Here is a 40,929-nt window from a genome sequence, read left to right on the forward strand (position 1 = left end):
CGTTGATTTAATTACTGAGTGGAATCCGATGGTCTTCTTAGATCTTCACGGCTATGTGAATAGTGACGACGGAAAGCCTGGGTTGATCGAGCCGTGTACACCGCCTCATAATCCAAACTATGAATATGATCTGTTTTCTAAATGGGCTTTAGATCAAGCACAAGCGATGGAAGCAGAGATCGTTGGAAATAAAGCAAACTATGAAACTGATCTCTATAAAAATATGACGGGTACCTATATTCCACAGCGTGATGACAGCGCGGGTTGGGACGATTATCCGCCTATTTTCACACCGATGTATGCGATGTATCACGGGGCATATGGCTATACGTTAGAAGCACCGACAAACAATTGGGATGGTGTGAGATGGGCGAACGATGCTGTGATGGGGGCCTTGAAATTTGCTGTGCAGAACAAACAAGGAATGCTTACAGATCAGATTGAGATCTTTGAACGTGGAATCAATTTTGATCACCCGTATCATGAGGAAGGATTCTTCCCGAATGCGTATGTGCTGCCAGTAGATGAAAAAGATCCAACGGTTACTGAAAAAGCGGTGAACCATCTTATTGAAAACGATATTGCTGTGGAAAAAGCGGTTAAACCTTTTTCAGCTAAAGGACAAACCTACCCAGCTGGCACGTATATCGTTTCTATGAGCCAAGCTAAGGCTGGTCTTGCAAACACGATGTTATGGGACGGCGAGGATATCACGAACGATACACCTGCGATGTATGACATCTCTGCCTGGAGTCTACCAGAATTATGGGGATTTGAAGCGATTGAAGTGGATGAAAAAGTGAATGCAAAAACAAAGCCTGTAAAAGAAGCTGAATATGAAGGCTCTTTACAAGGGAGAGGGCCTTATGTGATTTCCAACAGCTCTGTCCAAGCTGTGAAGTTAGTGAACAATCTTATTAATAAAGGTGAGCGTGTGTATAAAGACGATGCAGGAAATTTCTATATAGAAAACCTCTCATCAAGAAATAAAAAGCTCGTGAAAGAGTCAGGAATTAAGCTGCAATCAGCAAAAGTGCCATATCAAAAAGAAATGCTTTCAACACTTAAAGTAGCTGTATTAAAAGATGGTGGCATGAATAAAGCACAAAGTCATGCGGGTACAAAGCTTGCATTAGAACGACTCGGCTTCTCGGTAAAAGAAGTGACACCAAAAGAAGTTGCAGAGAAGGGTCTATCTCAATACGATGCGTTCCTATATGCAGGAACTGACGCATTACTGCAATACGAGAATGTGAGGGAAGCGAATAAGCCGTTCGTGATCGGCAGCAAGCAGGCGTATGACAGTTTCAAAGCCAACGTACAAACATTTATCGATAATGGCGGGAAATATATCTCCGTTGGCGCTGGTGGCGCTAGAGCTTCAAGTCAGCTGGGGTTAACAACGATAAAAGTAAACACGGGCGGCTCTAACAGCAATGGAATCGTAAAAGTAGACTATGCAAAAGATGAAGTAACAGCTGGTTATAAAAAGGATGATCTCGGGTTTGTTTATCGACCAGTCTGGTTTACGGAGTTAGGGAATTCAAAATCGATCGCAACTTTAGGAGAGGGCGACTTCTTTGTAGCAGGTCACTGGAAGAATAATCAACTAGCAGCTGGTCAATCCGTGATTGTAGAAGAAGCTGAAAAAGATGTTACCCTGATCGGACTCGAAGCAGGATTCCGTGATCATACGGATTATCTGTTCCGCTTATTGTCAAACGCGCTATATCAGTAATAGAGCCTTTGTCGTTGACAACCAGATAAGCACTGCATTACTTTTATAGGGAAAGTTTACCCTGTTTAATAGGACCTGAAGAGCATTGAACTTTTCTTGCTCTTTGGTCTTTCTTTGTATCAGTTAGTAAGTATCTAAAAGATTGTTTTTGGGTTATTTTTATACCTCATTGATAAGTTGATTGGAGTGCAAGGTGCGAGACTCCTGCGGGAAAGGTAGGCAGGTGAGACACTTAAGAGTGAAACGTACAAATGTGGCTCACCGCCTGCCCCGCGGAAAGCGAGCAACCTGGAACGGAAATCAACCACCTTCAAGTACAACACGAAAAATGCCCAAATAAAGCTGAAATGTTTTAAAGCATTCAGACAGGTGTAAATTATAAAAGTAAAGCAAACTGAAAGGTGAGTGGAAAATTATGTTCAATAAACTATTTGGAAAAAAAGAAGTTAAAAAAGAAGAAACAGTTATCGCTCCATTAACAGGGAAAATCGTAAACATTGAAGAGGTGCCAGATCCGACGTTCGCTCAGAAGATGATGGGCGATGGGATTGCGATAGAACCAACAGAAGGTGTTGTTGTCTCTCCAGTTGATGGAGAAATCGTTCAGTTCTTCCACACGAAGCATGCGATCGGCATCCAATCAGAAGCTGGAGCAGAAATCCTTATCCACGTTGGACTTGAGACGGTTAGCATGAACGGTGAAGGGTTTGAGGGACATGTGAACGTAGGAGATAAAGTAAAAGCCGGAGACAAGCTTTTAAGCTTTGACTTGGACTTAATTAAGGAAAAAGCGGCTAGCACGGTAACACCAATCGTAATCACAAACGGTGATGCGGTAGAATCTTTAGACAAGCGTGCAGCATCTGAAGCAACAAAAGGTGAAACTTCATTATTGCAGGTTAAAATGAAATAAATCAGGAAATCAGGCTAACCATGCCTGATTTTTTTCCAATAAAAAGGGGAGGCTATGATGAAAAAAGGCGTAATTTCTTTAGGAGAAGCACTTGTTGATTTTATTCCAACGGATGAAACGAACACCACATATCAAAAAAGTCCCGGTGGAGCACCTGCCAATGTAGCTGTTGGGGTTGCGCGATTAGGCTCAGCATCTACTTTTTTAGGAAAAGTAGGGGACGATGTTCTAGGATCGTTCATGATCGATACATTGAAGAGCTATGGTGTGAATGCGTTTCATGTGTACAAGACAGAAGAAGTGAGAACAGGAGCCGTGTTTGTGACGCTAGATCTAAACGGTGAGAGATCGTTCGACTTTTATATTAATCCGAGCGCAGACCGATTTTTAGAGGAAAAAGATGTACAGCCTAGTCTCTTTAAAGAACATAAAATTCTTCATTTTGGTTCAATCTCGTTGATTGGGGAGCCTTCTAAGAGCGCTACTGAAAAAGCGGTAAGACTCGCAAAAGAGAACGGCATGTGGGTCTCGTACGATCCAAACTTACGATTATCGCTTTGGAAGACACCGGCACAAGCACGTGAGACAATTCTCTCGATGCTGCAGCACGCTGACATCGTTAAGATCTCAGAAGAAGAGCTCGAATTTATAACAGGCTTAAAAAAGGTCGAAGAAGGTATTAAAGTGCTGCAAGAATATGATATTCCCTTACTGTTCATCACACTCGGCGATGATGGAAGCTATGTGGTGACAAAAGAGGGCGGAGAGTACATTCCTGCAAAAAGTGTTTCAGCTATTGATACAACAGGCGCAGGAGATGCTTTTGTTTCCGGTATTCTTCATCGCTTAAATGAATACAGTGGTTCGTTGCAAGACCTTACACTTGATGAGGCTAGTGATATGGCGTTATTCGGAAGTGTGTCAGGTGCACTTGCTGTCTCGGTAAAAGGTGCGATGACGGCATTGCCGACATTGGAACAAGTGGAACAAGAGCTTGCACAAAACAAACAATAACTGCATATAATAGGAAAATATTTTGACTAATGTTTTTGTTTTTTGGTAATATTATTTTATTATAAAAGATGATACGCAGCTGTGAAGGATGAATAGTAGCTAATCTGACACTCTTTAAAGCGAGCCGGGGGCGGTGGGAGCCCGGTATGAGACATTAGTGAAACGGCAATCCGGAGTTGTTTTTCTAAAAGAGGATTCGTTTTTTACATACGGATCAACTAGGGTGGAACCGCGGGAGATACAACTCTCGTCCCTGGGCATAGCGCCTTGGGACGGGAGTTTTTTATTTATTTAAAAACAGCCGACCCATAAGGCAAAACCTAAATGGGAGGAATAAAAATGACAAAAAACATGGAAACCATCACAAATCATGCGAAACACCGCGGTTTTGTATTTCCGGGATCTGAAATTTACGGAGGACTTGCAAACACATGGGATTATGGCCCACTTGGTGTTGAGCTGAAGAACAACGTAAAAAAAGCATGGTGGAAAAAATTCGTTCAAGAATCACCTTACAACGTAGGTCTTGATGCAGCAATCCTAATGAATCCTCGTACGTGGGAAGCATCTGGTCACATCGGCAACTTCAACGACCCAATGATGGACTGTAAGAACTGTAAGGCGCGTCACCGTGCAGATAAATTGATTGAAGACGCTGCTGATCAAGCTGGAAAAGAAATTATCGTAGACGGCCTTCCGTTTGAAAAGATGGAAGAGCTAGTGAAAGAATACAATATTGCTTGTCCAGAGTGCGGAAGTCATGACTTCACAAGCATCCGCCAATTCAACTTAATGTTCAAAACACACCAAGGTGTAACGGAATCAAGTTCTAACGAAATCTACATGCGTCCGGAAACAGCTCAAGGTATTTTCGTAAACTTTAAAAACGTTCAGCGCACGATGCGTAAAAAGCTGCCGTTCGGTATTGCACAGATCGGTAAGAGTTTCCGTAACGAAATCACACCTGGTAACTTCACGTTCCGTACACGTGAGTTCGAACAGATGGAGCTTGAGTTCTTCTGTAAGCCAGGAAGCGAGATCGAATGGTTCAACTATTGGAAAGATACTGCTGAAAAATGGCTGAAGTCACTAGGCATGACTGCTGAAAACCTTCGTCTTCGCGATCATAACGAAGATGAGCTTTCTCATTACTCTAATGCGACAACTGACTTTGAATACAAGTTCCCGTTCGGCTGGGGCGAGCTTTGGGGTGTTGCATCCCGTACAGACTTCGATTTGAAGCGTCACATGGAATTCTCAGGTGAAGACTTCAACTATATCGATCAAGAAACAAACGAGCGTTATGTTCCTTATTGCATCGAGCCTTCTCTAGGTGCTGACCGCGTAACGTTGGCGTTCTTGATTGATGCGTATGAAGATGAGCAGTTGGAAGATGGTACTTCAAGAACAGTCATGCACTTGCACCCTGCACTAGCTCCTTATAAAGCAGCGATCCTGCCATTATCTAAAAAGCTATCTGATGAAGCAACAGAAGTATTCAGCGCACTTGCAAAAGACTTCAATGTAGACTATGACGAAACAGGATCGATCGGTAAACGTTACCGTCGTCAAGATGAAGTAGGTACACCTTTCTGTATCACGTATGACTTTGATTCTAAAGAAGACGGCATGGTAACAGTACGTGACCGTGACACGATGGAACAAACGCGTGTGAAGATTGCAGATCTTAAGAGCTTTATTGAGGAAAAAGTTCAGTTCTAATTATTCAGAGCTGCTTTTGTGAGTAGTTGATTTCCGTTTCAGGTGCTCCCTTTCCGGGGGGCGTGTGGTGAGCCACCTTGGCACCTTGCGCCATTAGGTGTCTCACCTGTCCCGCTGATCCCCCAGGAGTCTCGCACCTTACACTCCAATCAACTTTTCAATGAAGATTCAAGATCAGAAAGCTTAATAAAAAGCACACATTTGCTACTTGCGATGTGTGCTTCTGTTTTTTCACGGGAGTTTATTCTACAATAGAGTATGAGAGATTAATTTATAGCCCTCGGGCTTTTATTGGAGGTATATACATGAACGAAGGACGTATTCAAAAGGTACAAAACTGGTTAAAACAAGAAGGGCATACTTTCGCGTTCATTCACACGACAGCAAACGTGTTCTATCTATCAGGATTGTATTCTGATCCGCATGAACGTGTGTTAGGTGTGGCTGTACTTGCAGAAGGAGAGCCGTTCATGATCTGTCCAGGCATGGAGCGTTCACAAGCAAAAGATGCAGGCTGGACGTATGAGATTGTTGGATACAGCGATTCTGAGGATCCTTGGGCAAAGGTACAGGAAGCGTTGGCTAACCGTGGAGTGACTGCAGCAACATCAATTGCAGTTGAAAAAGAAACACTTCCATACGCGCGTGGCGAAAAGCTACTTGGCATGTTTGATGGTGCGAACTTGGTCGGAGCTGAAGAGTTGATGAACGAGCTTCGTCTGATAAAAGAAGAGAGCGAGTTAAAAACGTTGCGTGAAGCAGCTAGACTTGCAGACTATGGAGTTGAAGTAGGAGTTGCAGCACTTCGTGAGGGTGTAACAGAGATGGAAGTACTCGCGAAGATCGAATACGAATTGAAGCAAAAAGGCATCAGCGCGATGTCGTTTTCTACAATGGTTTTATTCGGTGAAAAAGCGGGACAGCCTCACGGTAAGCCTGGGTTAAGAAAGCTTCAGCACGGCGATTTTGTTTTATTCGATCTAGGTGTAGTTCTAGATGGATATTGTTCTGACATCACGCGTACAGTAGCGTTCGGTGATCTAGATGAAAAGCGCCGCGAGATTTATGATACCGTGTTGCAGGCACAATTAAAGGCGTTAGAAGCTTCTAAGCCAGGAACGCGTATCGGTGACCTTGACGTAATTGCGCGCAACCACATCACGGAAGCGGGATACGGCGACAACTTCCCGCACCGAATCGGACACGGCCTTGGAATCGATGTTCATGAATTCCCGTCCATGAGTGACAACAACGATGGTGTTCTTCGTGAAGGAATGACGTATACGATTGAACCAGGCATCTATATTGATGATGTCGGCGGCGTACGTATTGAGGATGACGTCTACGTAACAGCAGATGGACACGAAACATTGACGAAATATCCAAAAGAACTGCAGATTATTAAGTAAAATACGTAAAGGTGAAGGATGACTCCGTATGTGAGTTATCCTTTTTATATTGAGTAGGAAGTTAAAAAGATTTCAACCGTACTGTTTAATGCATGAGTTCCCGTAACCAATATACTATTGACAATCTAATCGAGAACGATTATCATTATCGATAAGTTCTTCTCACGGCATTTTTTATGTTAGAAAGTGCTTTTTTATTTATCATTTATTGAGAATCACTTTCAATTATAGATAGGAGGGAAAGGATGGCTAAAGTTATTTTATTATTTGCTAGCATGAGTGGAAATACAGAAATGATGGCTGATGCTGTCTCAGAAGGTATACAAGAGGTCGGTGCGACCGTTGATTCAATAGATATTATGTTCGGTTATGAAGCAGAAAAGCTGAAAGAATATGATGGCATTATTTTCGGTGCTTACACATGGGGAGACGGGGAGTTGCCCGATGATTTTCTAGATCTCTATGAAGATCTAGACACAATAGAATTATCAGGAATGAAAGCAGCGGTTTTCGGATCATGTGATTCTTCTTATGAGAAGTACGGGGCAGCTGTGGACATTTTAGTAAAAAAACTGAGTGATAGAGGAGCAGAATTATTTACAGAAGGGTTAAAAATTGAATTAACACCAGATGAGGCTGAGGAAGAAGTTTGCAGAACATTTGGCAGAGATTTCATTGCTTTTTTGTAACTCATAAAAATGATGCTAGAAAGGAAGTTGAGTAATGAATCAGCATTTTCAGATCGCTGTTAAAACCATAACGGATTATCATTTGGAATCATTCTTGAGATGTCCTTATAAGTTCTACTACAGACATATCTTGCCGGCGAAATCTAGTAATGTGTTATGGAGACAAATTGTTCAAGGGACAATTAATAAGATCGTGCAAAGTTATTACCAGCTTCCTGAAAATTTACATACTGAGCTAAGTGTACTTAGATTGATACAACGCTATTGGGATAAACTTAATGTCAAAAACTTTGAATCAAAGTTTCAATATTATCTTGTATTAGCTAAAGTAACAGATCACTTGCTAAAATATTTAACTTCCGAAAAAAGTACTTATCCGCGTGTGTTTTTGTATGAAAAACAAAAGACTTTTATTAAAGAACTAGAGACTGAGCTATCTTTAACAATTGATGTGGCAGGCTGGCATGAAGGTTCATTCACTGTAACAAAATATTTATTAGAAACTGATAGTGAAATGTCTAAGATGTACAATTACTTAATTACTGTATTCGCTGAGAAAGCATTCGGAAAACTTCCGCAAAAGATAGAAATCATTAATCTTATGAATGGAAAGAAATATTCTTACACTCCTTCACAAGAGGATGTAAAAGAAGGGTTAATGTATTTGGATTTCATGATGGACCGATTACAGCAACCGAATAAATATACGAAAACAGAATTTGAAACAGAATGTACGTCATGTGAATTTAACCAAACGTGTCTACACACGACTGACAAAGTAAATGTATCAGTGAATGGAATTTTACACTAAATGTGGAGGAGTAACTGAATGGGCCGGTATTTTATTGTATCAGAAGCGTTTTGCCATGAAACACTCTGTTTCTGTCAAACAGATGAACATAAAAAGGAATTCCATTTCAATCAAGGAGATATTATTGAATTTGTGGGAGATTGCTATGTTTCTGTAAGTCATGGCTTGTTTTATATGGTTGTGATTAATAATGTACACACTTTTTACATGTCTATGGAAGAGATCGATCAATACTTTTTGTCAAAACGATTTGTATCCATCAATGACATTAATTATATGATTGAGCAATTAAGAAACTACGTGGATTATTCTCTAGATATGGGAGATAAGAAGCTGTTCTTACATTACTCAGAGCAGTTGATTGATTCCATTAAGTTAGTCAGGAATTATGAGAACCATTTAACTGCTATTTAAAGAACTCCCTACTAAACCGTTGGGGGTTCTATGTTTTTTTAAGATATAATTCTACTTGTTTATCCTGTTTTGCATCCCACACTCTTTGAATCTCAAAAGTACCTTCCTCAAAGAACAACGGAAACCTTTCTTTAAACCAATCTTGCATAGGAAGGTCCAACGCTTCACTTATAGGCACCCACAAGAGTTCTCCTTCTGGAGGATTCTCTAATAACTCACCTGTAAACGTCTCCGTCCAATAGTTGAACACCATATATCTCACATTTTTTTGTGGATTTACATACTCATCGATTCCTTTGAATGCTAAACTTGAGACACGTAATCCTGTTTCTTCTTCAACTTCCCTACAAGCACCGTCTACTAAGCTTTCAGGAAAATCTATTTTACCACCAGGAGCTAAAAAGCCAGGAAAGCCATGGGTGTCTGGCCGCTTAATTAATAAAACGCTATCTCCGTTTTGAACCATGCACATCGTATAAAGTCGGTGTTCAATATAAGCAGCCACACACATACCTCCAAAAATCATTTTACTTATTTTAACATAAACTATATAATAATGATTGATTAACCAATCATTCGTAAAAGGGAGATTACTCAATTGCCTTTATCACATAAACAAATGAAAGCGATGGAACAAAAGCGTGAAAAGATTCTAGAGCAAGCGATCCTATTGTTTGCAGAGCAAGGGTATGAAAGCACGACCATTGCAAAGGTAGCAAAAGCTGCGGGAGTGAGTTTTGGAAGTGTATTTACGTACTTTGAAAACAAGGACCAGCTTTTTTATCATGCTGTTACAGAGCCTTTAGAAAATCAATACAAAGAAGCGATGTTAGATTTTAACCCGAATGCTGAAGATCTTTTGGCTGAGATTAAGAGCATGATAGACAAACATATTACTATTTTTATCGAGATGCGCACATATCTGCAGCTGGTGGTTCAAGTGATCGGACAGCATACGAAATTTCCTGAACCGTTTAAAGTTCTGGATGAATTTAGTCTCCAGTTTATTTTAAAGCTACAGCAGATTATCCGAAACGGACAAGAAAGTGGAGTCTTAGAGGAAAATGATACTGAGTTAACAGCTAAATCTTATCTTGGATTTCTATTGGGAATCAGACTCACCTTCACCGACTATGCGGTATCATTCATCAGTGAACAACTCAAAATTCCAGCTTTTCAACTGTTATATCCGAAACGCTAAAAAGTGTTTCGGTTGCTTTTTATCTTAATAATGATTGATTAATCAATCGTAAAAGGAGAGAGAAACATGAATTTCTTTTCATTCCATCGAAACATCCAGATAAGGTTAGTGCTCCAATTTATTACGACATTTGCTTCTTCAGCTGTAATTCCGTTTCTAGCTATCTTTTTTTCTAATCAGGTAGGTACTTTTTCAACGGGTTTAATGTATATCGGGGTTATTCTATCCGGCATAACGGGTGCATTGATTGGCGGAAGGCGTTCTGATCAATTTGGAAGAAAAAGAATTATTCTACTCAGTGAGAGCATGATTGGGTTCGGATACTTGATTGCTGGAGCTCTTAATCTGTTATTTCCCCTTTCTCCATATATCAACTTTGTACTGTTCATTGTTATTCTCTTTTTTACAGGAATGGCTGGACCTGCGTATGGCGCAATAATTATTGATTCAAGTACGAAGGAAAACAGAAAAGCTATATATACGATTTCATATTGGCTCGGGAATTTGGCAGTAGCTGCAGGGGGGATAACAGGGGCTATCCTTTTTAAAACCTATCCATATGAATTGTTCTTAGGAATCGCGTTGGTTACTTTTATTACGTTGGTAGTGACTTGGTTATGGCTTGAAGATGTGCGGCTGCCGAGCGCTGTTAATCAGGACGCCAATGAAACGAAAAACGTGCAGGGAAGCTATAAAGAGATCTTTTTGAACCGAAAATTTATCCTCTTTACGGTAGCGGGATTGTTTCTTATCTCGTTGGAAGAGAGCCTGACCACATATATCGGAATCAGACTTGTAAGCGATATAAAGGATCCGGTTGCGTTACTGCCTTTCACATCATTATTTGAAGTAGATGGTTTTCAGTTGATCGGTTTACTAAAAGCAGAGAACACCATCTTAGTTGTCGTATTGAGTCTTGTTATAGCCACTATGTTTAAGCGTTGCAAAGACCCCTCCTTAATGCTCGGAGGCGGGTTCGCCTACGCTTTAGGTTTTGTTGTGATCAGCTATAGCACGATACCTATAGTCTTAATCATTGCGATGTTTATTGCGTCTGTTGGTGAACTGATTCATATTCCAGCTAAACAAGCTTATGTCGCATCGATCATACCGGATGATTCTCGAGGCTCGTACATGGCGATCTACGGCTTATCATTTCATCTGTCTGGAGTGATTGCCGCACTATTCGTCATGATGAGCGGAATCTTTTCAGCCAATATGATCACCTTGCTGTTTAGTTTGATGGGTCTTACAAGTTTATGGATCTATCATGTTTTGTTTCAATCCGAAGCGCAAGAAGAAACGAAGGTTGTTAAAACCACAGCATAAAAAAAGAAGCAGAAAATTTCCTGCTTCTTTCAAAAAGCTTTTTTCTAAAAGATTGTTGCTTCTCACTCTCTGTCACCTTTGACAGTTGATTGGAGTGGAAGGTGCGAGACTCCTACGGGACAGGCGGGCAGGTGAGACACTTAAAAGTGAAACGTACGAATGTGGCTCACCGCCTGCCCCGTGGAAAGCGAGCAGCCTGGAACGGAAATCAACACTTCCAAAAGCAACAAAGTTTACGAAAACAGCAGTTCAAAAAGATTATTTAGTTAGGCAACACATAAAACATCATCAAAAAATGCATCACACTGCCGGCTAGAACAAATAAGTGCCAAACCGCGTGGTGGAATGGAAAGCTGCGCCATACATAAAAGATGCTGCCTAGCGTGTAGATGATTCCGCCTGCGACAAGGAGCTGAATTCCTTCAGGCGGCATATTTGCTGAAATGTCTTGAAAAGCAAATGTGATCAGCCATCCCATCGCTACATAACCTAATGTTGATAACACAACGAACTTTTTTGTAAAGAAGACTTTAAATACAACTCCAAAGATCGCGAGTCCCCAAACGACTCCAAATAAGGTCCAGCCAAGTGCACCTCCTACGACGATCAGCACAATTGGGGTGTATGTTCCTGCAATAAAGAGATAGATGGCCGCGTGGTCCATGATCTCAAATAAATCCTTAACCCGTCCTTTAGGAAAAGCGTGTACGAGGGTTGATGCTGAATAGAGCGTCAGCATCGTTCCTCCGAATACGGCGAAGCTAACAATATGAACCGCTGTTCCTTTCCATACGGCAAACACGAGCAGAATGGAAGTAACCGCTACACTGAGAAGGACACCGAGTCCGTGTGTGATGGCATTTGCTATCTCTTCGCGTTTTGTAAATACATGTGTACTCATTTCGTTCACCTTCCTTTACGTTATGGTCAGTATATCAGAAAGTGGTATCCTTTAACCAATTAAAGAACATAAAACAATTGTTAAAAATTATTCTTAGTATACAAAGTTGGTCTTGAGAGTAGTTGATCTCCGCTCCAGGTTGCACGCTTTCCATGGGGCGAACGGTGAGCCCCTTGCCACTACGCGCCCTTAAGGGTCTCACCTGATCGCTCGTCCCATAGGAGTCGGCAACCTTTCGCTACAATCAACTTGCATTGAAGGGAGGAATTAGAAAAAAATTCTTCAAGCGAAAGTGGACTGTTGTAAAAAGATTGTTGCTTGTCTCCTCTGCCAGTTGATTGGAGTGAAAGATGCGAGACTCCTGCGGGACAGGTAGGCAAGTGAGACACTTATACGGATACGTACGAATGTGGCTCACCGACTGCCCCGCGGAAAGCGAGTATCTGCAACGGAAAGCAACTACTTTCAAAAGCAACAATGAATACACAATGATTACGAAAACTACTCTAAGAATAAATCTCTAAAAAGAAGGAATCTTTCTCAATGGAGAGGAAATAAATAGGATTACAGACTTAATAGATAAAGAGAGGGTCACGATCATGGAGGTAACGCGTTATTCGTCTATACCGGATTTTTATAGGGAAGTAGAAGAATTTCTGTTATGTCAGGAAGATCGGGCAGGAATCATGCTTGGTAACTGCTTGCGTTTTCAAGACAAAGTATGGGAGGGGGAGCAACCTTTCCTAGCTACTGTTAAACAGAATGGAAAGATTATGCTTACAGCCATGCTCATCCCGCCTTACGCCTTATTGCTTCTAGAAAAAGTGGAAACAGATGGTGTTGCGGCAGTACCTTTTTTAGTTCGTTACTTGATCAAAGAAGATTACTTTATCCAAAAAGTGATGTCGCCTAAGGTCGTTGGGAAGGCATTTGCAGAAGAGTGGACGACAGCTCATCATTTAGAAGAAAAATTGCTGATGGATCTGCGTCTTTACACACTTCCTTCTGTTATCCAGCCTGCAGCTCAATCCGGCCATTTAAGGCTGGCAACAAAAGCCGATTTATCCTTTTTACCCCGCTGGATCGTAGAGATGACTGAAGAAACGAAACAGATTATGACGATTGCGGAAGCTGAAGAGTATGCGGAAGTGCGTGTGAAGAGCAAGTTTCTTTTTATATGGGAAGAGGATGGCAAACCGGTATCGATGGCAGCAAAGACGAGGCCGAATATAAAAGGTGTCTCAATCAATTTAGTGTATACACCTAAGTATCTTAGAGGTAAAGGATATGCGAGCGCTTGTGTTGCTGCGCTAAGCGATTACCTGTTGAAAGAAGGATTTACGTTCTGCACCCTTTATACGGATCTCTCAAACCCTACTTCTAATAAAATCTATCAAAATATTGGTTATGAGCCGGTATGTGATTATATTGAACTGAAATTTAACAAAAAAAGAACAGAGCGACCGGCTTGATTACCGGTAAGCTTTGTTCTGATCTTTCATTTCTATATAGTTTGTTATGTATTTTCGTGCACCACCTAATGTGTCTTTCGGGAGCTGATCATGTTTAAAATATTGAAAATCATGTGATTCATCGTGGTCAATTGTTAGTACGCCACTTACAGAATGAGCCGTATACACAGCGGTAACGGCATACAGTTCATCGCCGTTTGCATTTTTTATATAGTGATCTTGACCAGAATAGACATGAAGCTGGGTCAAGCCTTCAACATCAAGTCCTGTTTCTTCTTTCACTTCACGAATCGCCGTTTCTTCAAAACTTTCACCAAGTTCCATCAGACCACCTGGCAGCCCCCAGCCGCCATCGGTACGATGTTGTAATAAAATTTCATCCTTTTCGTTTACAATAATAACAACTGAGCCAGGTAAGATAAGGGGTGCAGTTCCTACGTATTTTCGAAGATCTTCATAGTAAGCCATCAAATCGCTCCTTCCTAACCAACATTTTACAGAAAACATGTTAATAATTCATCTAAAAGTGGAACACTGAATAAAAAGATCGAGGGGAGTTTTATAATGGAAGCCTTCGCTAGACCCCGAGTGGTTGTAAGTAAGTGTCTTGAATTCGATGCATGCCGATACAATGGTGATGTAATATATAACGATGTGATCAAAAAACTGATGGATTATGTAGACTTTGTTCCCGTATGCCCAGAAGTAGAAATCGGACTAGGTACACCACGAGAAACAATTCGTATTGTTAAAAAAGGGGAAGATCATTTTCTTCTTCAACCTTCAACACAGCGTGATGTAACGACGGAGATGCGTACGTTTTCAGATGGTTATCTGGCTGGAATCATTGATACAGACGGGTTTATCCTGAAGACGCGTTCTCCTTCTTGTGGGTTAAAAGAAGTGAAGGTTTATGCCTCGACTGAAAAAGGGCCAGCGATCGGGCATTCAAGCGGGTTGTTTGGGGGAAGGGTCGCAGAGCTTTATTCCCATTTAGCTATTGAAGAAGAAGGACGGTTAAATAATTTTACGATTCGTGATCGTTTTTATACGAAGCTTTTTACGCTCGCTGCCTTTCGAAACATACTGCCTCAAGGGCTCCAAGCGATTAAAAGTTTTCACCAGAAAAATCAATTTTTGTTTATGTCATATAGCAATCCAACGTTAAAAGTGATGAACCGTATCTTGAAAAAAGAGCAGGAAAATGGCGAGGAACGAACGATACAATTGTATGCCAAAGCTATGAACAAGCTGTTTAATCGTACGGCAAGAAGCGATTCTAACAGGAAAGTGGCGTACGAGATCTTTAAACGGTTTCAGCCTCATCTATCTGCAAAAGAAATCGCCTTTTTCGAGGATCTTCTTCAAAAGTACGCAAACAAAAAAGAACCGTTTTCAAGCGTAGCTACGATTTTAAAGTCGCATGCTATACGTTTTGAAGACAGCGAGATTCTTGGTCAGACGTTCTTTGCACCATACCCTGAAATTCTCTTAGAGATCTCAGACTCAGGTAAGGGACGAGATTATTAATACTAGTGCATATAATAATGGAATGGTAAGACAGGAAAGAACCGTACTTAACATAACACCTGCTGCGGCAAAAGATGCATCCTCTCCATAACGCTCTGCATACATGGAGATGGTTGGAGCGGAGGGCATTCCGGCAGTTAGAACGGCAACTGCTATTAATTGAAGTGGCAACGATAAAATAATAAAAGGAAGTAATAGAAACGGAAAAAGCAGCAGCTTGTAAAAGCTCGCTAGCCATAAGTGTGAACTTTTTAAAAAGCTTATTACATGTTGTATTGGTAACGCGCCTAAAAGAACGCCGATCAACAACATCGAAAGTGGAACAGTAGGTTTTCCTAGCATTTCTAAAGTGTTAGATAAAGCACTAGGAAGGGTACCGGGCAGGAGCATGAGAATTAAGCCAACGAGTGTGGAAATAACGCCCGGGTTTAGAAAGACGCTTCGCCATGGCAAAGTCTCGGAATGACGAGCAAATAAGTAGATGCCGTATGTCCAAATCCACAAGAGATAGACAAAGTTAAAGAATGTGGCAAACAGCACTCCTGTTTTTCCGAATAATATAAAACAGACGGCAATGCCTAGAAAACCTTGATTTCCAAAAATCATGATCCCTTCTAAGGCATTTTTCTGTGTGTCTATGATCTTCAATCTCCTAATCGTCCACCAAGAAAAGAGGGAGGAAATAAGTAATACGAATATAGACATTCCGGACAGCCAACCGAACTGTTTAAGGTTTTCAGGTGAAAAGGAAACATCCATTCCGAAGATGATCAATGCAGGTAACGTTACATTTAATAAAAGTGCTGAAATTGTACGTTCACTGCCAGGTTGCAAGATCTCTTTCTTTCGAAGGATATAACCGAGTAGAGCAATGCTGTACAATAGGGTTAATTCTTGCATAAAAGGAGCAAGTTTCATTTCGTTCACCCTCCTTACCTACAAGCATATGGAGGATATGTAGAATAAGTGATACATACGCAGTTAGGAGGATGGTTAATGCTGATGGCAAAAGGCGAGGTTCTTTTCAGGCAAGGAGAAGAAGGGCCATTGTTTCGTTTAGATAACGGTTTATTAAAGGTTGTTCGTGTTCATGAGGATGGAAGCCAAGTCTTACTTAATTTGATTGTTTCTGGCGAAGTGATTCCGCACCATTCATTAACGAGTCCAAATGAGTATAACGGAACAGCGATCGCCCTATTACCTAGTGAGATCACGCGGATCGAACCCCAGCAATGGTATCAATCACTTGAAGAGAATCCTTACAAGTACAAAGAAGTGGCACTAATGCTAGAAACGAAACTAAGGATGATGCAGCAGCGCATCAATCAGATGTCTACTTTGACACCAGAAGGAAAGATTAGAAAGCTTCAAAACTGGTTCGCGAATTATTTTCCTGATATTCAGATTGAAAAAGTACTGACTCAAGAAGAAATCGGGCAGTTTGTTGGCTTAAGACGAGAGACCGTCAACCGGGCACTTAAGAAGATATAATGAAATGTCAAAGATTTTACATACATATGAACGAAAGATTTTCGCTTCTTTAACAAATGATACCTGTATAAAAGTTAAAGGAGTGATGTAGGATGAAAAAGTTTATTCCTCTTGCACTGGCGTTTTCCGTACTAACGAGTGGTGCAGTTACGGTGTCGGCTGCAAATCAAGAAAAGGTTCAAGTGGAGGCTCATAAAAGAGGTCAACACTTTAAGCAGATGAAGAATTTTAAGAAGCAGGTCCATAAGGCGAACGCTCTTAAGATCGAACGATTAGAGATTCAACAAGAGATCGTTAAAAAGAAAGATCAGCTTTTCGATCTCCATGTAAAAGCTGGCGAGCAGAAAGCAAAAGAAAAAAGAAGTGCGAACAAAGCAGGCTGGCAGGATATGAAACAAATTCATCAAGAGCTAAAGACTTTGCATAGTCAAGCACATGAAACGAAAAAAGTGATGCATGAGGCATTACGGGCAAACAACGAGAAGCTCGCGCTTGAGAAGATGAATTAGTGGTTGAGTCTCAATCAAAAAATTAATAACAAGCTTAGCGAAAAGTCAGCAAAGTTGGATGAGGTTTTGGCTAAACATAAGTAAAGTTATAACAAAAAGTGTTGAAGCAACTTGTGCCTCAACACTTTTTTATCATCATTTATTTGGATTTATGCTTAGGTGTATAGTCGGGATAGTCGGTAATGATGCCATCAACACCTGCATCTAATAGTGGTTGTACTTCTTGCTTGTTTCGAACCGTCCAAGCCATGATTCCCATATGTCGCTCATGTACTTCATCTACGATTGAAGAATTAACAAGCGTCCTGCTAGGATTTACGAATTCAGCATATGAAGCTAACTCATCGAGCTTCGCTTCACTTAAGTCAGCTGCATTGGAAGTAAGTACGCCAACAGGCACTCTAGGAAGCAGCTTGTCCATCTGTTGCATAGAGCCAAACTCGAATGATTGAATGATAATCTTATCATGAGCTGGTAGATGCATGTTACGTTCCTTGATAGCTGCAGCTACTTTTTCTTCAATTTCAGGATAGTAATAGGTTGCTTTTAATTCGATCAGGATACCAGTCTTTCCGCGGAACTCATCGAGTACTTCTTCAAAAGTGGGAACTTTCTCACCTATAAATTCTTCCCCAAAATAACTCCCAGCATCAAGTTGACGAATTTCTTCTAGCGTATGATCTTTTACATATCCCGTCCCGTTCGTTGTTCGATCTAACGTTACGTCATGAATAACAACGAGCTCACCGTCTTTTGTTTCTTGTACATCAATTTCAATATAATCGGATTTCATATCTACACCTTTATGGAACGCGGCCATCGTATTCTCTGGGGCATAGCCTGACGCCCCTCGGTGTGCGACGGTTTGAACGCGATCTGACGGGTCGTAAGCGAGTGTGGAAGTGCTGTAGATCGAACCGATAATCCCCATTGAAAGTAGTGATGCAACTGCTGTCTTCTTTATGCTCATGTTATTCATCCCCTTGTCATTGTATGGTCCGTGAACCTGCTTGCCTCATGCAACAAGCAGGATCACATTCATTATGCTAACAAAGGAAAACGGGGAAAGAATGGTCAGAACCTCCCTAGTATTTTAAAGAAAAAAAGGTCTATTTGAGGGGATATCTTAACAAAAGGCTGTTCTGTAAAGGTGGGGTGAAGGAGATGTCGCTACTGTAAAGGAAAAGAAAAAAACCAGGCATTTAAACGCCTGGTTTCTGAAGGTCTTCCGGATGGTTAAAGTTTCTCGCAATATAGATAAACGGTGTGGATGCAGCAGATACCACAAACTTAATCACATAAGTCGTAAAGAAGATCTGAATCCAAACATCCCATGTAAAAACACCAGCAAACGCGATCGTACAAAAGATAAGCGTGTCGATCAGCTGACTTACCATCGTGCTTCCATTATTACGAATCCAAAGCTGGTCAGGGCGTGAAAACTTTTCCTTGAGCTTCGCAAAAAGTTTAACATCTAGGTACTGACTGATTAAGTAAGCAGCCAGACTACCAATCACAAGGCGAGGCATAAATCCAAAGATGGCTTCAAGATGCGGCTGGAAGATGTCGCTTTCGTGAGGCTGGAAAACGAGCACCATCTGCATGATGATCGTCGTCATAATGAGTGTGAAGAAACCGAACCATACCGCTTTCTTTGCTTCTTTTTCTCCGTACTTCTCGTTAATTAAATCTGTTGCTAAATAGATCGTTCCGTAGATCACATTACCGAGAGTCATAACAAGCCCGAACATCTCGATCGTTTTAACAACTTGCAGGTTAGCAAGAATGGTAGCCGCTGCAATCCAAGCAAACAACCCTGTTCGGCCGAACCACTTGTAGCATGTTAAAAACAATATAAAATTAACCAGTGCAAAAGCTACACCAAAATAAAAATTAAACATAAAAATTCCTCCTAGTTTTGATAACGCGGGAGTTTTCGAACCGCGAAACACTTTTAACACAACAGTTCCCCATTATAAGGCAGTTTTTGTAATTAATCAATAAACCATATAAATATGTAGTGAATGAGTAGTTTATAATCTCTTTCTTTGTGCAATACATAGTGTAGATTGATTACAGGAAAAACGGAAATACTGCTTGTAAACGATAAAGCACACTAAGGAGCACGTGTATGATTACTTTTGATAATGTTTCTAAGGAATACCGAGATGGAACTTCTGCAGTTCGTGATTTGAACTTAACGATACATCCAGGAGAATTTTTCGTCGTGATTGGTCCGAGCGGTTGTGGAAAAACGACGATGCTTAAGATGATTAACAGGCTAATCAGTCTTACAAAAGGTACGATTTCTATCGATAACAAGAGAATCAGTGATTACAATATTGATGAATTGCGGTGGAATATCGGGTATGTGCTTCAGCAGATCGCCTTGTTTCCGCATATGACGATTCTAGAGAATATTAGCATTGTTCCCGAATTAAAAGGATGGGACACAGGAAGAATTCGCAAAAGAGTGGACGAGCTTCTTGATATGGTCGGCTTAGACCCTGAAACGTATCGAAATCGGAAGCCTAGTGAACTTTCTGGAGGACAACAACAGCGAGTGGGTGTCGTTCGAGCGTTAGCAGCAGATCCTAACATTATTTTAATGGATGAGCCTTTTAGTGCACTTGACCCGATCAGCAGGGAAAAGTTACAGGAAGATCTTTTTAATCTGCAAAGAAACATAAAGAAAACAATTGTTTTTGTGACGCATGACATGAAGGAAGCTTTGAAACTGGGAGACCGGATTTGTGTAATGAATGAAGGATCTATCGTACAAGTTGGAACGCCTGAAGAGCTGCTTGAAAATCCCGCAGATGATTTTGTAAGAAATTTTGTAGGAACAGAGAGTGTAAGTTCTGTAGAAAATATGGATTTACGAAAACTAGTCATTCCATTGAAAGCTGATGAAATTGGGTTAGATTATCAATTACCTTCTATTTCTGTAAAAACGAGTATTAAAGAGGCACTTGATATCTTAACCCGTGAAAATGAAGTTACGGTTGTTGAGCATGATGCAATTATAGGCACATTGAACAGACAAGCTGTTATTCAACATCTTGCAGATCACTTGCAGGAAAGAGGTAGCAGAGATGAATAGTTCTTTGCAAGTATTTCAAGATCGAAAAGGTGAACTACTAAGTGCGCTGATCGAGCATATTCAAATTTCGTTTATCGCTCTTCTCTTTGCTGTGGTGATTACAATCCCTCTAGGCATCTATTTAACGAAAAAACAAAGAGTGGCTGAACCGATTATCGGAGTGACTGCTGTGCTGCAGACGATCCCTTCACTTGCTCTTCTAGGTCTATTAATCCCGTTGTTTGGGATTGGTAAGGTGCCGGCGATTATTGCTCTAGTCGTATATGCACTGCTCCCGATTTTAAGAAACACGTATACAGGAATTAAAGAAGTCGATTCCTCATTAATTGAAGCGGCGCGAGCGATGGGAATGAACACGAGGAAAAGATTGATGAAAGTAGAACTTCCTTTAGCGATGCCTGTTATTATGGCAGGAATTCGAACTTCTATGGTCTTAATCATTGGAACAGCAACGCTTGCAGCTTTGATAGGAGCGGGCGGACTCGGTGATATTATCTTGCTCGGAATCGATCGTAATAACACGATGTTGATCGTACTTGGAGCAGTCCCAGCTGCGTTGCTCGCGATCTTGTTTGATTTTCTCCTCAGAAGGTTCGAGCTTCTGTCGTTTAAACGGGCGCTAACAACCGTCAGCGCATTTTTGATAGCTGCTCTTTTAGTCATAATTGTTCCTTTTGCGATGAAAGGTGGACAAGAAGATATCGTTATCGGTGGTAAGCTTGGATCTGAGCCTGAGATCTTAATCAACATGTACAAACTTTTAATCGAAGAAGAAACGGATCTAAATGTTGAGCTAAAGCCAGGGCTTGGTAAAACTTCCTTTGTATTTAATGCGCTAAAATCAGGAAGTGTTGATATCTATCCTGAGTTTACAGGCACGGCAATCGCTGAGTTTTTAAAAGAAAACGCAACAAGTACAGATAGCGATAAAGTATATGAACAAGCAAGGCGTGGGATGGAAAGTGAGTTTGACATGGAGCTATTAAGCCCGATGGCATATAACAATACGTACGCCCTTGCTGTTCCTGAACAGTTGGCGAAAGAGTACAACTTAAAGACGATTTCTGATTTGAAGAGTGTAAGCCAAAGTCTGAACGCAGGATTTACGTTAGAATTTTCGGATCGTGAAGATGGTTACAAAGGAATCCAGAAGCTCTATGATATTCAGTTTGCGAATGTAAGAACGATGGAGCCGAAGCTAAGATATAACGCAGTGAAAAAAGGAGAGATCGATGTCGTGGATGCCTATTCTACAGACAGCGAACTGCGTCAATTTAAGCTTACTGTTTTAGAAGACGATAAAAAGCTGTTTCCTCCTTATCAAGGTGCACCGATGCTTCGTAAAGAAACGCTTAAAAAGTACCCAGAATTAAAGGAAGCTTTAGAAAAGCTTGCAGGCAAAATTACAGATGATGAAATGCGTGAAATGAACTATAAAGTGAATGTTGGGGGAGAATCACCTAAGAAAGTGGCGGAGGATTTCTTGAAGGAGGAAGGGCTTCTTTAAGCTTCTACCATCATTCATTAAGATTCGACAAAAATTTCCCGGGAAAATAAAACATCCATGCAGATCTTTGCCTGCATGGATGTTTTTCGTAGTCTAAAAATCAACTTTAACTGTTAGAGGATCTGAAATAGATTTTTTCTGATCATCAACCACTTCACTAGAAGTAATGGTTATTGTTTTTAGATTTTCTACATTGGTTTTGTTTAAAATAAATCCTAAACTACCCATTTTCTCTTCTCCAGGTTTGATCTTTCCGTTTAATTCTTCAAGGTAAAAGTCTTCTTTCCACGTTACAGTTTCTCCTTGATCGGTTTTAATTTTAGCAGTTGGATTGAAATGAACACTTTCCTTGCCTTTATTAGTGATTTTTAGGTTAACACGTACATAAGGAAATTCATCTTGTTTTGTATAGCCATGAAAAAAATCAATTAGGTCTACAGACGGTGCATAGTGTAAAACTTTCACTTCATCAATCGTAAGCTCAATTGGTTCAGACTTTAGTTGTTTATTAACTTTAGCATATTTCTTTAACGTGATCGCCCCATCTTGGTCTTCCACTTTTTTGTTAATTTCCGTTAGGCTTGTATCATCTGAAGCTTGAGAGCTATCGGTATAGGTTTGTTTTTCTGACTGATTTTCAGTTTCGGCTTTATTTGACTCATGCTGCTGATGGTTTTCGTGGGTATCTTTTTTCTTATCCGATTCTGACGCGCAGCCCGTTACTAGCGAAGCTGATAGAATCAGCATGATCCAACCTTTGAAAGACATGGATGCACCTCCTAAAAGATAAGCATCCCGTAAAAAAAACGGGATGCTTTTGGGTTAGATTGACCAAATTGGACAAAAATTATTTTCCAAATGAAGATTTAGTTTTTTCTAAGATAGAAAAAATCTCTTTAGCTGTGTCAGTATTGTCAATCTTTCCAGAGAATTTCTCCATTCCTGGTCCGTATGCATAGACGTTTACATCTTCACCGGTATGTCCGTCTGTTGTCCAACCAGTACCTGTGCGTATATCAAAGATTTTTTCGATGGCGTTATCGATTTCTAATACATTACCGCTTTTTTGTTGAGCAGCTTTAACTGACTCAATTTCTTCTGAAGTCAATTCGAGGTCGATGTATTTCTTTAATGTTTCTTCTACAGGTGCTCCATTTGCGATTTGTTTTGCGATGAAGTCAGGCGTTTTCTTCGCCGCTTTAATAGCAGATGGATCCCATTTGTAATCTCCATCACGGCCCATTGTCATTCCACCTGTTGAGTGGTCAGCTGTTGTGATGACAAGAGTGTGCTTGTCCTTTTTAGCAAATTCAATGGCCGATTGGAAAGCTTGTTCAAAGTCTTCCATTTCGCTCATTCCTGCAACAACATCATTGTCGTGACCAGCCCAGTCAATCTGGCTTCCTTCAACCATTAAGAAGAAGCCTTTGTCATTCTTATTCAATCGGTCTAATGCTGAGTTTGTCATCTCTTTTAACGAAGGCTGTTCTTGTGGACGATCAATTTTTTTATCAAGCTCTTTTGGAGCAAACAATCCAAGAACCTGTTCATTGTCATCTTTCAGCATCTGATCCTTGCTCGTTACGTAAGAGTAGCCGTCTTTTTTAAATTCATCGGAAATGTTGCGGTCTTTACGCTCAAAATAGCTAGTACCACCGCCAAGTATTACATCTACTTTATGCTTCCCGTTCACCATATCATCGTAATAATCATCAGCAATTTGGTTGTAATTTTCACGTGATTCATCATGTGCACCAAAAGCTGCCGGTGTTGCATGATTAATTTGAGAAGTTGCGACTAATCCGGTGGACTTGCCATTTTGCTTCGCTTGCTCTAGAACGGTTTTAACATCTTGTTTTTCCATATCAACAGCAATAGCACCGTTATAGGTCTTGATTCCTGCAGACATTGATGTAGCAGCTGCAGCTGAATCTGTTACACTTTCTTTCTCATCATGTGAATAAGTGGACTGCATTCCCACTAAATAGTCATCGAATTTTGTTTCTTCCATCATCGGTGTTTTTGGATTATCTTTAAAAGCACGATATGCGGTCGTATAAGTTGGCCCCATACCATCACCAATTAAAAAGATAACGTTTCTTATTTCATTCTTCTTATTCTTTTCATCAGCAGATGCTTGATTTATAACTAAACCACTAATGGCGAGTGTTCCTGCCACTGCAACAGATAGAACCTTTTTTGAAATAGTCATAATTGCCTCCTGTTGTTTCGAGTTGTCTTACAGTGAGGAATTATACTCCGATAATATTTTGATAAGATTATGAGAATGTTAAGATTGTGTAAACGTCTGGGAAAAAGGTGCTATGTAGCCTGAGGATTGCGCGGGTAGAAAGTAGTAGATATGATACGATTTGTCGAAAATCGGATAAAAAAATTTATTTACGGATATAATTCTATTTAGTACGGAATTATTGCTGTTTACCTCGTATATAAATGAAATTACCTCGTAAAAAAAGTGGAGTGTCTGCCTTAAACGGGCAGATATCAAATACGTCCACTAGGAATATATAAAAAAGAAGCTAGACTCAACATTATGAGCCTAGCTTCTTTTCATTCAATCCATTAAACAGTTTGAACTGCTTTTTCAAATGCAATTTCAGCTGAAACGTAGTCATAACCAAGGTCAGTTGCTACTGCTTCGTATGTTACGAAACCGCCAGCTGTGTTAAGACCAGCTTTAAGAGATGGGTTTTGAGCGATTGCAGCTTGTGCACCTTTGTTAGCGATTTGAAGTGCATATGGAACTGTTACGTTCGTAAGTGCGATCGTAGACGTACGAGGCACAGCACCAGGCATGTTTGCTACTGCATAATGAACAACTCCGTGCTTGTCGTATGTTGGGTTGTCATGTGTCGTGATGCGGTCAACCGTTTCAAAGATACCACCTTGGTCGATAGCAACATCAACAACAACAGATCCTGGAGTCATTGATTTGATCATTTCTTCAGTTACCAATTTAGGCGCTTTTGCTCCTGGAATTAGTACAGCTCCGATAACTAGGTCAGATTCAGCTACAGCTTGTGCAATGTTTAATGGGTTAGACATTAATGTTTGGATGCTGTTTCCGAAGATGTCATCTAGTTGACGAAGACGATCTGGGCTAAGGTCGATGATTGTAACGTCAGCGCCAAGTCCGATCGCAACTTTTGCTGCGTTCGTACCTACAACACCGCCACCGATGATTGTTACTTTACCGCGACGTACTCCTGGAACACCTGCAAGAAGGATACCTTTTCCGCCTTTTGGCTTCTCAAGGAACTGAGCACCGATCTGTGCAGACATACGTCCTGCTACTTCACTCATTGGCGTTAATAGAGGAAGTGTACGGTTGAACTCTACAGTTTCGTAAGCGATCGCAGTAACGCCGCTATCTGTTAGTGCTTTTGCCAATGCTGGCTCAGCAGCTAAGTGTAAGTAAGTGAAAAGAATAAGGTCTGAACGGAAATATTTGTACTCAGATGCTAAAGGTTCTTTAACTTTCATAACCATTTCAGCTGACCATGCGTCTTGTGCTTCTGCTACGATTTCAGCACCTGCTGCTGCATAATCTTCGTTTGTAAATCCGCTGCCTACGCCTGCGTTGTTTTCTACAAGCACTTTGTGGCCTGCTGCTGTAAGTGTAATAACCCCTGATGGCGTAATCGCTACGCGGTTTTCGTTATTCTTAATCTCTGCTGGAATTCCAATAATCATTTGTGAATCCTCCTATATAAGTAAACTCTTTGAGTGCGTTTTCAATTGTGATTTCAGTATAGTTCGAGAGACTAAGCTTTTCATTGTGGGGAATCTAGAAAATGAAAAAAAGCATTTGTGATAATTCACAAATGCTCTTGTTTGAATAAACGGTTCATCTTGAAATCAAGATAGATCATTATTTTCTGATGAGGGCTCTTCATATCGATATTAGTAAGCTCGCTGATTCGCTTTAGTCGATAAAGTAATGTGTTCATATGGATATGAAGCACTTCTGACGCTTTGTTTAAGTTCTCATCTAGCGTTAGATACGTTTCCAATGTGTGATAAAGCTCAGTCTTGTGTTGAGCGTCATATTCCTGAAGCGTCCAAATCATTTCGTTATAGTAGCTCTGTCTTTGTTGTTTTTCATAAATGGCATCTAAAAATTGGTAGATACCAAGTTCATGATAGCCGTTTAGAGCTAACGTTTCTCCGCCTAGTTTTTCTTGAACTGCTAATACACTTGAAGCTTCTTTATAACTTTTTTCCACGTTTGAAAAAGAGGAAACGAGACTGCCGTATGCCGCTTTAATGTCAGACACCGAAAACCGTTCTTTCATATGTGTAAAAAAGGACTCTACAAAGGATTTAGAGAGCTCTAAAGGCGGTTCTTTGCCAACAGGGGAGGCGAGAAGTAGCATTTGATTCGCGTCTGCCGCTGATAAGAGAACATTAATTTTCTGGTTGACCGCAGCGAGATACAGAATATCTTTTTCGATAGCAGGTGTGATCTCATCTTCTAGCTGCAAAATAAAAACAGCCGCTGGGAGGACCGGCAATATGTTGAGTTCGTGAAGCTTCTCTAAAATATGCTCTTCTTGAGGCAGGTTCCCGGTGAGCATCTTCCAAAATAGTTCTTGCCGGTTTTCTTCTTTCTTTTTTGTGCCGATCTGCATCTGAAGAAGTTGGCTTTTTGCTGAAGCTGCAGCGAGCTTCAATAATTGCATATCATCTGATGTTAATTGTTTTTCCACTTCAAGGACCCAAATATAGCCGAGAACTTCGTTGTTTTTTCGGATAGATACAGCCACACGGTCACCAAGCCCGACTTTTTGTATGGTGCCGACACGAACAGGATCATCACTCTCTTGCAGTCTAGGGATCACGCCGTCTTTCCAGAGACTGTTCACTACTTTTTCAGGCACGCGCCGTCCAATGATTGTCGCGATTCGCGCAGGATCTGTTCCGTCTTCATGTGTACTGTATGCAAGGAGTCGATGATTCTGATCTTCTATTGTTACAGGGCACGACAAAACGTCGCTAATCTTGTCTGCTAAATTTTCAAGACTGCCGAATGTTCCTTTAAAAGGATCAGTTTGAAAGCTCTTCATAACATTTGTCTCCCGCCATTAGTTTCTCTGCTTACATTCTACCGAAAAAGGGAATTGGATTACAGGAGAAAAGCGATGGATTGTAGAATTGGTAATACAGGAATGGAATGTAAATGAATGGGAGGCCTTTCTAATGAAGTTTAGTGAATTTACATATGAACGTCCTGATGTTACAAGTCTAAAAACGGAATTTGAAGAAGCGGTACAGGTTTTTAAAGACGCGAGTTCAGCGGATGAGCAGAATGAAGCGATGAAAAAAGTCGTTGCTCTTCGTAATAGTTTTGAATCAAAAGCTAGACTGGCTAAGATACGCCACACGATTAATACAGAAGATGTTTTTTATAAAGAAGAGCAAGCATTCATGGATGAAAATTTGCCAGTCTATCAAGGGATGGTCACTGCGTTTCATGAAGCGCTCGTTCAATCTCCTTTTAAAGATGAGCTAGAGCGTAAATGGGGCAGTCAGCTGTTCCGTTTGGCTGAATTAAAAGTAAAAACATACTCTGAAGATGTACTAGAGGACCTCAAGCAAGAAAACAAATTGAGCTCAGAATATGTGAAAGTCATGGCATCTGCAAAGATCGAGTTTGACGGAAGAGAGCTCAACCTTGCGCAACTCTCTCCATACGTTCAATCTGCAGATCGCGAAACGAGAAAAGCTGCGAGCAAAGCCGCCAACGCTTTCTTAAGTTCGAACGAAGAAAAGTTTGATTCGATCTATGATGAACTTGTTCAGCTTCGTACAGGAATCGCGAAAAAATTAGGGTACTCGACTTTTACAGAGTTGGCGTATGACCGAATGGGAAGAACGGATTATAACGCCGCAGATGTAAAAGTGTTTCGTGAGCAAGTTAAAGATATTATTGTTCCACTTTGCACGAAGTTAAAGAAGCGTCAGCAAAAGCGCATCGGACTCCATGAGTTTAAGTTTTACGATGAACACTTCAGTTTTACAACTGGCAATCCTAAGCCCCAAGGAGATGCAGAGTGGATCGTCAATCAATCCAAGCAGGTTTTTAGTGGTTTATCGCAAGAAACAGGAGCGTTCTTTAACTATATGGCAGAAGATGAGCTCATGGATCTTGAAAGTAAAAGTGGTAAAGCACCTGGTGGGTATTGCACGTATCTACAGGACTATACGGCGCCGTTTATTTTCACGAATTTCAACGGCTCAGACAATGACGTTCGCGTGCTGCTGCATGAGATCGGTCATGCGTTCCAGATGTATACGAGTAGAGTGTTTGAAGTACCTGAATACCAGTTCCCGACGCTGGAAGCTTGTGAGATCCACTCGATGAGTATGGAGTTTTTAACGTATCCGTGGATGGATAAGTTGTTTGGTAAGGACACAGAAAAATATTTATACTCTCACTTAACGGGTGCTGTCGAGTTCATCCCGTACGGTGTTGCGGTTGATGAGTTTCAGCACTTTGTATACGACAACCCGGACGCGACACCATCTGAACGACGTTCGAAGTGGCGAGAGCTTGAGAAAACATATTTACCACATCGTGATTATGATGGGCTAGAGTACTTAGAAAACGGTGGTTTTTGGCATAGACAAGGCCACATCTTCCGCTCGCCTTTCTATTATATTGATTACACGCTCGCGCAAATCTGTGCTCTTCAGTTCTGGAAACGTGCTGGCGAGGATTCTGAGCGTGCATGGGAAGACTATTTCGCACTTTGTCAAAAGGGAGGAAGTCTGCCTTTTACAAAGTTAGTTGAAGAAGCTGGCTTGATCTCTCCTTTTGAAAAAGGATGTGTAGCGTCTGTGGTTGGCGAAGTGGAGAAGTTCATTGCTACAGTGGATGAGGAGCAATTTGCGAAAGCTTAATTTATATAGGTGGTAGGATGAGAAAACCGGCCGTGTGCCGGTTTTTCTTTTGTGTGGGCGATGGGATGGTGGGTCAGGGGCAGGGGGTATAACTACTGCAGAAAATGTCGACAAATGACATCTCGTGGATAAATCGGCAAAACTTTTGGATTCAAGTACGAAACTCGTGGATTCAATACAAAAACTTGTGGATTGATGCTGAAAACTTCTGGATTGAACTTCATCCATACCTGGAAATACCCCAGGGAGTATTCCTGCTAAGTTCTTCATTTTTTGAAGAATTATTGACACTTGGATGGGGAATGCTGTTTTCAGCTGCCTATATGTTTGTGAATAGGGTCTTGAGTGGTAAAATAATAAGGAATCTTAGAAGTTTTAAAGACTTTTAGTGGAAAAGGAGTAATACAAAATGGCTGAAACAAAACAGCGTAACTATACACCGCTAATTATCGGACTATCTATCGCGATTAACGTACTTGTGGCCGTGTTGTTCTTCCTGCCAGAGTATGAGGGAGATATTGCTTTTGATGTAACGTTGCTGCCGCGATTGAACGCGATCTTTAACAGCTTTACATTCGTATTTTTGCTCGCTGCTCTTTATTTTGTTAAACAAAAAAACATCACGCTGCATAAGCGCTTTATCTTGGCGGCATTTACGAGTACTACGTTTTTCTTGCTGTCGTATGTAACGTATCACTACTTAACAGAATCTACTTCTTATGGCGGTGAAGGTCCGCTTAAGTACGTTTATTTCTTCATTTTGATCACACATATCTTGCTTGCGATCGTTATCGTACCTCTAGCGTTAATTACAGTTACGAGAGGCTTTAACATGCAAGTGGAGAAGCACCGTAAAATTGCACGTTGGACAATGCCGTTATGGCTGTATGTGAGTTTGACAGGTGTTATTGTGTATTTGATGATCGCGCCTTATTATTCATAAAAAAACAGAGGACTTTTGCTGAAGACGTGGATACAGCAAAAGTCTTTTCTGTAGCGAGAGGAAAATGAGAGATGAGATGGTTTTGGATCATACCTGTCATGCTATGCGGATTTGGGATTGCTGTTATCGTTTATGGCATCCGTTATCAAAAAGAAGAAATTGAGCATAAAAAGCAGTATGATGCGCATTACAAAGGTGGCCGTGTCTCGGAAACATTTTTCGGTGCTATGGTAGAATTTATCTTTGTAACGGTTATTGATAAGCTGGTAGGCTTTTTTCCGAAATGGTTCATCAAGTTCTTCATCTTCATTATCGGAGCAGGTTTCTTAAGCCTCGGTATCTATTTTTTTCAAGACATGCCTCGAAGGTTTTAATAAGCGATTCCTACACGTGACTGTAAAAAATCATTATTTTGTAAAAGAGAAAACGCAAAATGAGCGGTGTCTCCAGTACTGATTCGAGAGCCGTCGATAGGTAACAGGTCTTTTTCCGTTCGATACGTGCCGGTAGGTTCTCCGTCTGGCAGATATGTTGGACAAACAATCGTCCAATCCAGCCCGCTTTCTTGCAGAAGAGTAAACGCCTTATGATGATCTTCCGCTGCTCTAGTTAGTTTGCGCTTTGATTCAGATGATTGGTAACGAAGCAGATGAGGTTCTGCCCGGCTTTGCAGGATGCCTGCTGTACCAATCGTAATGATACGCGAAATGCCTTCCTTTTTCATCGCTTCAATAAGAATAGGCATACTCTCGGAAAGGACATTAGCTCCATCTGTTGAAAGAGCACTAAAAACGACATCACAGCCTGCCATCGCTTCAGCTATGGATTCTTTACTTAGTACGTCTCCTTTTGTAAATGAAAGCTGACCCAAAATAGAGTGCGTAAACTTTTCGGGGTTACGTAAAAGTGCTGAAACGCTGATTTCATTCTTAAGCGCCATTTTAGTAAAATATTGTCCAACTCTTCCTGTCGCTCCTAGTACGCATAGTTTCATAAAATACCTCCTGATCGTTCTTTTCTTATCATATCATTTAATGTTAACCATAAAAAAATCCCTTACCGAAAGCTCGGCAAGGGATTTTCTTTATTGTAGGGTGATAACATCCGTGTATCGACTGTCGAGTTTATCGCCCCTTTCAGCGAATGCGACAACACGATATTTACCTGGTGCTACAGCTTGTCCGGAAATTTTTCCGTCCCATTGGAAGTCGTTATATTGTTTCGGAACATCTTCGTAGCTGCCGATCAGTCCGATTTCTTTCGTCAGGTTGCTGTCATATAAGAAAAGATTCACTTTGTCTGCTTCAGCAGGGAAGTAAGCTGAAAATGTGAAGGCGTTATTCCCTAGTGCTGTAGCGCTGATGCTAGTGATTGAAGGAAAGTCTGGTTCTTGTACAAAGAGAATCGTCGGTACGACTACTTCGTTTCTTCCGTCGCTGATAGTAATCGATCCTTCGTGATAGCCAGGGGCCATCTTAGAAGCATCTACGTGTACCTTAAACTTTACATCCTTCGAGCTTTTTCCTTTAATCTTCAAGTTCTTGCTTGTTGTTACTTTTACTCCTTCAAGATCTACGTCAAATGAATAATCCTTTGACTTGTTGCTTAAGTTCTTGATTGTAAAACGCTCGTCTCTTACTTCTTTGCCTTTCTTTTTAGAGAAGACACCAAACGAATGGCTGCCAGGTGATACGAGTGTATCCGTTTCAATCGCTTCAACGACACGGATGCTTCCTGCTCCTTGCGTATTATGCGGATATAACTTCCCGGTCGCATCGAATAGATCTTCCGCTGTATTCATAAGAGCTGCTTTAATATCTTCAACATCCCAGTCCGGGTGTGCTTCTAATAAAAGAGCGGCAGCACCCGCAACGTGTGGAGATGCCATACTTGTTCCTTGCTTCGCGCCGTAACCATGCGGATTAGCAGGGTCATGAGTCGGTACAGTACTTACGATGTTGACACCAGGTGCCGAAACATCCGGTTTGATCATCCACGTATCCATGACAGGACCACGAGAAGAGAAGTCAGCCATCAATTCACCGACCTGTTTATCAAACTTGGTACCAAGCGTTACCGTTGTGTTTGGATTAGCGCTTAACAAGCTTTTAAGTTGAACGCCCTCAGCGTTCGTAAGCTTAATTGTTGGTACTGCCATCCCAGGCACATCCACGATCTCACCCGCAACGTTGTTGTAGATGACCATTCCGATGGCACCAGCGTTCTTTGCATTCGTTGCTTTGTCTACGAACGCATAAGTACCGCGTTGTGCTAATACGAGTTTTCCAGCTACGTCTTTTCCGGCAAAGTCAGCTGTTCCGGCTAAGCCCACATCAACGATCGGCAATGTTTTTTCGTTAAGTGCTAACACGGATTCATCAGATGGAAAGCCCATTACTTTTGCAGATGAAAAACTAGCATTTCCTGCTTTTAAAGTAGCAGCATACACGTTGTACGGAAGCTGTGTCGCTCCAACAGAAATGGCTTCCCTTGAAGTACCAGGTGAACCAACCGTCCAGTTGTTGGGTCCGCTGTTTCCGTTAGATGTTACCGCCACAACACCATCAGACATCGCTTGATCAAGTGCGATACTCGTTGCCCAGTCAGGGTTGTTTAACGAGTTTCCAAGAGATAAGTTCATAACGTCAGCGCCGTCTTCTACCGCTTTTTCAACGCCCGCAATTACGTTCTCAGTCGAGCCGCTTCCACCTGGTCCTAATACGCGGTACGCTAACAATGTAGCATCAGGTGCTACCCCTTTAATGCCACCATCTGCCGCAACTGTACCCGCAACGTGCGTGCCGTGGGTAGTTTCAGCACCTCTTGGATCGCCTTTAGGCGTTTCTTGGGGATCGTTGTCATTATCTACAAAGTCATATCCTTTATAATCACCGAATGCTTGATCTAAATCAGGGTGTGTATAGTCAACTCCAGTATCAATAACGGCAACTGTCACACCTTCGCCTGTGTAGCCAGATTCCCAAGCCTGATTAGCACCGATAAAAGGCGCTGAATTCATCATCTGAGGCGAAACATCATCAAAGGATTTGTCACCCATGTCATCCCCTGTTGTGTGGTATTCAACATCTGGATAAACCGCTTTTACACCAGGTGTTGATAAAAGGTTTGGAATTTCGTTTGCTGCAATCTCAAGGGAAAAACCAGAGAAAACATGATCGTATTCATTATTTACTTTATATGTTTTGGAGCGTGTGGAGATTTCTTTCACCACAGCTTCACGTTTTGATTTTAAATTGGCTTTCGTTTGTTTTTGACCCTTCTTTTTTGCTTCTAGTACAGAAGGTTCTTTTAATTCAACCATTACTTTTGTAACATGAGAAGAGTTTAAATTGTACTTCCCATAAAGCGGTGCTAGTTCCGGCTCTGAATTGTTTGTAGATGGAGCAGCAGATACACCAGAAAAAGCAGAAAAAACAAACGTACATGCTAATGTGAAACTAGATGTCTTGCGTAAAAAACTTTTCATTCAAGCGAACACCCCTTATTTTTAATATCACGGTAATATTCTACTGCTGCGTTTAAATCCCTTGAGTATATGGTAAAAACAGATAATAGGTCCTTATATTGGAATTTAGAAGCTGGTCTTTTGACCTGAAATGTTCATGAGCAAAACGTAACGCTAATTCTATAGACCCATGATAAGATGGGAATATTGTTTTTTTTTTAAGAGAAAGCTGTTTTCTAAGAAATTTTTGCTTTTATATCTTTGTTTTTCATACGCTTCATTGAGAAGTTGATTGGAGTGGAAGGTGCGAGACTCCTGCGGGACAGGCAGGCAGTCGGAAGAGTGGAAATGGCTCGTTCAGCACCGACCAGCAAAAGTTGAATGAGCAATGAAGGCGCACTTTGCCTTCTTGAACGTTTAACTTTTGACCTCGAGGGGCTAGCCATTGCAACTAGACAGGTGAGACACTTAAAAGTGAAACGTATAAATGTGGCTCACCGTCTGCCCCGCGGAAAGCGAGCAACCTGAAACGGAAATTAACTACTATCAAAAGCAACAATGAATACGAAAACAGCCTTAGAGAAAGAAGGTGAATGAATGGCTAAAGAGGAAGGGTATGGAACGATTCAGGAGAACCGGATCATTCCATTATGGAGTCTTACGGTATGGCTTGTGGTCATGAACACAACAATGTTTAATGTGGCATTGCCGAGTGTTATCTCACAATTTGATCTGACTCCAACTGCAGGATCATGGATTGTTTCAGGCTATTCGATCGTGTTTGCCTTATCGACGATCACATTCAGTAGATTATCAGATTTTATACCGATTGGAAGATTGCTGTTTACAGGTGTCATCATCTTAGGACTCGCCTCCATCATCGGATATTTTTCAAATAGTTTTGAGTTTGTATTGATTAGTCGTATGGTTCAGGCGATGGGAGCAGGTGCTGTGCCAGGTCTAGGAATGGTGCTTGCCACGAGGTACATTCCGATTTCAAGGCGAGGACGTGCCATGTCATTGATCTCGTCTGCGGCATCTCTTGGCTTCGGGTTAGGCCCCGTAATCGGAGGCGGAATTACACAATTGTTAGGGTGGAATTTCCTTTTTATCGTAACAGGCCTTGTGCTGCTGTTGCTGCCGATATTTAAGGTCTATCTGCCTGTTGAACAAAAACGAGAAGGCTCGTTCGATTTTGTTGGAGCACTGTTAACAGGTGGCGGTGTAAGCTCGTTATTACTCTATCTTTCTTCATTTTCTTGGTATTTGTTGGGGTTGAGTGTACTATTCTTTGGCATACTCGTATTCTATTCAAAGAAAAAGGAAGATCCGTTTATTCGTGTGAGTTTGTTTAAAAACATGCTGTATGTGTCGCTCTTAATCATTGGACTTATTGCGTTTATGACCCATTTTGCGCTGTTGTTCGTGATGCCAGTCATGTTGTCGAACTTATTTGGAAAAGAACCAGCTACGATTGGATTTGTTATCTTTCCAGGTGCCATGCTATCTGCGTTAGCGGCTATTTACGTCGGACGCTGGATTGATAAGTTTGGAAATCTGCCTGTTATGCGAACGGGGCTTTTGGCACTGTTGGTGTCCGTCGTACTGTTCTCCCTTTTTGCAACAAAAGCATTCTATCTGACAGCGATCTTTTACATGTTTACGAGCATAGGATTTTCTAGCTTAACGTCAAGTTTGGCTAATGAAAACTCTAGAATCTTAAGCAAGGATGAAGTAGGATCTGGAATGGGGATGCTGCAGCTTGTGCAATTTTTTGGTGGCGCGCTCGGTGTAGCTGTTGCAGGACTCTTAATTGAGGGACAGCAAGGCATCGCATTAGATGCTATTTATCGTAACGTGTTTATCGTGTATACCGTTCTCGTCGTTATCGCTATTGTGATCTATCGAGTGAAAATAAAAAGAAATGTGAGCTCAGAACTGGAATAAGTTCTAAGCTCACATTTTTTATTTCAGCATCTTAAAATCATAGGAATAGATAGATTTGCCTTTGATAGATTTGAGGATGTCATTTAAGCCTCTAATTTTAATATCTTCAATCTTCTTTCCTTGAGTTAATGAATACTGTTCGATGTAATATTTTTCTTTAAGATTCTCGTCATGTCTGACTACGTAAAGTTGATCGTCATTATAGAAAAGCTCCTCATTATGCCTCACTCCGTCTTTTCGAACGTTTTTCATAGAGAATTTTTTAATTACTTTTTCGGTTTCCGTGTCAAAAGCAAATACCTCACCAAGTCCGTTAGCGTAGTAACAAACGTTGTTATATAAGTGAGCGGAGTTTTTTATATTGAATGGGTAGTGAGCTGTGATATTCTTTTCATTTCTATATGTAGAAATGTTGAACTCATCTTGTGTGTGCGTTTTTTTATTGATCCGATACAGCACAATATCTGAATCCATTGTTTCTTTAACTTCTCCTAGCGTTTTCTGTCCCACAAAATAGTAAAACTGTTCGTCGCTCAAGATTGGAGACAAGCTGCTAAAATCTGCTTCTTTTGAATGATTAATTTTTAGGATGTCTCTAGTATGCATATCCTTTTTAGACAACATCACTCTTCTAATATGAAATTCCTCATTTTGCGTATTTTGAGTTAACACTATAATATTATCTTGATCTACTCCGGAAGCCGCAATATAATGGGGGATGTTTTCTTTATGAAACCCTTCCTTGTTACCAAAGAAGATATTTGAATTATACCCTCCGTTAGCACCAACACCTGTATTAAAAACAGTGAAGTAAAGTTTTTCTTTCTCCAAATATCCCGTTCTTTCACCCGTATACTGGGATTTATCCATGCCAAACTCTTTATATGTGTCTCCGACAAGTCGGATTTTATTTTTGTCCACTAATAAAACTTCATTTTGACTCGCAGCTACACTTCCGAGTTCTAAGCCTTTCATCTTAAATGCATCCGCATCACCTTTGTCATTAATAAAGACGGCTAGGCTTACTCCTTTTCCATCCATGTCTTGATCAGCTGTTGTTGAAAAATAGAGAACAGCTTTTTTATCCGTTAAAAATTTTCCTTGCTTGATCGCTTCATTCTCAATAGTAAGAGAAGCGCTGAGATTCTGACTCCAGTACATCTTATATAGCAATCCACCGATTAAAATAATCAATAATGAAAAGAAGATTATTTTTTTCACTGTAATCACCTTCTTATGAAAACAAGGCAATAAGTGCGTAGTTCTACGTCCTTATTGCCTTATTATTTTTATATATTCCGGACGAGCTGTGTGCCAGGCGCATCCCGGACATCCCTAGGATATACTCCTAACCCGCCATCTACGTCTAAATCTAAGTTTCCATTTAATTTATAAGCTGACCAGACCAGTTTTGAACAGTTCTTATCACCGATATGTGAGGTCGAGCGGTTGGTCACGAAGTTATAAGAATACGCGTCAATGCCTACACGGCTAAACGCCCAGTTTGCAGCGTTATCACGGTTTGAAGAGCTTGTCGTTACAGATTTAACTTGTGCATCTCCTTGATCAACTTTTCGTAAAGTGGTCGAGATCGTTCGCACACCTGTTTCAGGTACAGATTCAACAATGATGTCGCTCGAGTAATACATGCCCACGTGTCCATGGTTCATGTAAGCCGTTTGAGACGCGGTGTAATAGAAGTTTCCTTTCGAACTAGGTCCAACAGAAACGGTTCCTCCACTGCTACCCATTGTGCCGATCTTACCGCTTTGTTGCTTTTCCTTCTTGCTCTTTGTTTCATCCTGTTTTAGTTCTTCGTAGATCTGTTTAAGAAGTGCATCCTCTGTATCGCCTGTGTTCTTTGCGATAGCCTGAACGCTAGACAGCAACTCCGCTGATGTTAAATCTGGCTGCATCATAAGGATTTCATCTTTGTACGAAATCTGATCTTGAGCAAAAGCACTTGGTACCGAAAAAGCTGTGAGACAGAATGCTAAAACACTAGTAACTAGATGTTTTTTCATATTCCAAACCCTCCTGCCGTAATACGGGACCCCTTTGTCGACATGTTCAATTTACCATTTATATACAGGTGCGTAAATACGAAAACGAATAAACAGTAGGGTGGACTTATGAGGGAAATGAAAGATACCCCTAAAGGACTGTGCGGGATTTATATAAAAGGAAAAGAAACAGGTCAAAAGGTATTGCAAAGTACTAGTAAGATTGGATGCATTTCATGTTTGTAAAAATGACCTAGTTCTTGAAACAAGGAATATGGATGGCCCCAAATGAAGTATTCTCTTAAGAGCTGAGGAGTAAATGAGCGCGGGGAATAAATTGTGTGGGGTCAGACCCCTCATTAAACTTTCCATGAAACAGCCGATACTTATTATGAATTGCCTAAACAGGCGAAATTTTAACACAGTAACTTATTTTCGGAGAAAGATGAGGGACGAATTCGTGGAAAGAAACAAAGAACTGATTGATTCATTATTGAAGCTTCAGGAGCTATTAGACACACTACCAGACACTGTAGAGTCCATACCCGCTTTCACACAATACATCCGCTCTTTTTTACGTATTAGACCAACAGGCAGAACATTACCGACTATCGAGATGATGACCACGATCAAGAGACGAAAGCCGAACTTGTATCAACTGTTTAAACGGCATTCGAACGATGACATGCTATCGATGTTAACAAATCTAGATATGGATTATGAGCTCGCTCAACTAAAGATCGAACGCATTCTTCAAGGAGAGGTCATCGCTTAATAAGCGGTGTCTTTTTTATTTTCGGTATTCTTCGTTATAATGGGTGAAAGGAGTGAGGGAATTTGCAAAGTGTTGGATTTATCGGAACAGGTGTAATGGGAAAAAGCATGGCCGGTCACTTGATGAATGCAGGTTATCCAGTCCATGTTTATACGAGAACGAAAGCAAAAGCAGAAGATCTTCTTGAAAAAGGAGCTAAGTGGGCGGACACACCAAAAGAGATTGCTCAAACCTGTGATGTAATCATCACGATGGTCGGATATCCGAAAGATGTGGAAGAAGTCTATCTAGGTGCAGAAGGGTTAGTCGCTCACGCCAAAGAAGGTTCTTATTTAATCGATATGACAACTTCTAGTCCTCAGCTGGCACAAAAAATCGAACGCACAGCTGCTGAACGTAATATCGCAACGCTTGATGCACCCGTTTCTGGCGGTGATATCGGTGCGAGGGATGCCAAGCTATCCATCATGGTAGGCGGTTCAAAATCTGCATTCCACGATATGGAGCCGATCTTCTCAAAAATGGGTACGAACGTTGTTTATCAAGGAAAAGCTGGATCTGGTCAGCATACGAAAATGTGTAATCAGATCGCGATCGCATCAGGTATGATGGGTGTTTGCGAAGCGATTCTTTACGCAGAAAAAGCTGGATTAGACCCAGAGAACGTGCTAAAAAGTATTGAATCTGGTGCTGCAGGAAGCTGGAACCTTAGCAATCTTGGACCAAGAATTCTAAAAGGAGATTTTGCTCCTGGCTTTTATGTGAAACATTTTATAAAAGATATGAACATCGCATTGAAATCAGCGGAAGAGATGGGTTTGTTGACACCAGGACTACAACTTGCAAAGAATCTATACGACGAACTTGCTGAGATGGGTGAAGAAGATAGCGGGACACATGCATTATATAAACGTTTAGCAAACCAAGGGTAATTTACCTTGGTTTCTTTTTTTGCTCTTTACAAAACGTAATAATTACGATTAAATATAGGGTGCATTACTATTAAATTTGAGACGAGTTACTAGATTTCATTCATACCGAAACTAGTATATGAATAAATTAAAACAGACGTGAAAGAGGAGCGTTAGACGATGAAGAACCTTGCAACAAGAGATTCTATAAGAAAAGAAATGATAGGGCTCTTATTGCTAGCTATCTTTATTATTTCTTTTCTATTTATGGAAGAAATTAAAAATGATTCTGTATTTGATAACTTGCCGAGTTCCATCATGCATGTAAACACGGTGTTTCTAAGTATTTTAATAGAAGCGGTTCCTTTTATCTTACTAGGTGTTTTCGTTTCGGCATTAATCCAAACTTTTGTAACAGAACAGCATATCCAACGATTGATTCCAAAGAATCCATTCTTAGGGATTGGTGTTGTACTATTTATGGGAGTGATTTTCCCAGTCTGCGAGTGTGCAATCATACCTGTCGTACGGCGCTTGATCAAAAAAGGACTCCCGCTGCACCTTGGAACGGTTTTCTTGTTAACCGTACCTATCGTAAACCCAGTCGTTATCCTATCCACTTTTTATGCGTTTCGTAACAATATGGCAGTCGTATATGGCAGAATTGGACTAGCACTTCTTGTAGCAATCATCATTGGGTTAATCGTATATTGGGCATTTCGCAATAAAGACCAGCTCAGATCAAACATAGAGCATGGAGCTCATGACCATTCACATGGATTAACGATGAGTCGTTGGAAACAAACGGTATATCACGCATCTGATGAATTCTTTGATACTGGGAAGTTTCTTATCTTTGGTGCGTTTTTAGCGAGTATGTTCCAAGTCTTCATCAATCGTAATGACCTTTTGGCGCTCGGAGGCAACGAGTGGTCATCAACAGGTCTGATGATGGGACTCGCTTTCTTGCTATCTATTTGTTCAGAGGCTGATGCTTTTATCGCCGCTTCATTCGGAAGTACGTTTACAGTAGGTTCGATCATCGCGTTCTTGGTTTACGGTCCGATGCTTGATGTGAAGAACATGCTTATGATGTTCGCTTATTTTAAGACGCGCTTTGTATTTGTTTTAATGGGATTAATAACGCTAACCGTATTTGCTGTAACGATGGTTTATCAATTTGTGGCATAGAAAGGGAGGGAGGAAACGATGAACAAAGAGAGTCGAGATTTTCATACGTACTTAAGAGGTATCATCTTAATCGGTTTTATGCTTTTGCTGATCGGATTAATCACAACAGGGAAGCTGAATTACTATGTAGCACCGAAAATGCATATCTTTGTCTATTTTGCGATTGGTATATTAGGGATACTAGGTGTGATGCAGTTCTTTAGAAGGTCCGATGAACAGCATGATGATGCATGCGGGTGTGGTGTAGATCATACACCTAAGGGCAGACCGCTTAAGCAATTCTTCATCTATATGGTCTTTGTAATTCCTCTTCTTACAGGTTTCATGATTCCAGAAAAAGCGATGGATAGTTCCGTTGCTGAGAATCGCGGCATTCGTTATGGAACAGGATTGTACGCGAAACCAGCACAAAAAACAGATGATGGTAAAGTGACCACAACACAAAACATCGATGTTGAAGCTTATTTAGATGATCCAGAAGGTTATATTAAGGAGATGGAAAAGAACGTAAAGGAAGAAAATCCGGTCGAAACTTATGATGTTACGAAGTATTATAAAAAGTTCGGAAAAGAACAGTTAGCGAAGAAAAAAGTGAAAGTTACATCTGATCACTATCTCGATACAATGACTGTTTTGGATATCTACCTTGATCAGTTTAAAGGAAAAGAAATAGAAACGACAGGATTTGTGTATCGTGAAGACGGAATGAGTGAGAATCAAGCCGTTATTGCGCGCTTTTCGATGAACTGCTGCAGTGCAGATGCAGTTGTCTATGGAACCATTATTGAAGGCGATGACGTTTCAAAACTTAAAAAAGACGAATGGTACACCGTAACAGGAACCATTGACGAAACAGAATTAAACAAAGTCCGTCTGCCGTTAGTGCAGGTTGATTCTTTAGAAAAAATCAAGCCACTCAAAGATCCTTATGTGTACCCGAGCCCAGAGAGTTTGGGAGCGTATTGACATACTAGGACAAAGTAAAAAGGACCCCACATTGAAGTGACCCCTAAAAG

At 40.9% G+C, this 40,929-nt stretch carries 38 protein-coding genes (1 of these 38 cut by a window edge); 24 read left to right on the forward strand and 14 right to left on the reverse strand.

All coding sequences use genetic code 11. The features are described 5' to 3' along the window. The 8 genes from P4V41_RS16560 to P4V41_RS16595 all read left to right on the forward strand — a co-directional run. Nucleotides 1–1,738: the 3' portion of a M14 family zinc carboxypeptidase gene (locus P4V41_RS16560; RefSeq protein ID WP_328086248.1), read on the forward strand. Its footprint begins 635 nt before the window's first position; the window shows 1,738 of its 2,373 coding nt (coding positions 636–2,373); its start codon lies beyond the left edge, outside the window; the stop codon is at nt 1,736–1,738. 415 nt (nt 1,739–2,153) lie between these two features. Further along, nucleotides 2,154–2,651 carry a PTS glucose transporter subunit IIA gene (locus P4V41_RS16565; protein WP_328086249.1) on the forward strand — a complete coding sequence of 166 codons (498 nt, stop codon included), beginning with the start codon at nt 2,154–2,156 and terminating at the stop codon, nt 2,649–2,651. Nucleotides 2,652–2,708: 57 nt separating this feature from the next. After that, on the forward strand, nt 2,709–3,665 hold the full coding sequence (locus tag P4V41_RS16570; RefSeq protein ID WP_328086250.1) for an aminoimidazole riboside kinase: 957 nt from the start codon (nt 2,709–2,711) through the stop codon (nt 3,663–3,665). A 339-nt stretch (nt 3,666–4,004) separates the two neighbouring features. Next, on the forward strand, nt 4,005–5,387 hold the full coding sequence (locus tag P4V41_RS16575; protein WP_328086251.1) for a glycine--tRNA ligase: 1,383 nt from the start codon (nt 4,005–4,007) through the stop codon (nt 5,385–5,387). 305 nt (nt 5,388–5,692) lie between these two features. Next, nucleotides 5,693–6,796: a Xaa-Pro peptidase family protein gene (locus P4V41_RS16580; protein WP_328086252.1), complete on the forward strand. Its 1,104-nt coding sequence runs from the start codon at nt 5,693–5,695 to the stop codon at nt 6,794–6,796. Between the two features lie 245 nt (nt 6,797–7,041). Next, nucleotides 7,042–7,485: a flavodoxin gene (locus P4V41_RS16585; protein ID WP_328086253.1), complete on the forward strand. Its 444-nt coding sequence runs from the start codon at nt 7,042–7,044 to the stop codon at nt 7,483–7,485. A 34-nt stretch (nt 7,486–7,519) separates the two neighbouring features. Continuing rightward, nucleotides 7,520–8,296 (forward strand): PD-(D/E)XK nuclease family protein, encoded by a 777-nt coding sequence (locus P4V41_RS16590; protein WP_328086254.1) that lies wholly within the window; start codon nt 7,520–7,522, stop codon nt 8,294–8,296. 18 nt (nt 8,297–8,314) lie between these two features. Continuing rightward, nucleotides 8,315–8,710, forward strand: coding sequence for an IDEAL domain-containing protein (locus P4V41_RS16595; RefSeq protein WP_328086255.1), 396 nt, complete (start codon nt 8,315–8,317; stop codon nt 8,708–8,710). Nucleotides 8,711–8,738: 28 nt separating this feature from the next. Here the strand turns inward: P4V41_RS16595 and P4V41_RS16600 are convergent, their stop codons facing one another. Further along, a complete protein-coding gene (locus P4V41_RS16600; RefSeq protein ID WP_328086296.1) occupies nt 8,739–9,221 on the reverse strand; it encodes an 8-oxo-dGTP diphosphatase in 483 nt (160 codons plus the stop codon). Nucleotides 9,222–9,308: 87 nt separating this feature from the next. On the opposite strand from P4V41_RS16600, the gene P4V41_RS16605 reads away from it, so the two are divergent. Beyond that, nucleotides 9,309–9,911, forward strand: coding sequence for a TetR/AcrR family transcriptional regulator (locus P4V41_RS16605; RefSeq protein WP_328086257.1), 603 nt, complete (start codon nt 9,309–9,311; stop codon nt 9,909–9,911). A 66-nt stretch (nt 9,912–9,977) separates the two neighbouring features. Beyond that, on the forward strand, nt 9,978–11,240 hold the full coding sequence (locus tag P4V41_RS16610) for an MFS transporter (RefSeq protein ID WP_328086258.1): 1,263 nt from the start codon (nt 9,978–9,980) through the stop codon (nt 11,238–11,240). A gap of 262 nt (nt 11,241–11,502) precedes the next feature. On the opposite strand, the gene trhA is transcribed toward P4V41_RS16610, so the two are convergent. After that, complete coding sequence (trhA, locus tag P4V41_RS16615; protein WP_328086259.1) at nt 11,503–12,141, reverse strand: PAQR family membrane homeostasis protein TrhA; 639 nt, start codon at nt 12,139–12,141, stop codon at nt 11,503–11,505. Between the two features lie 599 nt (nt 12,142–12,740). Between trhA and P4V41_RS16620 the strand changes: the two genes are divergently transcribed. Next, nucleotides 12,741–13,613, forward strand: coding sequence for a GNAT family N-acetyltransferase (locus P4V41_RS16620; protein WP_328086261.1), 873 nt, complete (start codon nt 12,741–12,743; stop codon nt 13,611–13,613). Here P4V41_RS16620 and P4V41_RS16625 read toward each other — a convergent pair whose 3' ends face one another. Then, on the reverse strand, nt 13,614–14,081 hold the full coding sequence (locus P4V41_RS16625) for an NUDIX hydrolase (RefSeq protein ID WP_328086262.1): 468 nt from the start codon (nt 14,079–14,081) through the stop codon (nt 13,614–13,616). Nucleotides 14,082–14,177: 96 nt separating this feature from the next. Between P4V41_RS16625 and P4V41_RS16630 the strand changes: the two genes are divergently transcribed. Further along, nucleotides 14,178–15,143, forward strand: coding sequence for a DUF523 and DUF1722 domain-containing protein (locus tag P4V41_RS16630; RefSeq protein ID WP_328086263.1), 966 nt, complete (start codon nt 14,178–14,180; stop codon nt 15,141–15,143). On the opposite strand, the gene P4V41_RS16635 is transcribed toward P4V41_RS16630, so the two are convergent. Next, nucleotides 15,120–16,061: an AEC family transporter gene (locus P4V41_RS16635; RefSeq protein ID WP_328086264.1), complete on the reverse strand. Its 942-nt coding sequence runs from the start codon at nt 16,059–16,061 to the stop codon at nt 15,120–15,122. The two genes, P4V41_RS16630 and P4V41_RS16635, sit on opposite strands and share 24 nt — an antisense overlap. Before the next feature lie 78 nt (nt 16,062–16,139). Between P4V41_RS16635 and P4V41_RS16640 the strand changes: the two genes are divergently transcribed. Continuing rightward, nucleotides 16,140–16,634: a Crp/Fnr family transcriptional regulator gene (locus P4V41_RS16640; RefSeq protein WP_328086265.1), complete on the forward strand. Its 495-nt coding sequence runs from the start codon at nt 16,140–16,142 to the stop codon at nt 16,632–16,634. A gap of 92 nt (nt 16,635–16,726) precedes the next feature. Continuing rightward, nucleotides 16,727–17,143, forward strand: coding sequence for a hypothetical protein (locus P4V41_RS16645; protein WP_328086266.1), 417 nt, complete (start codon nt 16,727–16,729; stop codon nt 17,141–17,143). Nucleotides 17,144–17,282: 139 nt separating this feature from the next. On the opposite strand, the gene P4V41_RS16650 is transcribed toward P4V41_RS16645, so the two are convergent. Both P4V41_RS16650 and P4V41_RS16655 read right to left on the reverse strand, forming a co-directional pair. Beyond that, nucleotides 17,283–18,113: a glycerophosphodiester phosphodiesterase gene (locus P4V41_RS16650; RefSeq protein ID WP_328086267.1), complete on the reverse strand. Its 831-nt coding sequence runs from the start codon at nt 18,111–18,113 to the stop codon at nt 17,283–17,285. 232 nt (nt 18,114–18,345) lie between these two features. Continuing rightward, on the reverse strand, nt 18,346–19,044 hold the full coding sequence (locus tag P4V41_RS16655) for a queuosine precursor transporter (RefSeq protein ID WP_328086268.1): 699 nt from the start codon (nt 19,042–19,044) through the stop codon (nt 18,346–18,348). A 230-nt stretch (nt 19,045–19,274) separates the two neighbouring features. Between P4V41_RS16655 and P4V41_RS16660 the strand changes: the two genes are divergently transcribed. Next, complete coding sequence (locus P4V41_RS16660; RefSeq protein WP_328086269.1) at nt 19,275–20,246, forward strand: ABC transporter ATP-binding protein; 972 nt, start codon at nt 19,275–19,277, stop codon at nt 20,244–20,246. Further along, nucleotides 20,239–21,753 (forward strand): osmoprotectant update ABC transporter permease/substrate-binding subunit OpuFB, encoded by a 1,515-nt coding sequence (gene opuFB / locus P4V41_RS16665; protein ID WP_328086270.1) that lies wholly within the window; start codon nt 20,239–20,241, stop codon nt 21,751–21,753. Before P4V41_RS16660 ends, opuFB begins: the two co-directional genes overlap by 8 nt. Before the next feature lie 93 nt (nt 21,754–21,846). Here opuFB and P4V41_RS16670 read toward each other — a convergent pair whose 3' ends face one another. The 4 genes from P4V41_RS16670 to P4V41_RS16685 all read right to left on the reverse strand — a co-directional run bounded on the left by P4V41_RS16670 (nt 21,847) and on the right by P4V41_RS16685 (nt 26,840). After that, nucleotides 21,847–22,521: a DUF4352 domain-containing protein gene (locus P4V41_RS16670; RefSeq protein ID WP_328086271.1), complete on the reverse strand. Its 675-nt coding sequence runs from the start codon at nt 22,519–22,521 to the stop codon at nt 21,847–21,849. Nucleotides 22,522–22,600: 79 nt separating this feature from the next. Continuing rightward, complete coding sequence (locus P4V41_RS16675) at nt 22,601–23,965, reverse strand: alkaline phosphatase (RefSeq protein ID WP_328086273.1); 1,365 nt, start codon at nt 23,963–23,965, stop codon at nt 22,601–22,603. 371 nt (nt 23,966–24,336) lie between these two features. Next, nucleotides 24,337–25,467, reverse strand: a complete 1,131-nt coding sequence (ald, locus tag P4V41_RS16680; protein WP_328086275.1) for an alanine dehydrogenase — start codon at nt 25,465–25,467, stop codon at nt 24,337–24,339. 125 nt (nt 25,468–25,592) lie between these two features. Continuing rightward, nucleotides 25,593–26,840 (reverse strand): PucR family transcriptional regulator, encoded by a 1,248-nt coding sequence (locus P4V41_RS16685; RefSeq protein ID WP_328086276.1) that lies wholly within the window; start codon nt 26,838–26,840, stop codon nt 25,593–25,595. Nucleotides 26,841–26,973: 133 nt separating this feature from the next. On the opposite strand from P4V41_RS16685, the gene P4V41_RS16690 reads away from it, so the two are divergent. From P4V41_RS16690 to P4V41_RS16700, 3 genes are all read left to right on the forward strand, one after another. Beyond that, the gene (locus P4V41_RS16690) at nt 26,974–28,677 is read left to right on the forward strand and encodes a M3 family oligoendopeptidase (protein ID WP_328086277.1); all 1,704 of its coding nucleotides are present in this window, start codon (nt 26,974–26,976) and stop codon (nt 28,675–28,677) included. Nucleotides 28,678–29,086: 409 nt separating this feature from the next. Next, a complete protein-coding gene (locus tag P4V41_RS16695) occupies nt 29,087–29,620 on the forward strand; it encodes a DUF420 domain-containing protein (RefSeq protein ID WP_328086279.1) in 534 nt (177 codons plus the stop codon). 71 nt (nt 29,621–29,691) lie between these two features. After that, nucleotides 29,692–29,994 carry a hypothetical protein gene (locus P4V41_RS16700; protein ID WP_328086280.1) on the forward strand — a complete coding sequence of 101 codons (303 nt, stop codon included), beginning with the start codon at nt 29,692–29,694 and terminating at the stop codon, nt 29,992–29,994. Here the strand turns inward: P4V41_RS16700 and P4V41_RS16705 are convergent. Next, nucleotides 29,991–30,614 (reverse strand): SDR family oxidoreductase, encoded by a 624-nt coding sequence (locus tag P4V41_RS16705; RefSeq protein ID WP_328086282.1) that lies wholly within the window; start codon nt 30,612–30,614, stop codon nt 29,991–29,993. The genes P4V41_RS16700 and P4V41_RS16705 overlap by 4 nt on opposite strands. Before the next feature lie 90 nt (nt 30,615–30,704). Next, nucleotides 30,705–33,107 carry a S8 family serine peptidase gene (locus tag P4V41_RS16710; protein ID WP_328086283.1) on the reverse strand — a complete coding sequence of 801 codons (2,403 nt, stop codon included), beginning with the start codon at nt 33,105–33,107 and terminating at the stop codon, nt 30,705–30,707. A 576-nt stretch (nt 33,108–33,683) separates the two neighbouring features. Here P4V41_RS16710 and P4V41_RS16715 point away from each other — a divergent pair. Next, nucleotides 33,684–35,033: an MFS transporter gene (locus P4V41_RS16715; RefSeq protein WP_328086284.1), complete on the forward strand. Its 1,350-nt coding sequence runs from the start codon at nt 33,684–33,686 to the stop codon at nt 35,031–35,033. 18 nt (nt 35,034–35,051) lie between these two features. Here the strand turns inward: P4V41_RS16715 and P4V41_RS16720 are convergent, their stop codons facing one another. Both P4V41_RS16720 and P4V41_RS16725 read right to left on the reverse strand, forming a co-directional pair. Then, nucleotides 35,052–36,254: a hypothetical protein gene (locus tag P4V41_RS16720; RefSeq protein ID WP_328086285.1), complete on the reverse strand. Its 1,203-nt coding sequence runs from the start codon at nt 36,252–36,254 to the stop codon at nt 35,052–35,054. Nucleotides 36,255–36,322: 68 nt separating this feature from the next. Then, nucleotides 36,323–37,057 (reverse strand): hypothetical protein, encoded by a 735-nt coding sequence (locus tag P4V41_RS16725; protein WP_328086286.1) that lies wholly within the window; start codon nt 37,055–37,057, stop codon nt 36,323–36,325. Nucleotides 37,058–37,496: 439 nt separating this feature from the next. On the opposite strand from P4V41_RS16725, the gene P4V41_RS16730 reads away from it, so the two are divergent. The 4 genes from P4V41_RS16730 to P4V41_RS16745 all read left to right on the forward strand — a co-directional run bounded on the left by P4V41_RS16730 (nt 37,497) and on the right by P4V41_RS16745 (nt 40,879). Continuing rightward, the gene (locus P4V41_RS16730; RefSeq protein WP_328086287.1) at nt 37,497–37,811 is read left to right on the forward strand and encodes a hypothetical protein; all 315 of its coding nucleotides are present in this window, start codon (nt 37,497–37,499) and stop codon (nt 37,809–37,811) included. Nucleotides 37,812–37,873: 62 nt separating this feature from the next. After that, nucleotides 37,874–38,743, forward strand: coding sequence for an NAD(P)-dependent oxidoreductase (locus P4V41_RS16735; protein ID WP_328086289.1), 870 nt, complete (start codon nt 37,874–37,876; stop codon nt 38,741–38,743). 159 nt (nt 38,744–38,902) lie between these two features. Next, nucleotides 38,903–39,913 carry a permease gene (locus P4V41_RS16740; protein ID WP_328086290.1) on the forward strand — a complete coding sequence of 337 codons (1,011 nt, stop codon included), beginning with the start codon at nt 38,903–38,905 and terminating at the stop codon, nt 39,911–39,913. A gap of 18 nt (nt 39,914–39,931) precedes the next feature. Then, nucleotides 39,932–40,879 carry a TIGR03943 family putative permease subunit gene (locus P4V41_RS16745; protein ID WP_328086291.1) on the forward strand — a complete coding sequence of 316 codons (948 nt, stop codon included), beginning with the start codon at nt 39,932–39,934 and terminating at the stop codon, nt 40,877–40,879. The last annotated feature ends 50 nt before the right edge of the window (nt 40,880–40,929 follow it).

Source organism: Fictibacillus nanhaiensis, from assembly GCF_036213205.1.
Classification (GTDB): Bacteria; Bacillota; Bacilli; order Bacillales; family Fictibacillaceae; genus Fictibacillus; species Fictibacillus nanhaiensis_E.

Excerpts from the sequence above, each read along its gene's own strand:
- P4V41_RS16565 (WP_328086249.1), top strand. The coding sequence starts at position 2,154 with ATGTTCAATAAACTATTTGGAAAAAAAGAAGTTAAAAAAGAAGAAACA.
- P4V41_RS16570 (WP_328086250.1), top strand. The coding sequence starts at position 2,709 with ATGAAAAAAGGCGTAATTTCTTTAGGAGAAGCACTTGTTGATTTTATT.
- P4V41_RS16575 (WP_328086251.1), top strand. The coding sequence starts at position 4,005 with ATGACAAAAAACATGGAAACCATCACAAATCATGCGAAACACCGCGGT.
- P4V41_RS16580 (WP_328086252.1), top strand. The coding sequence starts at position 5,693 with ATGAACGAAGGACGTATTCAAAAGGTACAAAACTGGTTAAAACAAGAA.
- P4V41_RS16585 (WP_328086253.1), top strand. The coding sequence starts at position 7,042 with ATGGCTAAAGTTATTTTATTATTTGCTAGCATGAGTGGAAATACAGAA.
- P4V41_RS16590 (WP_328086254.1), top strand. The coding sequence starts at position 7,520 with ATGAATCAGCATTTTCAGATCGCTGTTAAAACCATAACGGATTATCAT.
- P4V41_RS16595 (WP_328086255.1), top strand. The coding sequence starts at position 8,315 with ATGGGCCGGTATTTTATTGTATCAGAAGCGTTTTGCCATGAAACACTC.
- P4V41_RS16600 (WP_328086296.1), bottom strand. The coding sequence starts at position 9,221 with ATGTGTGTGGCTGCTTATATTGAACACCGACTTTATACGATGTGCATG.
- P4V41_RS16610 (WP_328086258.1), top strand. The coding sequence starts at position 9,978 with ATGAATTTCTTTTCATTCCATCGAAACATCCAGATAAGGTTAGTGCTC.
- trhA (WP_328086259.1), bottom strand. The coding sequence starts at position 12,141 with ATGAGTACACATGTATTTACAAAACGCGAAGAGATAGCAAATGCCATC.
- P4V41_RS16620 (WP_328086261.1), top strand. The coding sequence starts at position 12,741 with ATGGAGGTAACGCGTTATTCGTCTATACCGGATTTTTATAGGGAAGTA.
- P4V41_RS16625 (WP_328086262.1), bottom strand. The coding sequence starts at position 14,081 with ATGGCTTACTATGAAGATCTTCGAAAATACGTAGGAACTGCACCCCTT.
- P4V41_RS16630 (WP_328086263.1), top strand. The coding sequence starts at position 14,178 with ATGGAAGCCTTCGCTAGACCCCGAGTGGTTGTAAGTAAGTGTCTTGAA.
- P4V41_RS16635 (WP_328086264.1), bottom strand. The coding sequence starts at position 16,061 with ATGAAACTTGCTCCTTTTATGCAAGAATTAACCCTATTGTACAGCATT.
- P4V41_RS16640 (WP_328086265.1), top strand. The coding sequence starts at position 16,140 with ATGCTGATGGCAAAAGGCGAGGTTCTTTTCAGGCAAGGAGAAGAAGGG.
- P4V41_RS16645 (WP_328086266.1), top strand. The coding sequence starts at position 16,727 with ATGAAAAAGTTTATTCCTCTTGCACTGGCGTTTTCCGTACTAACGAGT.
- P4V41_RS16650 (WP_328086267.1), bottom strand. The coding sequence starts at position 18,113 with ATGAGCATAAAGAAGACAGCAGTTGCATCACTACTTTCAATGGGGATT.
- P4V41_RS16655 (WP_328086268.1), bottom strand. The coding sequence starts at position 19,044 with ATGTTTAATTTTTATTTTGGTGTAGCTTTTGCACTGGTTAATTTTATA.
- P4V41_RS16660 (WP_328086269.1), top strand. The coding sequence starts at position 19,275 with ATGATTACTTTTGATAATGTTTCTAAGGAATACCGAGATGGAACTTCT.
- opuFB (WP_328086270.1), top strand. The coding sequence starts at position 20,239 with ATGAATAGTTCTTTGCAAGTATTTCAAGATCGAAAAGGTGAACTACTA.
- P4V41_RS16670 (WP_328086271.1), bottom strand. The coding sequence starts at position 22,521 with ATGTCTTTCAAAGGTTGGATCATGCTGATTCTATCAGCTTCGCTAGTA.
- P4V41_RS16675 (WP_328086273.1), bottom strand. The coding sequence starts at position 23,965 with ATGACTATTTCAAAAAAGGTTCTATCTGTTGCAGTGGCAGGAACACTC.
- ald (WP_328086275.1), bottom strand. The coding sequence starts at position 25,467 with ATGATTATTGGAATTCCAGCAGAGATTAAGAATAACGAAAACCGCGTA.
- P4V41_RS16685 (WP_328086276.1), bottom strand. The coding sequence starts at position 26,840 with ATGAAGAGCTTTCAAACTGATCCTTTTAAAGGAACATTCGGCAGTCTT.
- P4V41_RS16690 (WP_328086277.1), top strand. The coding sequence starts at position 26,974 with ATGAAGTTTAGTGAATTTACATATGAACGTCCTGATGTTACAAGTCTA.
- P4V41_RS16695 (WP_328086279.1), top strand. The coding sequence starts at position 29,087 with ATGGCTGAAACAAAACAGCGTAACTATACACCGCTAATTATCGGACTA.
- P4V41_RS16700 (WP_328086280.1), top strand. The coding sequence starts at position 29,692 with ATGAGATGGTTTTGGATCATACCTGTCATGCTATGCGGATTTGGGATT.
- P4V41_RS16705 (WP_328086282.1), bottom strand. The coding sequence starts at position 30,614 with ATGAAACTATGCGTACTAGGAGCGACAGGAAGAGTTGGACAATATTTT.
- P4V41_RS16710 (WP_328086283.1), bottom strand. The coding sequence starts at position 33,107 with ATGAAAAGTTTTTTACGCAAGACATCTAGTTTCACATTAGCATGTACG.
- P4V41_RS16715 (WP_328086284.1), top strand. The coding sequence starts at position 33,684 with ATGGCTAAAGAGGAAGGGTATGGAACGATTCAGGAGAACCGGATCATT.
- P4V41_RS16725 (WP_328086286.1), bottom strand. The coding sequence starts at position 37,057 with ATGAAAAAACATCTAGTTACTAGTGTTTTAGCATTCTGTCTCACAGCT.
- P4V41_RS16740 (WP_328086290.1), top strand. The coding sequence starts at position 38,903 with ATGAAGAACCTTGCAACAAGAGATTCTATAAGAAAAGAAATGATAGGG.
- P4V41_RS16745 (WP_328086291.1), top strand. The coding sequence starts at position 39,932 with ATGAACAAAGAGAGTCGAGATTTTCATACGTACTTAAGAGGTATCATC.